Raw genomic sequence first — 57,671 nt, 5'->3', positions numbered from 1 at the left:
TGTGGGATGCTTTATTTGAGTACTGTCGAAGATCTGGCGACTTAGAGTGTTATATCGGGGAGGAGGATTTTTTCTTGTCACATGATAAGAATGAAATGGATAAAGTTCTCTTAAGTGAGACATCAGTAATTTCTTATTTGGTGCATGACTTCAGATTCACGAGGAATTATGTTCTTATTTCTTTGTCTAAGCGTTGGGCTGTCCGTCTAGACCAAGACGTAATTTATTTCTTGTTTCGTGTCGAAGATAAAGACTACATATTTAAGTTATTTGGTGGGTTTGATAACGTAGAGAACATGATGTTGAATGAGTTTGATGGAGTAAAAGGGAGAGCTGGCGCCGTAGAAAAGTATGTCTCGGCGCTATTAAAAAATATTTGAATCATTCGGTTCGTACATGTTTCCAAAATTTTGTTGTCTCCCAGAGGGGGCATAACTCCTCAATTGAGTAAAACCACCAGCAGACCAGGCAGTGTATTATTGTTTGCTGGTGCAATGTAAAATAGCAAGGCTGGCAGCTGTGTGCAGCGCCAGCATTTTCTGGCACTGCTATTGCCAATGACAGTGGGTTTGGTATCAATAAGCTCAGCTTAGTTGCAGCTGAGTTAAGGCAAAATGTAGGTATGGCAGAGCATGGGTTAATGGTCATAACTTACTACCCGGACCACTGTCCAGCGCTCATCCTGTTTTTTCCAGATATGTAAAAACTTAAAAACGTTACAGTCTGGCTCCTCATTTTCGGTATGGCAAAAGCGGTGTTGGCCGGTTTGAATAGCGCCAAAATCTTTAATCGGGTACACCTCAGTTCTCTCTGGTAGCAACGTACGGGTTAGGTCACCAGCATTGGCGAACAGCTGGTTTAAGTTGGCGATAGTTTGCTGGTAGTCGGCCAAACCGCCGGTATCATGGTAGAACTCAACATCGGTATCCAGCAACCGCTTAGTGGTTTCAATATCGCGCTGATTGAACGCATCAAATAATTGTTTATCCAACTGCAGAATTTCATCGTGCAGAGAGGTGTCTTCGTTAGCAAATAGTGGCAACGAGCTCAACAGCCCGGCGCACAGTGTTAGTACAATAGTTAATTTTGACATCAGCTCGCTCCAATTGCGTGTTCCAGAGGAGTGTTGCACAGGAATGCGTATTGGGCAGGACAAAAATGTAACAAAACTTTAGCAGGTTTAGCAGGTTTCGGTGGTAACTGCTATCAACGGTTGCTGGGCCTGTTTACTCTGGCTGCGTTTGGCCTAACTCATAGTAATCATAAATCAGTTGCCAGGCATGCTCCGGGGTGTCGGCAAACTGAATAAGCTCTAAGTCCTGTGGGCTGATTAAGCCCTCTTCTGCCAGCATGTCGAAGTTTATTAGCCTTTGCCAGAACGCTTTGTCGTACAAAATAACCGGCACCCGTTCGGCTTTTTTAGTTTGAATCAGGGTTAAGGTTTCAAACAACTCATCAAGGGTGCCAAAGCCACCGGGGAAGGCAACTAACGCCCTGGCACGTTGCAGAAAGTGCATTTTACGAATGGCAAAATAGTGAAACTGAAAGCAGAAATGCGGGGTAATGTACGGGTTGGGGTTCTGCTCTTTGGGCAGCACAATATTTAAGCCGATACTTTCACCACCGGCGGCCATCGCGCCGCGGTTGGCGGCTTCCATTACCCCGGGGCCGCCGCCGCTGATAATCATTAAGGCACTGTCCTGATGTTTATTGCTATGCTCGGTCACCAGCTGTGAAAAGTGTTGTGAAGCCAGATAATAGTCACTGTTTTTCTGGTTGCGTTTTGCCAGTTTAACGGCCTGTTGTAACGTTTTGTCCTCTGGCTGCTTAGCCAGCCTCTGTTCGGCCAACTGCAGGTTTTTATCCGCCTGCTCAGGTGACAGAAAACGGGCGCTGCCAAAAACTACTATGGTGGCTTCGACGCCGTGCTGCTCCAGTACCAGTTGCGGTTTCAGGTACTCCAGCTGCAACCTGACATGGCGCAAATCATCCTGCATTAAAAAATCGTTGTCGGCAAAGGCCAGCTTGTAGGACTCGTGGTCCTGCAATTTGGCAATCGCGGCTTGTGATTCTTCAGCTGAGGTGAAATGGCGTTTATATAGCTTATGCGCGTCTGACATAACAGCTCCTGCACAGTGGTGTTTATTACAAACTAACAATATGTTTGATATAGACTAATCTTTTAGCAGTCAGGATGCGATATAAACTTAATTCGCTAATCACAGGGACAACACTATGTCTGTAGCCAATTTAACCTTTTTAGGTGCTGCCGGTCAGGTTACCGGATCTTGCTATCTTATCGAGCATAATAAGCAGCAAATTCTGCTCGATTGCGGCATGACGCAGGGGGCGGATCAGGTACGGGAGTGGCATAAGTTCCGCTTTGCCTTTAAACCGAAAGACATTGATCTGGTTATTCTCTCCCATGCGCATATTGATCACAGTGGTTTACTGCCGCTGCTGGTTGCACGCGGCTTTAAAGGCAAAATTATCTGCACTCCCGGTACTGCTGAAATCTTACCGGTATTGCTGAAAGACTCCGTTGGCTTGTACCTGAAAGATTTAGAGTGGCAAAACAAAAAAGCGGCTCGCGGCGGCAAAAAACAGCAAGATCCGGTAATGACGATAGCTGATGCCGAGCGGGTTAGTGAGTTGGTGCAGCCACTGGCTTATCGCAAAAGGTTAGTGGCGATGCCGGGGCTGGAGCTGGAATTTGCCGATGCCGGGCATATTCTGGGGTCGGCTATTGTCCAGTTATGGCTTAAAGGTAATCAGGCGATGCGTAAACTGGTGTTCTCGGGCGACTTGGGTAACCCGGCCACTGTACTGATGCATGATCCTACCGAAATTGGCCAGGCCGATATTGTATTGCTGGAAAGTACCTATGGTAACCGCAACCACCAGAGTCTGGATAATACCGTGGAGGAGTTTGCCAGTGCGCTGGAACAGGCCTACAACGATGGCGGCAACGTTTTTATTCCGGCCTTTGCGCTTGGGCGCTCGCAGGAAGTGCTGTATTACCTGGCTTTACTGCATCATCAGGGCCGGTTAAAGCAGCAGGCAATTTTTCTGGATAGCCCGATGGCAATCAGCATTACCAACATTTACAACGATTTTTTGCATGCGCTTGATCAGGCTGACTTAGACAAAATTGGTGCCGGCCGCAGTTTGCAACAACTGTTGCCGATGCTGAAGCTGACCCCGAAAGTCGAAGATTCAATGGCGATAAACCGGGTAAGCCATGGTGCCATTATTATCGCCGGCAGTGGTATGTGTAACGGTGGCCGGATAGTGCATCACTTTAAACATAACCTGTGGAAAAATACCAATCATCTTATATTTGTTGGCTTTCAGGCTCGTGGCACCCTGGGCCGGCGGCTGGTTGACGGTGAAAAACGGGTTAAGATGTTTGGTCAGGATATTGTGGTTAAAGCCAGGGTGCACACCATTGGTGGTTTTTCCGCGCATGCCGGCCAGAGTGAACTGTTAGCCTGGGCGAAAGCAATTGGTGGTCAGCCGCAGTTTTATCTGGTGCATGGTGAGCCTGAAGCTCAGCTGGTATTGCAGCAGGAATTAGAAGCCCTGGGAATTAACGCATTGATCCCGGCTAAAGGTGACAGTATTAAGTTGTAACCAGATAGTATTGGGCATTGGCAAATGGCTGTCAGCGGTTACAATGCTGCTAACACTTAAATTAAGGACAGCCATGAAACGAGTAACTTTTACTGCTTTGCTGCTTAGCTTTGGGCTAAATGCTGCGCCGGCAGATCTGCAACAACAAATATCAGACCTGTGGCAGCAACAGGATTTTGCAGCTGCCAAAGTGCTACTGGCTGATAAAGTAAACCGAAAAACCAAAGATGCCTGGTTGCTGGCAGCGCTGGGTCGCAGCGAACTTGAGCTGGGGCAGGCAGATGCCGCAGAAGAGCTGCTGGCCAGAGCAATACACATTGAAGCCGATAACGCCCGTTATCAGTTCTGGTTTGGCAGAGCAAGTTGCGATAGTGCTCAGCAAGCCAGTATGTTCAGTGCGCTGGGTTATGCCAAGCGCTGTCGCAAAGCCTTTGAGCAGGCAGTGTCGCTGGCTCCTGCAGATACCGGTTACCTGAAAGCATTAGGAAAATACTATGCCCAGGCCCCTGGCATTGCCGGTGGTGATAAAGAGCAGGCACTGGCTATCGCTGCCAGGCTGGAACAGCAAGACCCGTTACAGGGCCAGCTATTAACGCTGGAAATATTATTCAGTGCCGAAGATACTACAGCGGCAGAGCAATTCATTGACAGCAGTGAACTGTTGCAACGCCGGCCTGAGCCCTATTTTATTCGCGGTATTCAGCTGGCACAAAATCGTGATTATGCCGCAGCAATCGCGGAATTTCTTAAAGCCAGTAAGCAGGAGGTTGCCGATGATGAGGGCAAACGTAACCGCTTACTGGCATTGTATCAGCTGGGCCGGGCCAGTGTGCTGGGAAAAACAGAACCACAGCAAGGTATAGATGCTCTTAACGAGTTTCTGGCAGACGGCAGCATGACTGACTTTAACGAATGGGCACAGCTGCGGTTAAGTCAGCTTTATCTGGCGCAAGAGCAGCGGTCACAAGCTGAAGCAATTTTAAAGCCGCTGCTGGCGACTACCCAGGATGATAAGCTGAAGTCTGAGATTAAAAAAATCCTTTGAAATTATCATTCCCGGCAACGGGGCCAGGCTGATGGAGTAAAGCAAAATGGTGGCAAAGCTTGGTGGTATTCATCATGTGGCAATAATTTGCAGCGATTATTCACGCAGTAAAGCTTTTTACAATAAGTTGCTGGGAATGGAGATAGTTGCTGAAAACTACCGGCCGGAGCGGCAGTCGTGGAAACTGGATTTACAACTGGCCGATGGCAGCAAAGTGGAACTATTCAGTTTCCCCAACCCACCGGCTCGGCCCAGCCAGCCGGAAGCACAGGGGTTACGTCATCTGGCATTCAGGGTGACAAATCTCGCTGATTACGTGGCGTATTTAACGGCAAACGGGGTTAGCGTCGAACCGGTCCGGGTTGATGAATATACCGGTAAATCTTTCACTTTTTTTCAGGACCCGGATGGTTTGCCGCTGGAGCTGTATCAGCAATAGCACAGGAGGTTATATGGCATTACAACTTATTCCACTTATTAAAGTACTGGGGCCTTATCTGACAACAATTGCCACGACGGCTATCCCCGCTTTTACTGCTAAACCTGCTGAGACAAAAACCGACCCGGTACAGGCGCAGCAAATCAGTGAACTGCAGCAGGCAGTAACCAAAAATGCCCAGTCTTTGCATACTCTGGCAGAGCAGCTGCAAAAAGTCATAGCGCTGGCTGAGCAGGCGTCCAAAGAGGCCGAGCGTCAGATCACTACTTATAAGTTGTTAGTTATCGGTAGTACCGTTGTATCTGTTGCCGCCATTGCGCTGGCGGCCTTCAGCCTGGTTAACTGAAAGCAGTAACAGCTAGCTGGCGCTGACCTGGGTCGGCTCAATATCTTCACTGGGGTAGCAGCCTAATACCTTGACGAACTTGGTGATGTTATTCAGCTCCTCCAGTGCGCGAGTCATGGCGTAGTCAGCCAGGTTGGCAAATACATCCACGTAGAACATTTCTTCCCATGGGTTGCCCGGAATGGGTCGTGATTCCAGCTTGGCCATGCTGATGCCGTGTTGTTTTAATACCAGCAGTGCTTCTACCAGCGCGCCTGGTTGCTGGCCGGTATACATAATAAAGGTGGTTTTGGCTGGTATCGATTTGGCCACGGCAACGGGTTTGCGTGCTACCACGATAAAACGGCTGACATTGTCTTTCTGATTGGCTAAATCACGGGCCAGCACTTCCAGGCCGTATAACTGGCCACCTTCTTCACCGCCGATGGCAATCACCGTCGGATCCTGCAGCTGTTTAACTTTAGCAAAGGCGGCAGATGAGCTGTCGCAATAATCGATTTTGACATTGGTCAGCCCCAGCAGAAATTGGCTGCACTGCGCTATTACCTGCGGGTGAGCGCAGACCTGGCGTATTTTGCTAAGCTCAGCGCCGCTTATGCCCAGCAGGCAATGGGCAATAGGATGGGTTAGTTCGCCAACAATAGATAAGCGGGTATGCTGAAGTAAATCAAACACTTCGTTAATTGAACCTGACGAGGTATTTTCAATCGGTAGCAGTGCATAATCGGCATGGCCGGTTTCTACCGCCTGGACAATCTCGTTAAAACTGTCGCAGCCAAGTTCAATAATCCGCTCAGCCCGGCGGGTGAAATACTTCTGGGTCGCCCAGTAGCTGTACGAGCCCTGACCACCAAGAAAGGCGACCCGCACACTGGGGCCGTTTTCGCCGTTTAATTGTCCCTGTACCTTAGCCTGTTGCTGCAGCACCGAATCTTCAATAATGACATGGTAAATCCGGGTTACGTACTGGGCATCTATGCCGAGGGCCTTGCCCTGAGCGATGAGTGATACCAGCAGTTCCTGTTCCCGCTTTTGATCACGGATCGGTTTATTCTGGCTTAACTTGGCTGCTGCCACGGCCAGTGCCAGTTCACGGCGTTTCGCCAGCAATTGCAGCAATTGCTGATCGGTACTACTGATTGCCTGGCGAATATCGTCAAGTTCCATGATGTTTCCTTTTATCGGGCTGCTGTCAGCAAAGTAATCACTGGGTAAAAGTCTCAGGCAAAAAAAAAACCTCCCTGCGGGGGGAGGTTTCTTGCCAATTGTGCACGCACGGCCAGTTACCTCCCCTATGGGGGGGTAAAGCTAAAAAAACCGAGCGCGCAATTTAATCTTTTCATAGTCAGCACCATAATCCGTCTGGATGGCCAAAGTCAAGCAGCAGGTACCAACCTTAACTGATATTTTTTCGGACCAGGTAAAAAGGGTAGCGCCACCTCATTTAACCAGTACTGGTGATCAGCCCGGTAAAATGGCGACAGCGGGTGGCCGGACTGACCGGCCGGGATGGTCAGAATACCGTCCTGCTCCTGGCCCGGGGCAACCACCATTCGTTGCGACTGACCAAAAGAAGGCAGTTGCACCCGTGGCATATGGCGATCGCCGGCAAACTCAGAAGCCGGCATATTTAACCAATCACCCATCACCGGAATTGCACTACTTAGCGGGTGGCGGATTTTCGCCTGATTTTGTTTACCCCAGCGGCTGTCATGCAAGCTACCATGCTGCTGCTCCAGTTGCTGTTTACTGCTAAGCACCGCCTGTAACAATAGCTGTGACCAGTCAGTGTAACCTGAGGGCAGGGTATCTGGCCGGCGCGCCTGCAACATGGCCCACGCCGGCGTTTCCAGGGAGTATTTTAAGTAAGCGCTGCGGCTACCATGCTGTTCAAGCAGTGCCGACAGTGGCGCAAACATAAGCTCAATTGTCTGCTGCCGGAATTGCTGCACCAGGGTATAGCCAATATCATCACTTTGGGCATAACGGCCACTTTGATTTAGCAACATACGATAGTCAGTCAGCTGGTGTTTGGCGGTCACTTCAGGTGTCAGAATTTCAAGTAACAGTTGCTGCCAGCGCTGTAAAAACAGAGCCCGGTTATCGAGCTGAATTTGATGCAGCGCCTGCTCATCCAACTGGCCCTGACTTAACAGGCTGTCACGGATTTGCTGGCCGCGGGCGCCTAAATCGTAGCCGCCATTGCCCAGTAACCGGTAGGCGTCGCCTCCAACACTGCGGGCATTGGCTGTCCAGAGCACGCCCGAGGGAGGATTATAAATTTGCGGATACTGTTCAGCGCTCAGGTTAGCTGACCAGAAATTAACGCCATCACTCCAGTCCTGGGCGGTATCCCAGTCTGTTAACTGTCGTCCGGGTAGGGGACCCAGCGGCGTCCAGCCGATATTACCTTCTTTGTCGGCCACTAACAGATTCTGGGTCGGAATGCCGGTTATCGCACCAAGTGCCAGTGCCTGTTCGGTATTTTGCCGGGTTTCCAGTTTAAGCAAATTAAAGTTTACCGCGTTAGGGTCATAGGCAACCCAGCGCAGGGCAAAGGTGTGCTCACCGTAATTTATAAAGGGCCCCCAGCGGGTTTCCTGCAACTGCAGCGAGTAATCGGCTGCATCTTTAACTTTTATCGTTTCATAATATTGCCGGACAGGCTGCCAGCCCTCTGCAGTTAAATAGCTTTTACCATCTTCAGATAACTGCAGTTTAATTAAATCGTGCCAGTCTGCAGTACTGTTGGTAAAGCCCCAGGCAATATGGCCATTACTTCCCACTACAATAGCCGGCGCACCGGCCAGGCTCAGGCCCGTTACTTGTTGCCAGTCGTTGCCATCGCGCCAGTTCAGCTGCACTTTATACCAGGTTCCGGGTGCTCTGATCGTCAAATGCATATCGTTAGCCACTATGGCACTGCCATGGCTGGTCAGCCGACCCATTACTGCCATATTATTGCTACCCAAATCTGCACTGTCTTTTGGTGTGCAATCCATGCATGGGCTGGCGGCGCGCAATATTTGCGGATAAGGGCCGTCGGGCATGCTTACCGGTGCAACTTCTGTAAGATCAATAGCAGCCTGCCAGTCGCTGCTGTGTTGTTGTAAAAACTGAAACCAGTCGCCGGGTACCGACTCTTGCAATACGGTCATGGCATATTCATCCCGGCCCAGCTTGCCCTGCAATTCCAGATACATATTATAAATCACCAGCACAGAGTCGGTTTCCTGCCATAAAGCCGGTGCTGCTCCAAGCAAAGTATATTCAAAAGGGGCTGCCGTCAGCGAGGCCAGGCCATCATTAACCCCCCGGCTGTAAGCACTGAGCAGCTGCAAGTCGGTGGCAGTAAATTGTAACAGCGTCTCTGCTGCCCGTTCAGTAAAGCGATGACGGCGCCGTTCAATGTCGGTGGCAAGGGCTCGTTCGCCAAACAGTTCAGCCAGGGTACCGGCTGCGCTTCTCCTGGCCAGATCCATCTGAAAAAACCGCTCCTGAGCATGCGCAAACCCCATGCCATAAGCGGCATCATTGCGATCTGCGGCGGTGATACTCAGGTAACCCCTTACATCACGGTCAAGATTAACCGGGTTTGCCACCGCAGCCGGGTATTCGCCCTGATATTGCGGCAGACTGAGGCGCAGCCAAACATAGCCGGCCGCTACTACCCCAACCATTACCACCACGGTTATCAGCAGCAGCCATTTAATTCCCTTCATCAACTTGATCCGTTATCATAAAATCGAAAAGTCAGCATAGCAGGAGCAATCCAATTGGCGCAAAAAATAAAAGTGTGGGATGGCGCAGTGCGGTTTTTCCATTGGGCGATGGTACTGCTGGTGGCCGGATTGTGGTATAGCGGCAGTGAAGGCTATATCGCCATCCATCAGTTGCTGGCCTATAGTCTGGCATCGTTATTGCTGGCACGACTAGCCTGGGGGATCTGGGGTAGTCAAAGTGCCAGATTCAGCCAGTTTGCAGCCTCACCTAAAGCAGCAATAGGGTATTTGCGCAATACCACTCCGGTGGCAGGCCATAATCCTGCCTCTTCATATATGATATTTACTTTGCTGGCTTTGCTGATACTGCAGGTAGTCAGTGGCCTTGCCACTTTTGACAACAGCTATATGAATGACGGGCCACTGGTCGCTCTCCTGCCGGCCAGCTGGGTTGATCTGGCATCTGCTATTCATCAATTTAATATCGACATAATTCTGATCCTGATTACGGTGCATATTGCCTTTGCGCTGTGGCATAGCTGGCGGCATGATAATGTTATTAAAACCATGATTACCGGCACAACGGAGCTTGAGGGAGCCATGCAGCCAACATTGCGAGGTAGCTGGCGTTTTTTTGTGATGTTGGCGGTATTGTTGCTGTTAATGTATTACTGGCAGGGGCGGGCATTACTGGCGCTACTGTAACTGCAGCGCCCTGGGATCGATACTGTTGCCGCTGTTACTCTTTATAATTGTCGTGGCAGGCTTTACAGTTACGGGCAAAATTGCCAAATGCCTGGCGCAGCTCAGTGCGATCGCCGGTCTGCGCGGCCAGTTGCAAGGCGCTGGCATCGGCAGCCAGTTTTTCACCCCGCTCAAGAAAATCGCCCAGATTTTTCCAGATATCCGCTTTGGCGTCACCGCCACCCAGTTCTGTGCCGGCAATCTGAAAGGCCTCCCATGGCAAAGTAGTGACCAGTACTAATGCATCCGCCCGTTTCTGTACCCGCGCGGCATCAAAAGCCACTTCACCTTTAATCATTTCATTAATGTCACCCATATTGTGCCGGATAAGCTGGAAAGCCGCCTGGCGATACTTAACGGCATCAGCAGCATCGGTGAAGGCAGTTGCCGCCATTAATGGTGTCGAAATAACAAGGGTGGCAAGGCCGGCAAACAGGGCTTTTTTCATTTGTTCATTCTCTTTTGTTGGTTTTGCATGCAATAATGATAAGGTAATTACAATAGCACTCGGCTAGTGTATGTTGTACCAGACTGAATTTACTATAACAATAGCAAGGTCGCTTCATTGAAGGATGTAAACACTAAACCAACAGGGATGAATTCACTGGGGCTTAAGTTCTCAGTTGTTGTGTTTATTGCCATTACAGTGGCAGGCTTGGTGTTTGCTTATGCAGTACTATGGTTGCAGGAGCAGGCACTTTCTGAACAACAACTGGCTGCTGTGCAGCGAACAGCCAAGAATTATGCCCGGCAGCTGGATACCAATCTGGATGACAAAGAAAAAGCGGCTATTTTAGCCAGTCAGGTAATCAGCCGCTATTTAGCTGAACAAACCCGGGCCGGTACTAATATTCCGCGACCGGGCCCTGATAACAGGGTTCGCCAACAAGACAGCTTCTCTGCTGCAGTAATACCCTCAGCCAACCTTAAAGCCAATACCTCTGCTCTTTTCAGCCACAGTCAGCTGTTGTGGCAGCAATTATCGCCGTTAATGCTGCAGGAGTTTTACGCTTTCTATTTTGTCAGTGAGCAGCAGTTTTTCCGGGTTGCCCCGGCTGATTTATTACAACAGTTAAAGCCAGAGCATGATTTAACAACGGACTTGTATTATCGGGAAGCAACGCCACAGAACAATCCGGCTAAGTTGCCCCGTTGGACCCCGGCATATTATCACCCGATCTGGCAGGAATGGGTTGTCAGTATTGTAGTACCGGTTTATATCAAAGAGCGGTTTGTCGGCGTCAGTGTGGCTGATCTGGAGTTAACAGAAGTAACCCGTAACAGCAGTAACATCGGCTACTGGAGTCGCCATACTCAGACATTACTTTTTGACGCTTCAGGCCAGGCTATATCACCCACTATCATAAATAACAGCAGCCCAGTTGCCGCCAATACCCTTTATCCCGGGGTCGCTGTGGCAGAGCCTGCGCTGAGAGCCCATATTGCGCATATATTGCAGCCAACCCCGAATGGGGTATCACCAGACAATAACTACTTATTTGCAGCTGCGCCGCTGAAACATCTGAACTGGTATGCGGCGGTTTATCTGGACAAAGCCGAAGTGATGGCGGCACTAAATCAGTTCCGCGGCCGGCTGGTTATCATATTTATTGTTGTAGCAATCGTTTTGGCAGCACTGCTGCATCTGATCAGCTATCAGTTTGTGCTGAAACGATTAAACCGGTTAGCGGGCGCGGTGGTTAAACTGAGCCGTGGCGATATTCAACAAATCAGTTTAGACAACAAAAAAGATGAAATTGGCCAGTTAAACCGGGCTTTTACCGGTATGTCTGCGGAAATTTCACAATTGGTCACCGGGTTAAACGCCCGCATCGCAGAAAAAGAGCAAGCAGAGCGTGCGGCCCGCAAGTTAAGTAAAGCGGTGTCATTTTCCAGCTCAGGTATTTTGCTGACCGATCCGCATCTGAATATCGAATACCTCAACCCCTTTCTGACAGACTTACTGGGCTGTGAAGAGCGCAGTGTCGTCAATCAGCCACTGAATATGTTGCTGGCAGATGAAATGGCGCAGCTAAGTATTGAAATTACCGAGACATTGCATGAGCGGCAGCACTGGCGCGGTGATATTTTATTGCAGCATCAGAAATTGCCGGCGCGGCAATTCTGGGTCTCGCTGGCAATTGCCCCTATCCGGGATGATATTGGTAACTTACTGAATTATGTCTGTGCGATGCAGGATATTTCGTTTATCAAACAAAGCCAGAAGCAAATGGAACATCTGGCGTATTACGATATTTTAACCGGTCTGGCTAATCGCAGTTATTTCCGGGACCAGCTGCGTAAGGCCATTGCTATGGCGCATCGTGGCTACTATAACTTTGCGTTACTGTATTTTGATCTGGATGAATTTAAACGGATAAATGACACTCTTGGCCATGATGCCGGTGATGAGCTGTTAAAAGAAGTTGCCAGACGGCTGACCTCACGCTTGCGGGAGGAAGATACCATAGCGCGCTTAGGGGGCGATGAATTTGCGGTTATTTTAAGTGGTATAAAAGACCGTCATCAGGCCTCCACTATTGCTGCCAACTTACAGCAGGCATTTCACGAACCGGTTAAGTTAGGCCATCATGACGTGGCAATCAGTGCCAGTATTGGTATTACTGTGGCACCTGAAGACGCCTCGGAAGAAGAGCTGCTGCTCAAGCATGCTGATCTGGCGATGTATGAAGCCAAAGCACGCGGTAAAAATACGTTCCACTTTTTCAGTCAGGATTTAAATGATGCCGCCAACGAACGGCTGCAAATTGAAAATCAGTTGCGCGAAGCCATTCGTGAAAACCAGTTTTTATTGTATTTCCAACCTAAGATGGATATTCGTACCGAAGTAATAACCGGTTACGAAACCCTGATCCGCTGGCTACGGCCTGATAATACCCTGGTGCCACCCGTTAAATTTATTCCGGTAGCCGAAAGCACCGGCCTGATTGTGCAGATTGGCGAGTGGATAATCTGGGAAGCTTGCCGTTTTCTGGCCCGCCAGCAGAGTCGGGGCTACGACGTGACCTTGTCTATCAATTTATCAGTCCGCCAGTTTAACGATCAGGACCTGCCGTTAATTGTTGAACGGATTTTAAAGCGGACCGGGGTAAAACCGCGGGCTGTGATCTTTGAAATAACCGAAAGTATGCTGATGGGCGACACCGATGCGGCTATTAACCAGTTAAATCAGTTAAAGCGTCTCGGCGTGTCTTTATCTATTGACGACTTTGGTACAGGCTATTCATCGCTGAGCTATCTGAAACGTTTTCCGGTTGATGAACTGAAAATAGACCGTTCTTTTGTTAAAGATATTCCGCAGGATCGCAACGACATGAATATTGTCGCGGCTATTATCGCCATGGCTCAGAAGATGAATCTGCGCGTGGTGGCAGAAGGGGTGGAAACCGCTCAACAGGTGGAGTTTCTGCGAACCAATGGTTGCTTTGAAGTACAGGGCTATTTTTACAGCATGCCATTAGCAGAGCAGGAACTCAGTCAGCTCAATTACACAATTAACAGCTAAATTATAATAACTCAGGAAACATTTATGACACCAGCTCGCCTGTCCATGTTCAGCATGGCTCTGCTTGGTGCTTTTTGCACAGGTAGTATTGCCGACCAGACATCACCGCAACTTGGGATCCGGGATAAAACACCGAATCTGCTTGCGCTGATTAACGCCACTGTGGTTACCGAACCGGGTAAATCCCTGCCATCAGCCATGGTATTGATCCGCGATGGAAAAATAGAATCTGTCAGCAGTAACATTAAGGTACCTGCCGGCTACCAGAGCGTTGATTTAACCGGTTACCATTTGTACCCGGGTTTTATCGACCCTTATACCCAGTATGGTGTCCCAGACGCAGGTAAGGCTGAAGGGTTCAGTTTTGGTGGTAAACCGGTTTATGAAAATGAACGGGTAGGTGGTAATGCCGCTAATGCAGCGATTCATGCTGAGCAGCGCTGGGCAGACCAGTTTAAGCCCGATGCCAAAGCCGCAGATGAGTTACTGAAACAGGGATTTACTGTGGTTCAGGCGGCACGTCATGACGGTATCTTCCGTGGTACTGGTTTTGTCGCATCACTGGCTCAGGGCCTGCCAAACGATCTGATCCTAAAAGCGGACAGCCAGCAGTTTATGTCATTCAGTAAAGGCAGCTCCAAACAAAGCTACCCTTCTTCACTGATGGGCAGTATTGCCCTTATTCGTCAGACCTTTGCCGATGCCAACTGGTATCAGGCAGCACAAAGCAAAGAGGATTTTCGGTTTGTCAGCGGCGCTGTTGAGTACAATGCCGCACTGGCTAATGTGGCGAATGCGCCAAAACGGGGCGTGTTATTTGAAACCAGTGATGAACGGGCCTTATTACGGGCAGATAAATTACTGGCCGAATTTAATATCAGTAATGCGGCTATTTTAGGTTCCGGCCATGAATATAACCGGCTGACTGAAGTAAAAGCCAGTGGCCGTACCCTGGTGTTACCACTGACGTTCCCGGCCGCACCTGAAGTCACCTTGCCGGATCAGCAGCTGGACGTTAGCCTGGCAGATTTACGCCATTGGGAACGGGCTGCCGCTAATCCGGCGGTGCTGGCAGAGGCCGGGGTACGTTTTGCCCTGACCAGCCATGGCCTGAAGAAAAAAGAAGATTTTCTGCCTAATCTGCGCAGTGCGGTTAAACAGGGGCTGAGCCAGCAACAGGCATTGGCGGCCTTAACCACAGTGCCAGCCAGTATGTTAGGTCTGGAGCAACAACTGGGCAAAATTGCCAGTGGCTATCAGGCCGATATCGTGGTCAGCCGTGGCGATTTATTTGCTGACGGAGAAATTGTTGCAACCTGGCTGCGTGGCCAACTGCGGGAGTTTACGCCACTTGATGCCCCACAGTTTGCCGGCACTTATCAGTTGAATATTGCAGACAACAGTTTTGATTTAACGTTAAGCGGTCATGCCCCGAAATTAAAAGGCGAGCTGAAACTTGCTGACCAGAAAGTGGAGTTAAAACATTTGCTGGTACAGGGCCAGAACCTGCAATTCAGCGCACCACTGCAAAAGCTGACCGGTGCCACAGAGGTCGCCCAGTTCAGCGGCGTACTGCAAGGTGCGACGTTAGAAGGTCGCTGGCAGCAAGCTGACGGCAGTCAGCTGACAGTCAATGCCGCACGAACGGATTCGCCAGCAGCTGAGCCCGAAAAAGCGAAGACGCCAGCACCGATGGTGTCACAGCTTACCTATCCGAACCGGGCATTTGGCCGGACTATTTTACCCAAGCAGCAAAACCTGCATATTAAAAATGCCACTTTGTGGACCGCAACGGAGCAAGGTGTGCTGCAGAACGCCGATATTATTGTCCGAGAAGGCAAAATCAGCCGGATTGGCCAGCAGTTATCGACGCCGCGCGGTTATACCGTTATTGATGGCAAAGATATGCACGTTACGCCGGGCATTATTGATGAGCACTCGCATATTGCCACTGAGCAGGGTGTCAATGAAGGCAGCCATGCCAACACCGCTGAAGTGCATATCGGTGATGTGGTTAACCCGGATGATATTAATATCTATCGCGGTCTGGCCGGTGGTGTAACGACGGTGCAATTGCTGCACGGCAGTGCTAACCCGATTGGCGGCCGGGCACAGATCATCAGCCTGCGCTGGGGTGAGTCGGCTGAAGGCATGAAATTTGCCGGTGCGCCTGGCAGCATTAAGTTTGCGCTGGGTGAAAACGTCAAGCAATCAAACTGGGGCAGCGAGTTTACCAGCCGCTATCCGCAAACGCGGATTGGGGTGGATACCTTTGTCCGCGATAATTTCCAGGCTGCAAAAGAGTATCAGGCAAAGTGGCAGGCATACAATAAACTGTCTAAACGCCAGCAAAGCAAAGTGCAGGCGCCGCGGCGTGACTACCAGTTAGATACTCTGGTCGAAATTATCGAAGGTAAGCGGCACATTCACACCCACTCTTATGTCGCTTCTGAGATTTTAATGCTGATTGAAGTGGCAGAAGAAATGGGTTTTAACATTCAAACCTTTACCCATATTCTGGAAGGATACAAAGTAGCCACTGAAATGAAGAAGCACGGCGCCAGCGTCTCAACCTTTGCCGATTGGTGGGGCTTTAAAATGGAAGTAAACGACGCGATACCAACCAATACCTGTCTGATGCACGAGCAGGGATTGCTGGTCAGCGTTAACTCTGACGATCCGGGTTTGCTGCGCCGGTTAAATCAGGAAGCGGCTAAATCACCGATGTATTGTGGTATGGACGAGCATGAAGCGCTGAAAATGGTCACGATTAACCCGGCCAGACAGCTGAAAATTGATAACAAAGTAGGCTCGCTGGCCGAAGGCAAGCAAGCTGATCTGGTACTTTGGGATGGCCATCCGTTGTCGGTATATGCTCAGGTACAGCAAACCTGGATTGCCGGCGCCCGGTATTTTGATCGCAGCGAAGATATCAGCATGCGTGCGGCCCAGGATACTGAAAAGCAGCAGCTTATCCAGAAAGTGCTGACGGCAGGCGATTCAGCCCGCAATGGCGTGGAGAATGGTTATAAGCAGGACGATCCTATCTGGCACTGTGAAGACAATGCCGACTGGTTGCAACTGCGCTTTGGCGGGCAATCGGATCATACCGGCCATGCTCATACTCAGAACCATCAGTATCTGCAGCACTAGGGAGTAGCATAAGCGATGAAAACATTAAGCAAAATAGTGATGCTGGCAACGGTACTGACCTCAGCACTGCTCACAACAACAGTAGCTGCAGTAAACCCGGTACCGGCAGGCAAACAGCAACAACCGCTGTTGCTGCAAAATGCCATGGTGCATAGCGTAAGTGCCGCGCCAGCAAAGCAGGATGTGTTGCTGGTCGATGGCAAAATCGCAGCGATGGGTGCCAATTTGGCGGTACCCGCTGGTGCCAGGCAGCTGGATTTAACCGGCAAACATCTTTATCCGGGGTTAATTGCGCTGATTAATCAGCTCGGATTGATTGAAGTTGAAGCGGTGCGGGCGACCCGGGACGATCGCGAAACCAGCTCGACTAATCCGGATTTACAGGTACAGGTGGCTTATAATGCTGACTCTGTTGTGATCCCGACCATTCGCAGCAATGGTTTCAGCCACAGCCTGATTTATCCTGATGGCGCCATGTTAACCGGCCGCTCAGCATTAATGCAGCTGGATGCCTGGAACTGGCAGGATGCCACAGTGCAGGCCAATGTCGGCTTACACGTTAACTGGCCGCGGATGAGTGTACAAAATGGCTGGTGGGTACGCGACAGTGCTGAAAAGCAGCGGGAAAACCAGCAAAAGCAATTGGCCGAGCTGCAGCAATATTTTGAACAGGCACACGCCTATTATCTGGCCGAACAAGCAGGCTTAAACAGCGGCAAGGATTCCCGCTGGCATGCGATGCTGACGTTTTTTGCCGGTGAACTGCCATTATTTGTCCATGCCGACGACCCGCGGCAAATTCGGCAGGCAATGCTGCTGGCAGATAAGTATCAGGTGCGGCTGGTGATTGTCGGTGGCCGGGACAGCTGGCGGTTGGCTGACGAGCTTGCCAAAGCAAAAGTAGATGTGATTTATACCGCGCCTTATGGCCTGCCAACCCGTGGCGATGAAGCCTATGACCAGGCCTTTTCGGTGCCTGGCCTGCTGCGACAGGCAGGGGTGCGGATAGCGCTGTCACTAGATGGTTTCTGGGATACCCGTAATCTGGTATTTGCCGCCGGTCACGTTACCCGTTATGGCTTAAGTAGCGAAGATGCGTTACGGGCGCTGACTCTGGATGCGGCAGCCATTGCTGGCGTATCAGATCGACTTGGCAGTATTGAAGTGGGTAAAAGCGCCAGCCTGGTGGTGTCTGATGGTGATATTTTTGATTATCGCGGCCATAAAATTGAACATTTATGGATTGATGGTCGTGAAGTTGATTTAACTAACCACCATAAACAACTGCATGAACGGTTTAAGCAGCGTTATAACAACGCTGAATAAATACGCATAGGTAATATATTTAGGAAGTAAAAAAGTACTTGTTAGTGTTGCAACTGTACTTGAAGGTGAGAACAGGTTTGCTCTAAGCCGACCGTTGAAGCCCCGGACGGGCGGAAACGAGCCCCCAGGGATGGGTTTACGGCGTGTCGGCGTGGGCAAACCTGTTTGAGCCTGCTTCCTAACCTCAGTAGTACTTTTATTTGTGGAGAATCCATGTTTTATAAATTAACCTGCGGCGCGTTGTCAGCGCTGCTGCTGAGCGGCTGCACTATTGGCAATCAGCCTGCGCCGCAACAAAGTGCCCGCCCGGCAGCGATTGAAGCACATCTGCAATTTCTGGCCAGTGATGCACTGGAAGGACGTGATACCGGTAGTCGTGGCCATCAGATTGCGGCGAATTATATTGCCAGCCAGTTTCAGGCCATTGGTTTAGCACCGGCAGGCGACAATAACAGCTATTTTCAGCAGGTGCCGCTGCGCTCGGCCCGGGTAGCGCAGGAGAGCGTTAAACTGAGTTTTCGCCGCGGCGAAAAAGAGTGGCAGCTGAGCTATCCGCAGCAGTTTTTCAGTGGTGCTTCGGTCAACCAGACCGAGGTTGCCGTTACCGCGCCGCTGGTATTTGTTGGTTATGGTCTGGTGTCAGAAGAGTTTGGTCTGAATGATTATGCCGGGCTGGATGTGAATGGCAAAATTGTGGTGCAACTGGCAGGTTTACCAGCCTCACTGCCAAGTGAAGAGCGGGCTTACCTGGGTAGTATAAAAGGCAAGCTGGCTGCAGAGCGCGGCGCCATCGGTGTTATTACCATTCATACCCCACAGCAGGAGAAAACCCGGCCCTATGCCAATAGTCTGCTGTATTTAAATACACCCCGTCTGGCCTGGCTGAATGCTGCCGGCGAACCGGGTGCGGGCGACAGTAAGTTGCAGGCAGCGGCGTATCTGCATCCTGAGGCTGCGGTCAGTTTATTTGCGCAGGAGCAACAAAGCCTGGCCGATATTTTCGCCATGCTCGAGGCTGATCAGCACCCAGCTGGTTTTGCCTTAGCCAGCGAAGCCATTTTGAGTGCCAGTAGCAGTCATCAGCAGATCAGCAGCCCGAATGTTATTGCCATGCTTGAGGGCAGCGATCCGATCCTTCGGGATGAGTATGTGGTGATCACCGCTCACTCCGACCATATCGGCTTTAGTAATGACTTACGCTCGGATGACAAAATAAATAACGGGGCGATGGACAACGCCGCCGGGATGGCCATTTTACTGGAAACGGCGCGGATGTTCAGTGAGCTGTCAGTAAAACCGAAGCGCTCTGTGTTATTTGTGGTGGTGACCGCAGAGGAAAAAGGCCTGTTAGGCGCGGATTATTTTGCCACTAACCCGACCCGGCCAGTAGCAAGCCTGGTCGCTAATGTTAATCTGGATATGCCGGTGCTATTGTATCCGTTTGCCGATTTAATCGCCTTTGGCGCTAATCATTCCACGCTCGGCGAAGTTGTTGCTGCAGCTGCCGCAAAGGAAGGCATCGCATTAAGTGAAGATCCTATGCCGGAGCAGGCGATTTTTACCCGCTCAGATCATTTTACCCTGGTAAAACAAGGGGTGCCGGCGGTGTTTTTAATGACCGGTTTTACCTCAAAAGATCCGAAGCAGGATGGCGCGAAAATCTGGGGTAGCTTTTTTGCTAAGCATTACCACAAACCTTCCGATGACATTGCCAGCTTAACCCGCGAGTATGGTCCCATCCGGTATGATGCCGGAGCCGTATTTGCTGATATTAACTTTAATATCGCGCTGGATATCGCCAATAACGGCCAGCGGCCGCTATGGAAAGCTGACAGCTTTTTTAATAAGGTGTTTGGAAAAGACTATAACCGTGAATAAAGAATGCAGCACCCAGCCGGCTGGCTGGGTGCTGGAGGTTTATTGCTCCAGTAATTTATAGAGCAGTGCCTTTACCAGTTCAGGTTCAAATGGTTTATCGCACATTGCGTTAACGCCAGACTGAGCAATGTTGCTTAGGTGAGTATCGTTAGCTTCGCTGGTTACCATTAATACCGGAATATGCGACTGCTGGCTGTTTTCCCGGATATACTGGGTCAGCTCGCGGCCATTAACCTCCGGCATATTGTAGTCAGTAACCACCAGATCGAACATTTGCTGTTTTAATATGCCGATGGCTTCGCGGCCATCTTCTGCTTCGGTCAGGTGTTGAATACCCAGGTTGCTCAGCACCCGTTTTATATGATTACGAGCCAGTCTGCTGTCATCCACCACTAATACCCGGATGTCGTGCACATCGAATAATGACAGTTCAAGCTCGCTTGGGCTTAATAAATCAATAGCCGCATTTAATGCTTTACCTAAATGCGCTGTAGTGAAAGGTTTGGGCAGAATAGCCACCACACCGGATTGTTTAAATTCTTCTAAGGTTGCTTTGCGGGTTTCACTGGATACCAGCATAAACGGAATTTCTGCCAGCTTAGGGTGTTGTTTAATCTTCTGGAGCAAATCCAGCGCAGTGCCATCGGCAAAATGCAGGGCACAGGCGATTAAGTCGGGCTGGTGTTCATTCAGTTGCAAAAATGCCGCACTGACCGAGTTTGCTTCGCTGATGTGCTGAACCTGCTCCTGTTTCAGATGATGACTGATAATTTTGCGCTGAGTATCTGACGGCTCGACCAGTAAGATATGCAGATCGGCGGGGGATAATTGTTGCATAGTAATTCCTGTAGCTGATGCTGGCTTATATACAGCCTGGTTTAACCGCCGGCCCATTTCACATTAAAACCAAGCTGGTTTAAATGTTGCTCAATGAGTTGCCGTTTATCGGCCTGAATTTCAATAATACCGTCTTTAACCGCACCCCCGCAGGCACATTTTTTCTTTAACGCGCTGCAGATATCGGTAAGTTCAGCAGCGGGCCTGGCAATGCCGCTGATAGTCAGCACTGTTTTACCGCCGCGGCCTTTTTTTTCCCGTCGCAGGCGGATTGCGCCATCAGGATAAGCGGTACCACCAGGCTCAGCCGTCTTAGGTGGCGTTACAGTGCCACTTGCTGTGCTGTACACCAGTGCAGCGTCAGCATTATGCTGGGTATCGGCAACTGTAGAGCCATTATCCGGCTTATTGTCGCCCCGACCTAGCTGTTGCTGCCAGTCGGCGAGGGAGATTTTTTGTGCCATAACTTTTGCCGTTACGAAAAAGAGTAAGCTAATAGTGGCGTCAGCTTACCGAGCCAACGCGATGCCAGCAAGTTTTTCTCTGGCTGGCTTGGCTTTTTAAGTTCTTCTGCTAAAATAGCCCGTCTTTTGGAAATCTGGATGGCTATAGCCCGGTGAAGTATGCAGGCATTTGAATATTTACGACGTAGTGGTTTGCTGGATGAATATGGTGATATCAGCGCAGAAGTTGAGCGTGCCCGCCAGGCTTTAACGCAGTACCTGCAGACGGCCACAAGCGAAGTGCGCTGGCAGTTTCAGGTACCTGAGCTTGGTGAGGGCGGCGCTTGCAGTTTATTTGGTCAGCTGGCCGCTGAGCCGTATTCATTGCTTCCGATTTTAGGTGGTGCAACCCCTGAGAATCAACTTGCACTGACTAAATTAGCTGCAGTGGCCGGTTACTACCAGCAGCATAGTGCTCAGGATTGGTTTGGTATTTATCAGGCCCGTCAGAATACTGCTGCTGAGCCGGTACTGGTAAAACTGGCCTATTACGGGGCGCCATCGCGGGCCGAGTTTCCACTTACCAGCGAATTTGCCCAAATCAGTAATAACAGTACCGTTGGTTTGTCGGGCCGGGCCCGGGTGATCAATAGTGTGCCGGCCTACTTAGCAGCAGGTGGTGAATATTATACCTGCGATCCGAAAGTTCAGGCTGAAGCCTGTTTGCCTCTGTTTGACCAATCAGGCAAAATAGCGGGTATTGTCGATGCCGAACATTTTCAGCAAGCTATATTTACTCCTGCTGCCATGGCATTACTGGTAGCGGTGTGCTTGGTAGTGCCGGACTATTTGCCCTAGCAAGTTACCCTAGCCAGTAAGCAAGCTGCTTACTTTTATTGAACATTTTAACCAGGTAGAGCCTTATGTTTTCTCAGTTACAAACGGTTGCCACTGATCCTATTCTGGGCCTGATGGCCGAGTATAAAGCAGATCCTAACCCTAACAAGGTTGATTTAGGGGTGGGGGTGTATAAAGACGAACAAGGCCATACTGCGGTACTTAAATGTGTCAAACAAGCAGAAGCGCTGCGCTTAAAGCTGGAAGACAGCAAAACCTATATTGGTATGGCTGGCGATCTGACGTTTAACAGCCATATTGAAAAGCTGGCTTTTGGTCCGGCACATCAGGTATTACTGGCCAACCGGGTAACGACTGCTCATACCCCTGGTGGCACCGGCGCGCTAAGAGTTGCGGCTGAGTTTATTAAACGGGCGAACCCTGATGCAACTATCTGGGTAACCACGCCTACCTGGGCAAACCATATTTCGTTGTTTCAGGCGGCCGGATTAAAGGTGAAAGAGTACGCCTATTACGACTACGACACTAAAGGCTTGCAGAGCGAGCAGATGTTTGCCGATTTAAATAACGTTGCCGCTGGTGATGTGGTGCTGGTCCATGCCTGCTGTCATAACCCCAGTGGCATGGATTTAAACTTTGAGCAGTGGCAGCGTTTTACCGCTATTGCTAAAGAGCGTGGTTTTACCCCGCTGGTTGATATGGCGTACCAGGGCTTTGGTGCCGGGCTGGATGAGGATGCTGCAGGCTTACGCTATCTGGCGGATAATGTGCCTGAGTTGCTGCTATGTAGTTCTTGCTCGAAAAACTTTGGTTTATATCGCGAGCGGATTGGTGCAGTCAGTATTGTCGCTGAGAACAGCAAAGTGGCTGAGATTGCCCGGGTGAACCTGTTAAGTGTGGTGCGCAGTATATACTCAATGCCACCGGCACACGGCGCAATTATTGTCAGCCATATTCTGGATAGCAAAGAGCTGACCGCCTTGTGGCATCAGGAGCTGGCAGACATGCGCAACCGGATTAACGATTACCGGCAGCTGATTATTGATAAACTGGCGGCAGAAGGGGTGACAGACGATTTCAGCTTTATCAGCCGTCAGCATGGCATGTTTAGTTTTCTGGGGATCAGCAAAGCGCAAATTGAGCGCCTGAAAGCAGAATTCAGTATTTATATGGTCGGCTCAAGCCGGATCAGTATTTCTGGTTTAAACCACAGCAATATTGATTATTTCGCTAAATCGGTAGCGACGGTTTTAAAAAACTAAATCAGCGTCTGCTATCACAAAATCCAGCTAAAACCGCAACCCCTGACAGGGTTGCGGTTTTTTTATTTTAGTTTTTCTATTTTAATAACCGGTTAAACAGCTGGCGGAACTTCGCCATTTTTGGGGCAATAATAAACTGACAGTAACCCTGCTGTGGATTCTGCAGAAAATAGCCCTGATGATAGTCTTCAGCCGGATAAAAAGTGGTGGCCGGACTTATTTCAGTCACAATGGGCTGATCAAATAATTGCTGTTCAGTCAGCTCTTTAACCACATCTTTAGCGGTTTCTGCCTGCTCTGCACTATGATAAAAAATGGCAGACCGATACTGGGTACCAATGTCGTTGCCCTGACGATTTAGCTGGGTGGGATCGTGCAACGCAAAAAATATCTGCGATAACTGCTTAAAGCTAATCTGCTCTGGATCAAAGGTTACCTGTACTACTTCTGCATGGCCGGTAGTGCCAGTGCAAATACTGCGATAATCCGGATTGGTGGTATGGCCGCCCATATAGCCGCTGACTGCCTGCTCCACTCCTTTAAGCTGATTCAGCGCTGACTCCAGACACCAGAAACATCCTGCGCCAAACGTGGCAATTTCATTGCTCATGATTACTCCGCTTAATTTGATTGCAAATTCGATAGCAAACTTGCTGGCCGCTAAACAGATCGGGACCTTATAGCATAACGTAGTAAAGGTCATCGTGGTTTGCTAATCAAGGAAGCTTTTATGACAGTGGCAGTAATTGGCGCCGGCATGGCAGGTGCTGCTGCAGCCAGAACCCTGCAGATGGCCGGCTTACAGGTAGAGGTATTTGATAAAGGCCGGGCGGTGGGGGGCAGGATGAGCTCTAAACGCAATGGCGAGGGTTATCTGGATTTAGGTGCCCAGTATTTTACCGCCCGTGCTGCGCCTTTTAAGCAACAGGTGGAGCAATGGCTGGCAGAGGGTATTGTCAGTAGCTGGCAGGCAGACTGCTACAAGTTTGAGCTCGGTCAGTTAACCGGCTCTGATGATCAGACATCGCGCTTTATTGGCATACCGTCAATGCACTCGCCGGTAAAAGCGCTGCTGGCCGACATCACGATTTATCCCGATTGCCGGATCAGCCGGCTGCGTTATCTGCAAAACAGCACAGCAACTGACACCAGCGGCTGGTATCTGTTTGACCAGCATAATAACAAATTCGGACCTTACCAGGCCCTGATCCTAACGTTGCCGCCGGTGCAGTTACAAACCCTGCTGGCAACGGCTTTTCAGCCTGCTGAAGACGGCTATGACGATGTCCATCAGTTGATCTCACAAATACAGCCCCAGGTGTTATTGCCATGCTGGGCGGTAAATCTGCAATTAGCTGAACCGTTACAAACGCGCGCGGATGCGGTGTTTGTTAAAGAAGGCAATCTTAGCTGGCTGGCCCGGCAAAACAGTAAACCCGGCCGGGCAAGCAATGCAGATAACTGGCTGCTGCACTTTAGCCCCCAGTGCTCTGCATTGTATTTGCGGACAGAACCTGCACAGCTGATAGCGCTCGCCAAAGCCGAGCTGGAGCTGATTTTTCAACAAGCCCTTTCGATTGGCAATGCCCTGACTCACCGCTGGTTGTATGCCCAGATTAACCCGGCGGTTAACCAGGTTAAGCCTGATTATCATCCCGGCTTAAAACTGGCACTTGCTGGTGACTGGTTAATGGGGGGCAGAGTCGAGAATGCATATTTAAGCGGTGTTACTGCTGCCAGGGAGGTTTTAGCTGATGTCTGAAAATATTCTTATTATTGGTGCCGGCAGTGGCATCGGCCGGGGGTTGGCGCGCCATTACTTAGACCAGGGGCATCAGGTGCAGGCTATCAGCCGTAGTCGTTGTCCATCAGCGTTAGCACAGCCCGCTATGAACTGGCTCCAGCTTGATACCACTGCCGCAGGCGATGCGGCAGATAGTACTGCTAATAGCGCGGTAGCCGAGGCGGTAACTGCTCAGCCCACAATTATTTTTATTTGTCAGGGCTGGCTGCATGATAATCAGCACGGACCGGAAAAAACGTTGCGCCAGTTAACGGCGGCGCAGATGCAGAAAAGCTTTGCCATTAATGTCTGGCAGCCTGCGTTGTATTTAAAGGCATTGTTTGGTTATCTGAGCAAGCAGCCACAGGTAAAAGTGCTGGTGCTAAGCGCAAAAGTCGGAAGCATCTCAGATAATCAGCTGGGCGGCTGGTATAGTTACCGGGCAAGCAAAGCCGCGGTTAATATGCTGGTAAAAACCAGTAGTATCGAGCTGAGCCGTTACAATAAAACTGCAGTACTGGTCAGTGTCCATCCGGGCACCACTGACACAGCATTGTCTGCACCCTTTCAGGCAAATGTGCCTGCGGGACAGCTGCAATCAGCTGCTGCCACGGCCAGGCGGCTGGCAGCAGTAGCAGAGCAGTTAACGCCCCAGTTAAGCGGTAACCTGCTGAACTGGGACGGGGACGTTCTGCCGTTTTAAGCACTTAAATCTGCCTGGCAAAGGCCAGGCTATTTGGGCACGACTTCATCTGCCGCATGTTCGTCTGGCGCTTGACTCTCCAGCTTGACAAGTTGCTGACTGAGCGCTTTTGGTGAGCCGGTATTGCGGGCAATAGCAATATAGGTCACCGGCACTACATACAGCGTCAGCAAGGTCGCTAACGCTACACCGCAGAAAATTACCATGCCGATTACCATCCGGCTTTCTGAACCCGGGCCGGTAGCAATAATTAACGGTAAGCTGCTCATAATGGTGGTAAAACAGGTCATAGTGATTGGCCGCAGTCGCTGAATCGCAGCCCGGCGGACAGCATCTTCAAACGCCACGCCGGCATCGCGCAGCTGGTTGGCAAATTCGACAATCAAAATGCCGTTTTTCGCCACCAGACCTATCAGCATTACCAGACCAATCTGGCTGTAGATATTCAGTGACATATCGAAAAAATACAAGCCAGACAGGGCGCCAACCAGACCCAGTGGTACAGTGATCATAATTACCAGCGGATGAATAAAGCTTTCAAACTGGGCCGCCAGTACCAGATAGGTAATAATCAGCGCCAGCATAAACACCAGTAAGGTCGACTCACCGCTTTCCTGAAACAGCTGTGACTCGCCTTTATAATCAATTCCCACCGTATCCTGAATTTCAGTCTGGACGACGGTTTCCAGGTATTCTAATGCTTCGCCCAGACTATATCCGGGAGCCAGACTGGCGGAAATGGTAATGGAACGCATCCGGTTGTAACGGTTAAGCGCGGCGGCAGTTGCTTCTTCGCGCAGGGTTACCAGGTTATCCAGCGGAATTAGCTGGCCGGTGCTGTCAGAGCGGATAAACACGTCTTTAATGGTACCCGGTGCCTGGAAATCGTCATCCCAGCCTTCCAGTATGACATCATACTCACGGCCGCGATCTAAGAAGGTCGTTACCCGTCTGCCACCGAGCATGGCTTCCAGCGCCCGGCCAATGGCGCCAACTGAAATGCCCAGATCGCCGGCCCGCTCTGTATTAATTTCAACGAGTATCTGAGGTACTGTCTCTTTGTAATCGTGATCCAGCATTAGCAGGCCAGGGTTTTCACTGGCTTTGTTAATAACGATGTCGCGCCAGCGGGCCAGCTCTTCATAGGTATTGCCCTGCAGCACAAACTGTACCGGCCGGCTGCCACCGCCACCGCCGCCCAGACCGCTGCGCATAAAGGTAAATGCGCGCACATCGGGTAACTCGTTTATTTTAGCGGCAACTTCCGGCATCAGTTCTGCGGTGCGTCTTTGTTCATTATTCCAGTTTTCAGTGCCAACAATAGCAATACCACCGCTACCACCCCAGCCGGGTACCCGGATCAGCAGCCGGTTAAACTCACCTCTCTCGTAATATGGCATCAGAATATCTTCAATTAACCGCATGTTGCGGCTATTGCTCTGATAACTGGCGCCTTCAGCAGGGGTCATTGAAATAAAGAAGGTACCGCGATCTTCGGTAGGCGCCAGCTCTGAGGGCAGCATTTTAACCAGCTGATAGCTGGCAGCAAAACAAAGCACTACCACAACAAGTACCGGCCAGCGGGTTTGGGTAACAACATTCAGCTGCTTGCGATAGCCATTTTCAAGTTTGGCAAAACCGCTATGCAGCGCCTGGCCCAGTTTCGATTCACGTTTACGATGCTGCAACAGCTTACTGCATAACATCGGTGACAGGGTAAGTGCGGTTACACTGGAGAACGCCACTGCTGCGGCAATCGCCAGCGCAAACTCAGTAAACAATTTCCCCAGTTGCCCCTGCATAAATACCAATGGTACAAACACCGATATCAGCACTAATGTGGTGGCAACCACGGCAAAGCCCACTTCCCGGGCACCGCGGTAAGCCGCCAGCAATGGTGCTTCGCCGGTTTCAATTCGCCGGTAGATATTTTCCAGCACCACAATAGAGTCATCAACCACCAGACCAATCGCCAGCACCATTGCCAGCAGAGTAAGCAGGTTGATAGAAAAGTCCAGCGCAAACAACACCGTAACGGCTGCAACCAGCGCCACCGGGACGGTGATGGCGGGGATAAAGGTTGCTCTGATATTGCCAAGAAACAGGAAAATAACCAACACCACCATGCCCATGGCAATACCCAGGGTGTTGTACACTTCTTTTATCGACTCAGAGATAAACAGCGAGGAGTCGTAGCCGGGCTCGATGGTTGTGCCCTGAGGTAACTGTGCTTTTATCCGTTCCATTTCAGCCCGGGCGCTTTTAACCACTTCCAGGGTGTTGGCTTTAGATTGCTTAATAATGCCGATACCTAACAGGTTTTTGCCATCGCCACGAAACTCACTTTCTTCATCTTCAGATGTTAATAGCACATCGGCTATTTCACCGAGCCGCACCAGATAATTATCGGCACCGCGTTTAATCACCAGTCGCCGGAAATCCTGCTCGGTTTTATAAGTACGGATCACCCGTACCGTGAAATCACGATCAATAGATTTAATATTACCTGCCGGTAGCTCAACGTTCTCGTTGCGCAATACAGTCTCAATGTCCTGCACGGTAACACCGCGGGCTGCCATAGCATCGCGATCCAGCCAGACCCGCATCGCATAATCACGGGAGCCACCTAACTGGATCCTGGCCACACCATCTACCACAGAAAAGCGCTCAACGATATAGCGGTTAGCGTAGTCAGTCAGCTCCAGTGTGCTCATGTTTTCACTGTTCAGCACAAACCAGGCAATGGTGTCTTCATCGGCGTTGGCTTTGGAAACTTCAGGCGGGTCAGCCTGATCGGGCAGGTTATTTAAGGCCCGTGAAACGCGGTCTCTAACGTCATTGGCGGCTGAATCGATATCCCGCTCAACATTAAACTCTATGGTAATACTCGAGCGACCATTGCGGCTGTTCGAGTTAATACTTTTAATACCCTCGACGCCGCTGATCCGGTCTTCCAGCAACTGGGTTATCTTTGTTTCAACAATTTCTGCCGATGCGCCGGGGTAATTGGTATTAATGCTGACAATGGGGGAGTCAATGTCAGGAAATTCGCGCAGTGGCAACATGGTAAAACAAACAATACCAAATACCACCAGCAACAAATTAACAACGGTAGCAAATACCGGCCGTTTTACTGATAAATCTGACAACAGCATTATCGTACTCCGACTCGGTTAATCACCAGTCCCGGCCGCAGTTTCTGAATACCTTCGACCACAATTTCCTCGCCTGCTTCCAGCCCCGCGGTCACTTCAACCCAACCCGGAATGCGCTGGCCAACTTCAACTTCGCGCTGGCTTACTGTGTTGTCGCTATTAACGACGAATACAAACTGCTTGTTTTGCTGGGGAATTAACGCCCGTTCTGAAATTTGCAAAGCCGGTACGTTAGCCAGCTCTACTTTTACATTCAGCAACATCCCGGGCCGTAAGCGTAAATCGCTGTTGTCCAGGGTCGCATGCACTCTGATTGAGCGGGTAACCGGATCCAGCCGGGTATCGATGGCACTGACTTCACCTTTAAAATCAACATTGCCGTAGGCGACGTTGCTGACATTGACCGGCATTCCCCGTTTTATTTCAGCCAGATAATGTTCAGCGACGCTAAACTCTACCTTCAGGGTATGTAAATCATCGAGAGTAGTCAGCACAGTACCGGCATTAACGTACGCGCCCTGACTAACCTGGCGCAGGCCGAGGTAGCCATCAAATGGTGCGCGGATGGTTAGCTCATTCAACTGCGCTTTGGCAATATCCAGTTGCGCCAGGGTGGTATTCACCCGGGTTTGTTGCTCATCCAGTAACGACTGCGCCGTTGCCTGAGTGGTGGCCAGATTTTCTAACCTGGCCAGCTGGCGGCGCTGATCTGTCAGCACCGCTGATAATTCAGTGACTCTGGCCAGTTGTTGTACATTATTTAACCTAGCAATAATGTCGCCGGCTTGCACCTGCTTGCCTTCCTGAATATTCAGCTCAATTAAAAAGTCGCTGGCAGGGGCGACAATTTGCACTGAATTATTTGCTATACCTGTGCCCAAAGAGGTAATTTGCCGGATCATCGGTTTAACAGATACTTCTGCGGTACTGACAGCGACAACGCCACCAGCGCCCCTGGCAGATGTCGTGTTCTGCTGTTGCTGCCAGTACAGATAACCCAGAAATAGCGCTAAGGCGATTAAAATGACCCAGATCAGACGAGAATGAGTAGTTGTCACAATGACTCCGTATACCGCATGAAAATACTTTGCGTGTATTGTATGTTTTAAATGGTGAAACAGATGATCTGTTATCGCAATCACGGCGGCGTTGGTCGTATTCCAGCGTATTTTGCGCTGATCCAGTATAACAGCTGCTGCTGTACTGATAGTCTGAACTCAGTAAAAAGCAGCCCGTGTTATTAGAGGGAAAGTTATGGAACCCATTTTAGTCAGTCAGACCAGTCACCAGGGCGGCGCCCGCTTGCTGCTGTCAGGGCTTGGTGCATTTACGGGATTGGTGTTGTTTACTGCGTTATTTGCCGGACAGTTTAATTTGTGGCTGGCGCTTGCCTATATTGCTGCCCTGATGGCGATATTTCTGGGTTTTGCCAAGCTGGCTGAGCCAAGACATTTTCTGCGCTGTGACGAGCAGGGCGTGCATTATTATCACCGTTATGGCAGCTGGTCTTTACCGTGGAGTAGCTTTCTGTATTGTGCCGTGCCCCAGCTGGAGCAGCAGGATTTGTCATTTATCGGTTTTAAAGTGACGGATTATGATGCGGTATTGCAACCGTTAAGGCTGCGACTGGCGGTGCGTTTAATGACGGAGCAACGGCCGTTGTTTATCACTGCTGTCAAGCAGGGCTGTACTGGCGGCCAGTGCGCCAGCGAACTGCTTAGTGAGAAAGACATATTTGCTACAGCAAATCAGCGTTATGACGGAATTAAGGCGGTATTTGCCCAGCGAATGCAGCGCCTCGCGCAGGCCAGTGGTTTTGATTTATTTGTGGCTACGTCGCTTACCGCCGAGCAAACCGCTGCGCTTTGCCAGCAAATTAATAAAGCGCGCTTACAAATAATACAGAATACAGCCACCTAGACACACTGCCGACTGTGTATCATAATAAGCCAAACCTCTTTTCTGGCAGGATGGTGCATGAACAGCTACGATAAAGCATTTCTGGTTAGCGGGCGTAATACCCTGATCCATAAAAATAAAAAACTCGACTTAATTGTAATTAATGATGATAACGATCCGCCTTTGATTATTACCCGGCATGGCGTAAAAATGTTTCAGGAAACAGTGCCGACAAATAAAGTTGAAGCAAAAGAGCGTTACATGGAAATCGTTGATATTTCCAGTACTGAGGTATTCGGTGAAACTAAAACCCTGTTATTTGTCCAGGCGCTGAATAATAAAGAATATAAAGTTGACTATAGCAAGAAAGGTACAGATTTGTTTATTCGGATCCATCAGGACAACTATATCTAGTTTTTTCAGCTTCTAAGGCCCTGAAATGCAGTAAGGGCTTGCCTTTCTGCCTGATATTTGCTTCATTAAGCATAATACTTTTGTCGTAGTCCAGGCAGACAATTTACATGCAATTTTCTGAGCACAATAATACAATAAAAATAACGGTGCCCGTCTCGTTAGCTGCTATCAGTGCGGCCGAAATTCAGCAGCATATTAATAATAATGGTTATGAACGTTGTCTGGTGCTGCAGGATCAACTCACCAACCTGTTAGTTGAATATCAGCAAATCCAGCAAAAAATCAAAGAAAATCTACTGACGGAAAACAGCAAGGAGTTAAGTTACCGCATCGCTGAAAAGCGTGATGCTGAACTTACCTTTGATATCAGTGAAGACAAAATGATGGCAACGGCCATCATTACCGCAGCCTGGGGTGGGGCCCCTGTTTCAGCCAACGATCTGGTTAAAAGTGCCCAGGCCAACGGTATTGCTTTCGGTTTCAGTAAAGAGCAGATCATTAAACTGGTTTCTTATGCCGCTAAAGCGGAACCCGGCAGCAAAGTAAAGCTGTTGATTGCCCGGGGCAGGGCCATGGTACCTGGCGTAAATTCACGCTTTGAACCGTTGCTGGCGGAAATGGAAAGCCGCAGAAACCGGCCTGTAGTAAAAACGGATGAAAAAGCCGACCTGCGTGATTTTGGGGTTATTCCGGCGATCAGAACCGGTGAAGCCATAATGCGTCGTCATCCACCAACGGCAGGCGTCGCTGGCATGCTGGTTACCGGTGAAATGATTCCGGCCACGCCCGGCCTGCATCTGGAGTGGCAGCTGGGTGAAGGCGTTGAACTGGCGCCGGCTGATGGTGATTTGCTACTGGCTGCCCGTGATGGCTTACCGCGGGTAATTGAAGCAGGTGCTACAGTGGACGAAGTGTTCACTGTTAAAAACGTCGATTTGGCAACGGGTCATATTGTGTTCCGTGGTTCGGTGGTGGTGAATGGCAACGTGACCGAGGGCATGAAAGTGGTCGCCGGCGGCAATGTCTTTGTGAAAGGCATGGTGGAAGGCACGTTAATTGAGGCGGGTGGTGATATCACCATCAATGGCTCGGTTATTGGCCATCAACTGGCGCAGGCCGAACAACAAAGTGAATACAGCACTGAGCTCAAAGCCACTGGCGATATTCAGTGTAACCTGGCGCAGTATAGCCGGATAAGCTGCGGCGGTAACCTTTATGTCAGTAAGCAGCTTATGCATTGTGCTGTAGAGGCTGCCATTGTGTATGCCGGTCCGGAGGATAACCCTAATGGTAAGTTAGTGGGCGGCTACTTTTATCTGGACCAGGGGCTGTTCTGTGGCAATCTGGGCGCCCCGTCGAGCAGTGCCGTATTGGTCAAATTAAATCGGCAGCTCGATCCTATTGTTGAAAAGCAAGACGTCCTGCGGGCCAGCGTAGCGGCAGAACGCACTGAAATGGAAGATATACGCCAGCAGCTGGAAAAACTGAAAAAAATAGAAGGTAATGCTCAGATAGAAATGCGCCGTCTGGAACTGATAGCAAATTTTGACGAGCATAAAGAGCTGGCGGTATCGTTAATTAATGATATTAAAATTCTTGAAGCGCAACGCCAGGAAAAACTGGCAGAGTTGCTGATAGTGGTGCGCCAGCAACTATTTTCGGCTGTAGAAATTCATTTTGGTAAAGAGCAGGTTAAAAGCCGGCGTGAATATGGCCCTTCTAAAGTGGTGTTAGTTGATGGTCATCCGTCTATCGAGCCACTATAAATAAGCCACTGCAGCAAGCCGCTGTAAATAAGCCATGTTAAAAACTGATTCGCGACAGGCTGTATTGGCTGTGCGGCATAAAGCAGTGTCATTTCAGCAGGTATCAATTAGGCTGTATAAGTGTGTTTAAAGAGATTGCTGTTGTGAAAGTTATATTGCTTGCTTTGTTACTGTGCTTGTCATCGACGGCTGTTGCGGATTGCAATATGGCGTTTCGCTATGGCTTATTGATTGCGCCTGACCATATCCGTTTTATGCAAAATACCCGCACCTATGTCCAGATTAACAATGATCGGCAGCTATTTGTGGCAGGTGAATGGGTACACTTAACAGCGCAAGATACAGAACTGCTTGAGCAATACAGCCAGGGATTACGTAAATTTGTGCCGGAAATCGTTACTCTGGCAGTAGATGGCGTGGAAGTGGGCCTGTCGAGTATCGAGTCGATGCTGTCAGGGCTGGGCAGTCAGTCACAGCAGGCAGAGTGGCAGGCATTAATCCGGGAAACCACCTTTCAGTTTCTGTCACGCTTTGTTCGCACCGGCGAATATTTTTATCTGGCGCCGCAAAGTTTAAACGAGCTGGATCATTTCTTAAACCGGGAATTAAAGCCGCAACTAAGTAATCTGGCCCGCCATACAGTAGGGGCTGTGTGGGGAGCCTTACGCGATGCTTTGCGTCAGTCTGACAGTAACTTTGAGCGTACCGACAGTCAGGGCCTGGAATCAGTGGAACAACTGGTCGACAACATCAGCTTTGGCCTGGATGAAAAGGTCATTGAGCTGGAAGCTAAATCAGCGCTGTTCTGTCAGCGAATGCGGGAGCTGGATGAAATCGAAACCAGCCTGCAACAGCGGATCCCGTTGCTAAGCCAGTATGATGTAGTCACTGAGAAAAACTAAAGCGTTATCACCGCCAAACCATTCTATACAACACCGTATTCATCCCGCAGGGCTGCAGGCATGGCGTTGTCTACTTCATCGCTTATCGCGTCCAGGGTCTTTTCAGCTTCATCCAGCGAGCTGACTTCTGCCACGTGAAATAGCGCTTCGCCTTCGTTGACCAGCGGCAGGTTATTACGGCCAATCACCACGCCATCAAAAGTTGCAGGAATGGCAATCTCAAAGTCAGAGTAGGGCGAATAAATATGCGCCATAATATCTCCGGTTTTCACCGTTTGCCCCAGCGTCACATAGTAGCGGGCGATACCATCATGTTCTGCCCGCACCCAGCTGCTTTTCTTGGAGAAGACCGAACGGTTTTTCGGCGCCTTGGTTTTGCCGCTGAGCATGCCTAAATCCTGCATAACATTGACAATACCACGCACGCCAATTTTTATTGATTGTTCGTCAAAGCGCAGGGCTTCACCTGCCTCATACAACAGTAAAGGAATACCCAGATTATTGGCAGTGCCGCGCATAGTGCCATCGCGGCTGGCGGCTTTAATAATAACCGGGGCATTAAATACCTCAGCCATCCGCAAGGCGGTTTTATCTTTGGCGCTGGCCCTTACCTGCGGCAAATTGGCCCGGTGAATGGCGCCGGTATGCAAGTCGATGGCATGGGTACAGCATTTAAGGATTTTATCGGTAAACTGATAGGCCATCCGGCTGCCGAGCGATCCTTTTTCGCTGCCGGGGAAGCTGCGGTTTAAGTCACGCCGGTCGGGCAGGTAGCGCGATTGCTGGACAAAACCGTAAGTATTAACAATAGGCACTACAACCAAGGTGCCTTTGATCCGGTTAAGCCTTGGCAGTTTCAGCAAGCGCCGGCAAATTTCCACGCCATTAATTTCATCGCCATGCAAAGCAGCGGTAATTAACAATACCGGCCCGTCCTGGCGGCCGTGAATGACATGAGCCCCGATATTCAGTTCGGTATGGGTATACAGTTTGCCAAACGGAATATCGACCACCGCCCTGCTGCCTGCGGCAATTTTATCGCCACCCAGGGTAAACGCAGCTCTGCTTTGCATCAGCCTGTTCCTTTCGTTTTGGCTTTACGCCGGGATTTGTGGCTGGCGACTTTTTTCTCTAAAAAGCTGACAATCAGTCCGGCGACGTCTTTGCCGGTGGCGCTTTCAATACCTTCAAGCCCAGGCGAGCTGTTTACTTCCATCACTACCGGGCCATGGTTTGAACGCAGTAGATCGACGCCGGCCACATTCAATCCCATAGTTTTGGCCGCGTGCACGGCCGTGCTGCGCTCCTCCGGAGTTAACCGCACCACAGCGGCAGAGCCGCCACGGTGTAAATTTGAGCGAAACTCACCTTCTTTCGCTTGGCGCTTCATCGCCGCCACAATTTTATCGCCAACCACAAAGCAGCGGATATCTGCCCCATTGGCTTCTTTAATATATTCCTGCACCAGAATATTAGCATTCAGACCCATAAAGGCTTCGATAACGCTCTCTGCTGCCGTGCGGGTTTCAGCCAGTACTACCCCTATTCCCTGAGTGCCTTCCAGCAGTTTGATTACCAGTGGTGCACCGCCAACCATCTCAATTAAATCGGGAATATCACCCGGCTTGTCAGCAAAGCCGGTAATCGGTAAACCAATACCCTGACGGGCCAGTAACTGCATAGAACGTAATTTATCGCGGGCCCGGCCGATAGCCACCGACTCATTAAGTGAGTAAACGCCCATCATTTCAAACTGGCGCAGTACTGCAGTACCATAAAAGGTAATAGAGGCGCCAATCCGGGGGATCACAGCATCAAAACCATCCAGCACCTGCCCTTTATAGTGAATCGAGGAATTGGTGCGGTTAATGTTCATATAGCACATTAACGGGTCGATAACCTGAACCTGATGTCCTGCTGCTTCGGCCGCGGCTACCAGCCTTTTGGTCGAATACAGTTCGGCATTTCGCGATAATATCGCAATTTTCATGCACTCTCCGTAAGTAAATTAGTTAGTTAAATAAGGTGATCGTGGCCGGTAAAAGCTAAGCCAGTAAAAGCTATACCAATAAAAGCTATGCTAATAAAAACAAAGACCCCAGGCCCAGGAACGCAAAAAAGCCAATTACGTCAGTCACCGTTGTCAGAATAACCGAGCCGGACAATGCCGGGTCTATATCCAGTTTTTCCAGCCAGATTGGAATAAATACCCCGGAAATAGCCGCCGCTATGATATTAATAACAATAGCCAGGCCAATAACCCCGCCAATAATCCAGTCACCGAACCAGAAATACGTAATAACCGCAATTACCAGTGCCCATAATACGCCGTTGATGGCACCGACTCCCAGCTCTTTGCGAAACAGCATCAGGTAGGTTTGTGGCGTAATTTGCTCCAGTGCCAGGCCGCGGATCATCAGGGTTAACGTCTGGCTGCCAGCGATGCCGCCCATGCTGGCAACAATCGGCATTAACACTGCCAGCGCGACGACTTGTTGCAACGTAGCTTCAAACAGGCCGATAGTCCAGGCCGCCAGAAACGCAGTTAACAGGTTAATGCCCAGCCATAATGCGCGTCGTTTGGCACTGTCAAATACCGGCGCGAACAAATCCTCTTCTTCGTCCAGACCGGCGGTATGCATAAACTGGCTTTCCAGCGCCCGCCGTACGTTCTCCAGTGCTTCACCAATCGACAAGCGGCCAAGCAGTTTATCGTCCGCATCCACTACCGCCAGTGCGGTGTAGCCTGAGCGGGATACGATATCAGAGCCTTGCTCCAGCTCCATTTCACCGGTGACCACCGGCGCATCTTTATCCAGAAAGTTCTCAACCGGCAGGTGGCTTGGTTGGCCCAGCAGGGCAGTAGCATGCACCAGCCCGGCATAACGGCCGGTGCGGTCGATAACAAACAGCGCGTCCTGATATTCTGAGTCATCCGCCAGCTTGCGAAACATCCTGATGCCATCTCGTACCTTGGCATTTTTATTGATGATCAGTAAGTCATGGTCAGCATAGCGGCCACATTGATCATCGCCATAAGTTAATGCGGTTTCCAGCCAACTGCGCTGGCTGGCATCCAGTCGTGAGCAGGCATAGTTATAAATACGCTGCGGTAACTCGTCCAGCAACTCAATTAAATCGTCAACTTCCATGCCCTCTACCAGGGTACGCAGTTGCTGCTCATCAAGTTGTTTAAAAATATTATCCCGGGCATCAACCCGCATGTAGGTCAGGGCAGCGACCTGATCGTCCGGATGTAAACCCAGCCAGGTGCTGACCCGTTGCTCAACCGGCATTGCTTCCAGCACCAGCGCAATTTCTTCCGGTTCCAGTTGGCTGATTTTCTCGATCAGCGAACTGCTGTCCTCATCAATAAAGCTGCCGCGAACAATATCCTCAATATCCAGTAGCGGGTTTTCTGCCATTACAAATCCTTATTACCACCAGTTTTTAAACTTAAACCAGAGCATACCGCCCATTCCCAGCACGGCCATAGCTAATAGCGCATAAAAGTAACCGTGGGGGTTAGCTAACTCCGGTATATTAACAAAGTTCATCCCGTATAAACCGGCAATAAAGGTCAGTGGAATAAATATTGTGCTGACCATGGTCAGCACTTTCATTCTTTCGTTAATCTGGTGCGACGTGGTGGACATATAGCCTTCGACTAAATCACTGAGCTGATCGTAGTACAAATCGGTCATGCTATGCAGCCGTTCAAACTTTTCATAAAAATCACGTACATCCGGCGCGCTGAAGTGGTTTAGCAGCGGGCTTTTTTCTTCATACAAGGCATCGGCAAAAATGTCTTTCTGATAGGCCAGATTGCGGTTTATTTTCCGAAGAACCGAACGGTAGCGCATCATCAGTGCCATTTGCTCGTCATTACCCCGTTGCAGCATATTGTCTTCCAGTTCGCTTAATACGTCTTCAAAAGCGATCAGCTTTTCAAGATAACTGCCCGAGACGGTCAAAATAAACTGTTTGACCCAGTCGGTCAGTTGCAGGCTCTTGTCAGCAGTAATCTTAGGCGTAAGCTGTTCCAGCAGACTGGCGCTGTGACAACGCACCAGACTTATTAAAACTTGCTTGGAGTATAACAAGTTAACCTGGGCACTGCTGTTGAATTCGCTGAAATCCGGGTCGGCGTAGCCACGTAAAATCAGCAGGCTGAAATCAGTCTGGGTTTCCAGCTTAGGCGGATGGCGCTGCCGGCTGAAGTCTTCGGCGAGAGTCGGCATAATGGCAAACCGCTGCAGCACCTGTTGAATTTCCTCGGGGCTGGCGTCGTTCAGGTTAAGCCATACCCGGGCGTCGGCACTTAATTGCTGGGGCAATCTGGCAAAACTGATTGTCTGCCAGCTATTGGTTTCCGGTTCAAAATAATTGAGTAAAATCATATTGCTGCTCCAAGCCGGGCATAATGATTACAGCATACCCAGCTTGGCGCTGTTTGGCGAAAATTTTATGGCCGCCAATGGCATAAAATAATGCAGAGACTGGATGATCGTATTAACTTTTTGTACCAAATTTCTCATGTTCACCAAGATCTGGCTGCTGGCCTTTCATTTTAGCCGTCATGGTTTTAACACTTTTCATCATTTTGCTGCTGTCACTGTCCCAGTGTTCGCCTTTTTGTACCTTAACTTCCAGCATACCGACATTTGGTGAGTCTTTCCCCTCGGGGAACCAGGCGGCCACAAAGGTGTTCCAGTATTTATCAATCAGGGTTTTATCATTAACGGCACGACCGACCCCGGTTAGCGAGACATAGGTCTGATTATCAGGATCAGCAAAGGTGACGCAAACATCGTGGTCTTTCGCTACTTCCATCACTTTTTCTGATTCAAGATCAGTATAAAACCATAAGGTGCCGTCATATGCGTCCTGCACCAGTACCATAGGGCGCGACCGCAGTTCACTGCCATGCAGCGTCGTTAACATCCCGGTTTTGATATTTTTGATAAGATTCCAGATTTTTTGCTTATGCTCGGGGCTCGACATAGGGTCTCCTTTTTATCTGAGATAGCCAGTGCAGGCTTTGAATACTTACCCTAAACCCTAGCACAAAAACGCCGGCTTCGTTTTTTGCGGCTGGCCAGCCCAATAAAAAAGCCGGTCAGGGAACCTGATCGGCTTTTTTTAATGCTTCGTGGGCCAATTATTCGGGTTTAGCCGCCGCGATATATTCGTCGACCAGTTGCTCCAGAATATCCAGTGGCACAGCACCGTTACGTAGTACCACGTCATGGAAATCCCGGATATCAAAGCGTTCGCCCAGCGCAGTTCTGGCTTTTTCCCGCAGTTCCAGCATTTTAATCATGCCGACTTTGTAGGCAGTCGCCTGGCCTGGCATTACGATATAACGCTCGATCGCCTTAGTGGCGTCGGTTACTGAATTTGGCGTGTTTTCAACAAGATAAGCAATAGCCTGTTCGCGCGTCCACTCTTTGGCATGAATGCCGGTATCAACCACTAAGCGACAAGCGCGCCACAGCTCCATCGCCAGCCGGCCAAAGTCGGAGTAGGGGTCCTGGTATAAGCCAATTTCTTTTGGCAGCACTTCACTGTACAGGCCCCAACCTTCAATGTAAGCGGTGTAACCACCAAAGCGGCGGAACTTAGGCATGTCTTCCAGTTCCTGGGCGATAGCAAGCTGCATATGGTGGCCCGGGATACCTTCGTGATACGCCAGTGCTTCTAACTGGTAGGTCGGCATATCCTGCATCTGATACAGGTTGGCATAATAGACACCAGGCCGGCTGCCATCCATTGAGGGCCGCTGATAAAAGGCTTTGCCGGCGCTTTTTTCCCGAAACGGCTCTACTGCTTTGACAATCATATCTGCGCCCGGTTTTACCCGGAACAACTCATCCAGCCGGCTTTTCATATCATTGATAACCCGGGTCGCTTCAGCCAGATAGGCGGAGCGGCCTTCGGCGGTATCAGGGTAGTAAAATTGCGGATCTTCACGCATAAACACGAAGAACTCAGCTAAGCTGCCATCAAAGCCAACCTTTTGCATAATGACGCGCATTTCATCGTGAATGCGGGCGACCTCAGCGAGCCCCAGCTGATGAACTTGCTCTGCCGTTAAATCAGTCGTGGTGATCCGCTTAAGCCGGTGCTGATAAAAATCAGCGCCATCGGCAAAACGCCAGACACCATCATCAGTAGTAGCCTGCTGCTGCAAATCCTGCAGGTAACTAATCAGGCTCTGGTAAGCGGGACCAACACTGGTTAGCAGCGCAACGCTGGCCTCATCCACTAATAATTTTTCTTCAACGTCATCCAGCTCTAACGCCTGAACTTTCTTTTTAAAATCAGCCAGCAGGGTGCTGTCATCACCCGGATTAAATGGTGCGCCGCTAATCACATTCTGGCTGGCACTAATAACGTGAGCAAATACAAATTCAGGGATGATAATATTTTTCTCAGCGCGCGCAGTCAGTTGCTGCTGCAGCTGGTTAAACAGCACAGGAACATTATTTAACCGGCCAATATACGCTTTAGCGTCGCTGACATCTTCAACTTTATGCTGATTAATCAGCAATGACGGCACCAGTGAATGAATGCCATACATCTGATTTACCGGGTAGCTGTACAGGCGCCATTTGCTGTCTGCCAGACTGTTTTGCAAGTCCTGCTGTAGCAACTGATAACTTAGCGCGGTATTCGGGTCCAGCTGCTGTGGGTCGATAGTGGCAAGCAAATCCAGCTGGCTACGGTACATGGCCAGTTCTGCCTGATAGGCTTCATCACTTAAATCCTGCCATTTGTCATAGTCATCTTTAATGCCCAGCCGGGTTTGCAACACCGGATCATGACGAACCTGCTCCATATAAATTTGTTCAAACAGCTGATTGGCCTGCTCATTGACATCAAGCTTGGCGGCTGCAGTTTGTTCAGCGCTCAGGCCTGGCTGGCTGGTTTTCGGACCACAGCCACTCACTAGTGCCAGGCTGACGGCCAGCGGTATTAAAGCCAGGCTGCGAAACATTTTCTTTCTCATGGTAAATCCTGTGTTGTCGTTATTAGCTGCTGCCGCAGGTTACAGAGGTATGCCCCGGAATTTGGAAATAATGCACTGTTAATCAATAAAAAGTGTCAGTAAGTCGTTCAGGTAACGCGCACCTTTATCGGTAATTTGCCAGTGTTGTCCGGTATCCAGCAGCAGTTGCTGTTGCACGGCCTGGTTAATCGCTGGTGCTATCATACTGACAGGTAAGCCGGTATAGGCGGTAAAGTCAGCATGCGGGCAGGGCTCCAGCAGGCGAAACCGGTTCATAAAGAATTCGAACGGCCGATCTTCTGCCGGTACCTGCTCTTTACTGTCCAGATAACCGCGGCCAATGTCCATATAGCCTTTTGGATGCTTAATTTTAACGGTCCGGACTATAGTATTGCGCGTTGGTAAGGTTATCTTGCCATGGGCGCCACAGCCAATGCCCAGATAATCGCCGTAACGCCAATAATTCAGGTTATGCCGGCATTGATGGCCCGGTTTGGCATAAGCGGATATTTCGTACTGCTGATAGCCGTGCTGTTGTAATAACGCCAGGCCCTGCTGCTGAATATCCCATAAGGTATCATCAGCCGGCAGCACCGGTGGGCGAGAGGCAAAGGCGGTATTGGGTTCAATGGTTAACTGGTACCAGGATAAATGCGGTGGCGCCAACGCTATCGCCTGCTGCAAATCGGCCAGGGCGCCGCTGATATCCTGCTGCGGCAAACCATGCATTAAATCGAGATTAAAGCTGCTAAGGGGCAGTGTGCTGGCAAGCTCAGCGGCCCGGATTGCCTCGTCACAATCGTGAATGCGGCCAAGGGCTTTTAACTGAGCGCTCTGAAAGCTCTGTACACCAATTGAAAAACGCGTCACGCCGGCAGCGACATAACCGGCAAAGCGCTCAGCTTCAACGGTGCCCGGGTTGGCTTCCATGGTAACTTCCATATCTGCGGTGCAGTTTAAGCGCTGCCTGACCCCCTGCAGGATTGCACTGATGCCCGTCGCTGAAAACACACTGGGGGTGCCACCGCCGATAAAAATACTGCTGACCGGCCGGTCGGTCACCAACTTCAGATCCTGGTCTAAATCGGCCAGCAAATGAGCAATGTATTCCTGCTCCGGAATGCCCTGCTTAACAGCATGCGAATTGAAATCACAGTAGGGACATTTTTGAATACACCAGGGAATGTGAATATACAGCGAAAGCGGTGGTAACTGCAGGCCCATTTAACCTGCCTGCTGCGTTGTTAATTGTTTTAACAACTGGCGAAGGGCCTGGCCGCGGTGGCTGACAGCGGCCTTTTGTTGTTTACTGAGCTCAGCAGCACTGCAGCTTTGGCCATCAGGAATAAATACCGGGTCGTAACCAAAGCCGCCATCACCGGTAACCTGTTCACTGATCCTGCCCGGCCAGATACCGTGGCAAACAATTGGAGTAGGGTCGCTGGCATGGCGCATAAATACCAGTACACAATGAAACTGGGCTGTACGCTGCTCCTGGGGTACCTGACGCAAGGCGTGCAATAGCTTGCTGATATTTTCGCTGTCGGTTGCGGCTTCACCACTGTAGCGTGCTGAATAAATGCCTGGCTCTCCGCCGAGGGCATCAACCGCCAGGCCGGAATCATCGGCAATGGCCGCCAAGCCCGTTGCCAACGCTGCATGCCGGGCTTTAATAATGGCGTTTTCGATAAATGTCAGGCCGCATTCATCGGCGTCTGACACGCCAAGCTCCTGCTGTGGCACAATTTCAAACTCACAGGGAGACAGCAGGCTGCTAAGCTCCGCTATTTTGCCTTTGTTGGAGCTGGCAAGAACAATTTTTTGCATTTTTTCCAGGCTTTAAATGATAAGTAATATGTTTAATCTACAAAAAACGTATGGCTGAATGTCAGCTGCTGTTGCTGCTCGCCCTGACCAACGTTAATGGTAAAATTATACAGCTGCTCGTTCTGATATGGCACTGTTGCCAGATAATAAACTGCATCGCCTTCTGTTACCTGGTTAAACTCCAGTTGACGCTGGCGGCCAAATAAATCTTTCGCGATACCGCTTATGGCGACCTGTTGCGCTTGCTGGGTTTTGCTGTCCAGTACCGAAATATTAATAACGCCATTAAACTTACTGCGCTGAATGCCATATTCCACTGCAACTTCCGGCGTTAAAAAAGTGGCAGGAAGCGCCATATAATGGACATCCCAGTTGCCTAACTGCTTCATTTGTTCTGCGCTTAGCTGTGCGCTCGCCAGCAAAGTGAACAAACCAAATAGTAGTGCTGAATAACCTGACGTTTTCATATAATCACTCCTGTTGCATGGTTAACTTGCTGACCCGGTCCTAAGCGTAAGCTCTGGAACCATACGCTACGGAATTACAAGCCCCGGAACACATCACTGAGTAACAGATTAATAAACTGAATTGCAATAATCAGTACTAAGACCGACAAATCCAAACCGCCCATAGGCGGGATAATCCGCCGGACCGGCCGCAGCAGCGGCTCTGTCAGCTGATGCATAACCAGTTCTATCGGGTTATTGCCCTGGCTGAACCAGCTTAGCAAGGCCCGGATAATCAGGATCCAGAACAGTAAATTCAGGGTTTCTTTTATCACAACCACCAAACCACTGATAAAGGTTACCGGTATCTGAATACTGCCAACCAGCACCAGTTGCAATACGATAAGTTTAGCTACTGCCACCAGATACGCCAACACCACCGTGGCGGTGTCAAGTTTGCCGATGCTGGGGATCAGCCGGCGTAACGGCAATACCGCCGGATTGGTGGCTTTAACAATAAACTGGCTGAATGGGTTGTAAAAGTCAGCTCTGGCCAGTTGCAGCCATACCCGCAGAATAACGATCATCAGCAGTAAGTTAAAAGCAGTATTAATTAAAAACAGCATCGCCTGCATTATCGGCTCTCCGGCAACTTAGATTTGTTTGGCCATTTCTTCGGCACGTTTGATAGCGGCATACATGGCGTCTTCAACCATCTTTTCCAAGCCCTGCTCAGCAAAAGTGGTTACCGCTTCATGGGTGGTACCGCCTTTTGACGTAACATTGGCCCGCAGCTGGGCAAAGCTTTCTTCACTTTGCAGTGCCATCGTTGCCGCACCCAAAGCAGTTTTAGCAACCATGGCTTTAGCCTGCTCAGGCGCGAAGCCCAGCTTTTCGGCTACCTGCTGCATCGACTGCATAAAAAAGAAAAAATACGCCGGTGAGCTGCCGGTAACGGCAATAATGTGGTTGATTTGCGCTTCGGTTTCCAGCCAGACATTCATGCCGGTGCCGCTGAACATATGATCAACAAAGGCGCGCTCATAGTTCGAGCAACGGCTGGGAAACAAGCCGGTAACGCCCTGGCCAACCAGCGACGGGGTATTAGGCATAGCACGGACTAATCTCACCTGGCCCAGCCACTGCTCATACCGTTTTACTTCAATGCCAGCGGCTATTGTTACAAACAACTTTTCCTGAATTTCCGGGGCTTGTTGCAGTAGTTGTTCACACAAGTCCTGCATCATTTGTGGTTTTACCGCCAGCACAATAATATCCGCTTTGGTTACGGCCTCAATATTGTCCAGCGTGGTGTTGATGCCGTAATCGGCAGCCAGCGCAGTCAGCTTGGGCTGGCTGCGGTTAGCAGCGATAACATTAGCGGGTGGGTAGCCGGCATTTACCATGGCGGCAATTACACAGCGTGCCATATTGCCTGCGCCGATAAAGGCAACGGTATTGTCATTCATTTCTTTCATAAGTCCTTGCGCCAAAAATTGCGGTGCCTAATCGTATCATAGTTGCGCCATATTGCAGAGCCAGCGGCCAGTCGTCAGACATGCCCATTGACAGCTCTGTTGCGCCAGGGTGTTGTTGCTGCAGGTTTTCTGACAGCTTTTGCATCGCCGCAAACGCCCGCTTGCTGTCACCGGGTGCCGGTATTGCCATCAGTCCGCGCAGCGTTAAGCCGGGTAATTCAGCAACGGCTTGCGCTAACTCTGGCAGCATGTCGGCACTGATGCCGGCTTTGCTGTCTTCAGCACTGATATTTATCTGCAGCAATACCTGCAACGGCTGAAGGGAAGCAGGGCGCTGCGCTGCTAACCGCTCAGCTATTTTCAGCCGGTCAACACTGTGCACCCAGCTGGCGTGCTCGGCCACCAGCCGGGTTTTGTTTGACTGCAATGGCCCGATAAAATGCCACTGTATATCTGGTAACGCAGCCAGTTGCTCTGCTTTGGCAACCAGCTCCTGTGGATAATTCTCACCAAACTGGCGCTGCCCGGCCTGATAGGCTGAAGCGACTGCCTCAACCGGCTTGGTTTTGCTTACCGCTATCAATCGCACGCCGGCCGGATCCCGGCTGAGCTTAGCGCAATTTTCTGAAATGTTCTGATAGGCGGCGCTCAGTTGTTCTGCTATGTTATTCATATTTGTTGGCAAGCCGGAGTAGATATTGTCATGGATATTACCGAATTATTAGCCTTTAGTGTTGAGCATAAGGCATCAGATTTACACCTTTCCGCTGGAGTGCCGCCCCTTATCAGGGTTGACGGCGATGTGCGTAAACTGAATATACCGCCTTTAACCCATAAAGAAGTTCATGCGCTGGTATACGAAATTATGACCGACAAACAGCGTAAAGAATACGAAGAAAAGCTTGAATCAGATTTTTCATTCGAAGTTCCTAACCTGGCGCGGTTCCGGGTTAATGCCTTTGTCCAGAACCGCGGTGCTTCGGCGGTATTCCGGACTATCCCGAGCGAAGTCCTTACCTTAGATGATTTGGGCGCGCCGGATATTTTCAAGACCATTTCTGAAAATCCGCGTGGTCTGGTGCTGGTAACAGGACCAACCGGTTCTGGTAAAAGTACCACCCTGGCAGCGATGGTTGATTATATAAACACCATGCGCCACGACCATATTTTAACCATCGAAGATCCGATTGAATTTGTCCATAACAACAAACTTTGCCTGGTAAACCAGCGCGAAGTTCACCGCGATACCCATAGTTTCAGCAATGCATTGCGCTCGGCACTGCGGGAAGATCCGGATGTGATTCTGGTCGGTGAATTACGGGATCTGGAAACCATCCGCCTGGCGATGACCGCGGCTGAGACCGGTCACCTGGTATTTGGCACGCTGCACACCACCTCTGCCCCTAAAACCATTGACCGGATTATCGATGTGTTCCCGGGTGAAGAGAAAGATATGGTGCGCTCGATGTTATCCGAATCGCTGCGGGCGGTTATTTCCCAAACCCTGCTGAAGAAAATTGGCGGTGGCCGGATTGCCGCCCATGAGATTATGGTCGGGGTGCCGGCTATCCGTAATTTAATTCGCGAAGACAAAATTGCCCAGATGTATTCTGTTATTCAGACCGGTGCAGCCCATGGTATGCAAACCATGGATCAGTGCCTGCTGAATCTGGTGAACCGGGGCTTGGTGTCGCAAAAAGATGCGCAAACCAAAGCTCAGGATAAGAACACCTTTGGCGCTATGGGGCGCATTTAAAGCCGTACTTTAGCTGTAGCGGCTTGGCATTGACCGATTGGAATTAACGGAATGGAACTGACAGATTTTTTAACCAAAATGGTAAAAATGGGTGCCTCAGATATGTTTGTTACGGCCGGCATGCCGGTCGCCGCAAAGATAAATGGTGAGATGACCCCGATTGATGATACGCCACTGACCGATGCTGCCTCACTGGAGCTGGTGCTGGATGCGATGAATCAAAAACAGCAGCATGAGTTCAATAGCAGCAAAGAGTGTAACTTTGCTATTGCCAATGATGCCGGCCGGTTCCGGATCTCGGCGTTCTGGCAACGGGATCAGGCCGGGATGGTGGTACGGCGCATTGTTACTACTATCCCCAACGCTGATGAGCTGGGCCTGCCGCCGATTTTAAAAGACATTATTATGTCAAAGCGGGGCCTGGTGTTGTTTGTCGGTGGTACCGGTACTGGTAAATCAACCTCGCTGGCGGCCTTGCTGGGCTATCGCAATAAAAACTCCAAAGGCCATATTCTGACCATTGAGGATCCAATAGAATTTGTTCATGAGCACCAGAAAAGCCTGGTAACCCAGCGCGAAGTTGGTATTGATACCGAATCATTTGAAGCCGCGCTGAAAAGCTCGTTACGCCAGGCGCCGGATGTCATCCTGATTGGTGAGATCCGCAGCCAGGACACCATGGAGTATGCATTGTCGTTCGCTGAAACCGGCCATCTATGTATTGCCACTCTGCACGCCAATAATGCTAACCAGGCGATTGACCGGATAATGCATTTAGTGCCAAAAGAAATGCACGATAAACTGCGTTTTGACTTATCTCTGAATTTACGGGCAATAGTGGCGCAGCAGCTTATCCCAACCGCCGATGGTCAGGGCCGGGTTGCGGCAATAGAGGTACTGTTAAATTCGCCACTGGTGGCCGATTTAATTGCCCGTGGTGAAGTAGGCGAAATTAAAGCGGTAATGAGTAAATCCCGTGAGCTGGGCATGCAAACCTTTGACCAGGCGCTGTACGATATGTATCAGCGCGGCGATATCAGCTACGCCGACGCCATTCACCATGCTGACTCACCAAACGATTTACGTCTGATGATAAAACTGCGTAATAACGAAACCAAAGGTGCCGGCTTTTTATCCGGTGTTACGCTGGAAGGTTTTGAAAATAAAGACGACAAATAAACCCCAACGGCTTTGTATTATTGCCAGCAAACACGCCGCCGTCAGGCGGCTTGTTTATAGCGCTTATGCAGGATTAACACCCGTTTAATATAAGCCTGTGTTTCGGCAAACGGCGGCACACCCTGATGGCGCCTGACATTGCCCGGTCCGGCGTTGTAGGCGGCCAGGCTCAGGCTTAAGTCACCATTATATTGTTTCAGCAAACTGGCCAGGTAGCTACTACCCCCTTGAATATTCTGCTCTGGCGATAATGGATCACTGACGCCCAGCATCGCTGCGGTATCAGGCATTAACTGCATTAAACCAATAGCACCCCGTTTAGATAAGGCAGCAGCCTGAAACGCTGATTCAGCGTGAATGACTGCCCGGATAAGCGCAGGTTCAAGTTGCTGCTCCAGCGCCACTTTGTCAATAATCCGGTTATACTGGCGGACGAACAACGGTGTTTTATGCCAGTTGACAGCCGAATTGGGATCGCAGGCAAAACAATCAAAATGCAGTTGCTGATAAGGCCGGTTCACTGGTCGTCTGTCGGAGAACAGCACGGTGCCATTGGCCTGGCTGGACTTAAATACGGCAATACTTTTGGCAGCAGCGGCTTTAGCGGCTACCGGCTGAGCGCTTTCGGGGCTGAGTTTCAGCTGGCGCTTAGGTTCTTTGGCAACGTCATTATCTGTGCTCTGCTGTGCCGCGCACTGTAAAGGCAGGCACAGCAATAACCAGCACCAGCAGATTTTTGCAGTAAAAGGTCGCAATTGCTTTTATCCATCTGATCTGAGATCGCCAGTAAAGCACTAAGCCAGTCAAATCTCAAGCGGGTCATTCACGGGCTGTTATCGTTTTTCAGCTGTCTGCTCAAAAACCATAACAGCAAGGCTACGGTCAGTAATACCAGTGGCAGGCTGATGCTGCGCCACAGGCTGACATTAAGTGCCGGCAGCCAGAATGCAGCGGTATGCAATGCTTTATCTGCCAACTGTACGCCGTAGTAACTGATGGCAACAAACGACAGACTTTCCACTACTTGTTGCAGTTTCAGCTGTTGCCGGGCCTTTTTATCCATCGAAACCAGCAGTTGCTGGTTTTGCTGCTCGAGTTTTAGGTTTATCCGGGTGCGCAACAGTTCGGTCGAGCGACCAAGCCGCGAACTTAACGCCGTCTGGCGGGCCTGGACTGACTCACTGGTGCGAAATGCCGGGGTCAGCCGGCGTTCGGTAAAATCCTGCAGCGAAATTAAATCGCTGATTGGCGTTTCATCCAGCGCTTTCAGTCTGTCCTGAGTCAGTTGGTAGTAAGCCGCGGTTGCCGCCAGCCGGGAACTGGTTTCGGCAATTAAATGTTCGGTCTGGGCGGCAAGCTGACTGATTTGGTTTAGTAAAGGCTCGTCGTTATCCCGCTCCTGCTCCATGCGCTCGGTCAGCCCGGATAACTGTTGCTCCAGATTATTCAGTTTATGCAGGGCCTGGCGGGCCACCGGCCAGCCCAGCAACGCCAGTTTCCGGTAGTTGCCGAGATCAAATAACTGCTGAGCCAACCTGCCAAGCCGGGCGGGGCTCAGGCCATAGTCAACCAGCAGCAACCGGCCGGCACCCTCGGCATGTTTTTGGAAATCGGTCCAAATCCTGGCTTTTTCGTTGGCCAGCATGCTGCTGATACAGGTTTCATCATTAAAATACCGGCTGATTTCTCCTTTTGCCGGTAGCGCAGCGGCCGGAATAACCGTTAGCTGTACCACCCTGAACACCTGGCCTGGCAGTTCATCAAACCAGTCGCGACTGGGCAGGAAGCTAAGCGGATCATCAAACAGTGCCGGTGCCGTGCCGGGTTGAATAAAGGTATAGCTGGAAAACTCGCCATGGCGCTCCCAGCGCAATGTACCGGCAAACAATGAGATATTCAGATCCTGATCCGTCTGTGTTAAATGCGCGCCTTGCTGCTCTGCCTGCTGCTGCATCAGGTTAAATTCAAGCTGGCGCGACGCATTTGCTACGGTAAAAGTAAAATGACATAAGCGGCACGGCGCACTGAGTGCCGGAAAAGTGCGCTGGCGAAGCTCTTTGTCCAGCACATCACGCATTGGATGATTTCGTAAGGTCAGCTTACTCATTTGTTGTCCTCAATCACAGAAAACCGGAAAGGCAATAAGTCGGTTACCTTAAACTAAGCAGATCCTGTGCCAGTTGGCTGCTGGCCGTATCGCTTACAGCAGTTTGCAGCTAACTCATTACACCTGTTTGAATTATCTGTGACGCTTTAACCGACTTGCTTTTTGCAGGGGGCCTTTTCGCTGAACTAAAACAAGGCAGGCTGCTGCAAGATGGGGCAGTGTCAGGTAATATAATGCTCCCGCTTGATGACCCGATCCGGACTGCTGCTATGGCGCGCACTGTTGATAAAACCTTACTGCTGGCAATTGGCTCTGTGCTGCTGGCCATGATCACCATTCAAAGCGGTGCCTCGCTGGCGAAGCAGCTGTTTCCGTTGATTGGGCCCGACGGCACAACTGCTTTGCGTCTGGGTTTCTCTGCCATAGTGCTGTGGCTGGTGTTCCGGCCCTGGCGGGCGTTACCAAAGGGCCGTGACTGGCAGGCTATTATTGTGTACGGGCTGTGTTTAGGGGGCATGAATATTCTGTTCTATCTGGCGATAGCCCGTATTCCGTTGGGAATAGGGGTGGCACTGGAATTTACCGGGCCACTGGCGGTTGCCTTGCTGGCATCCCGGCGTAAACGGGATTTATTCTGGGTCGGCTGTGCTGTTGCCGGCATCTTACTGTTATTGCCAGACATGCGCGGCGCTGAAGCGTTGGATCCGCTCGGAGTCATGCTGGCGTTAGCTGCCGGTGCCTGCTGGGCAGGCTATATTCTGTTTGGTAAAAAGACCGGTTCGCAAGCTTCAGGCGGCATTACAGTGGCGCTCGGGATGACCGTAGCTGCACTGGTACTGGTGCCGGCAGGGGCAATAACCCAGGGCATGGCACTACTGAGCTGGCAGGTGTTACCCCTTGGTTTGCTGGTGGGTATTTTATCCAGTGCGGTCCCTTATTCGCTCGAGATGGTGGCGCTGCGGCATATGACATCACAGAACTTCAGTGTCTTTATGAGTATGGAGCCGGCTATCGCCGCATTGGCAGGATTGCTGTTTCTGGCGGAGCTACTAACGGTGTGGCAATGGCTGGCGATTTTACTGGTGATTGTGGCATCGCTTGGCAGTTCGTTAACAGCCGGCAGGGCTAAAGCAGCCCCACCGGTGATCACAGAGCACTAATTTCAAAGCGCAAGTTTAAAAGCGTTCCAAAACGCAAGTTACATTTTTGGCATAATGACACTGTCCAGCACATGGATCACACCATTGCTGGCTTTGATATCGGTAGCGATAACTTCCGCGCCATTGACGTAGACTTTGCCCATTTTAACTTCAATAGTCACATCCTGGCCCTGCACCGTAGTGGCAGAGTCCATTTTTACTACATCAGCCGCCATCACTTTACCTGCTACTACATGGTAGGTAAGTACTTTACTTAATGCGGCTTTATCGGCAAGTAATGCATTTAAGTCAGCTGCTGGAATTTTGGCAAATGCAGCATCGTTCGGGGCAAAAACAGTAAACGGGCCTTTACCTTTTAAGGTGTCGACTAAATCAGCGGCTTTAACCGCAGTAACCAGTGTAGAAAAATCGCCTGCAGCAACGGCAGTATCAACAATATCAGCAGATTTTTTGTGATTGTGCGCCTGCACAGTCAGCATAAACGAAGCGAGCAACAGCGAACCGGTAAGTAATTGTGAGACTCTCATAATGTTTCCTTCTGTTACATTGTTCAGGACAAAGTTGTCGGTGCTATTAACGTGACGGCAGCGAAAAACGATCAGTCTGGTCAAAAAAAAGCCTGTCAGCACGCGCTGACAGGCTTTATGAACTGACCTGGATGGCGGTTAGTTGCTACTCACTATGGCTGACTGCTGTTGCAGCGCCGGGCTCTGGCTGTAACTGATAATCTCGCGCCAGCAGCAGGTACATGGCCGGCACCACATACAGGGTAAACAGCGTACCGATGGTCATGCCACTGGCGATAACCAGGCCCATAGCATAGCGGGAGCCGGCACCGGCACCGGTGGCTATCAGCAATGGGATCATGGCCAGCACTGTGGCAGCGGTGGTCATTAAAATTGGCCGCAAGCGGATAGCCGTGGCTTCTTCAATTGCGGCACGCTTGCTGCGCCCGTCAACTTGCAGCTGGTTGGCAAATTCAACAATCAGAATACCGTGCTTGGCAATCAGCCCTACCAGAGTCAGCAACCCGACCTGGGTGTAAATATTAATACTGGTAAAGCCCAGGCTGGTAAAAATAAGTGCCCCGCATACACTCATTGGCACCGTGACCATAATGATGATGGCGTTTTTAAACGATTCAAACTGGGCAGCCAGGATCAGGAAGATAACGATCAGCGCAAAAAAGAAGGTGACAACCAGTTGCTGTCCCTCGGCTTTGAACTGACGTGACTGACCAGCGTAATCAACACTGAACCCCGCGGGCATTACTTCGGCAGCGATCTGGTCCAGTACTGCCAGCGCTTCACCCAGCGGTACTCCCGGACGCGGTACGCCTGATATCTTCACTGCATTCAGCTGCTGGAAACCTTTTAATGCCTGTGGCTGCACAGATTCAGTTAAGCTGACAAGGGCAGACAGAGGAACCAGTTCACCTTCACGGTTACGGGTATAAAAGTCTTTCAGCTGCTGCGGGTTTAACCGCTCGCTGCGCGCTACCTGCGGAATAACCCGGTATGAGCGGTTATCCAGGGCAAAACGACCGGCATCGGCGCCTGACATTAAACTGCCCAGATCGGCAGCGATTTGCTGCATTGACACGCCCATCAGCGCGGCCTTTTCCCGGTCGACCTGCACGGTCTGCCGCGGCCGGTTTATTTTTAAATCACTGTCGACAAAAATAAATCGGCCAGAAGCCATCGCCCGGCCCAGCATTTCCTGTACCACCTCTTGCAGCGCCGCAAAGGGTTGGGTTGAACCAACAATAAATTCGACCGGCGTACCACCACCCGGCGAAGGCAGAGAAGGGGGGATCAGCGCAAAGCTGTTAATGCCCGGCAGGTCAGCCATAAAGGGCTGAATATCCTGCTCCAGTACTGTGGCTGTCGTGCGCTCGCGCTGGTCCCACGGTGCCAGCACAAAACCGGCAATCGCATTGTTGGTACTGCCTGTGCCGTTAATAATGAAGATATTTTTAATTTCCGGGGCGACAGTGCTCAGCTTATTCAGTTCGCTGGTATTTCTTTCCAGATAATCGAGGGTCGCAAAGCTGTCGGCTTCCAGAATAGAGAACACAAAGCCCTGATCTTCTGCTGGTTCCAGTTCTGACGGGCTGGTGACAAATAAAAAGTAACATGACACCAGCACAATGGCACCGAACGTCAGCACCACCGGCAGATAATTAAGAGTGCCATGCAACTGGCGCTGATAGCCGTTTCTCAGCTTGTCAAAGCGTTGGTCCAGCCAGTGTTCCAGCGAATTCTCCGCCTGGTCGCCGCTTTGGTGCCCTTTTAAAATATAGGCACACATCACCGGCGACAGGGTCAGGGCGACTACCCCGGATAAAATCACTGAGGCCGCCAGGGTAAAGGCAAATTCAACAAACAATACCCCGGTTAAGCCACCGACAAAGCCGATAGGTAAAAACACCGCAACCAGGGTAGTAGACATAGTGATAATCGGCCAGGCCAGTTCACGGGCGCCCTGGATAGCAGCTTCTGTTCGTGATTTGCCCTCTTCAATATGGCGGTGAATGTTTTCCAGCATAATGATGGCATCATCGACTACAATACCAATAGCCAGCACCATCGCCAGTAAGGTGAGCAGGTTAATGGTAAAGCCCAGCAGCCACATTAAAAAGAAGGTACCGATGAGCGATACCGGTATCGCCACAGCCGGAATAATGACACTGCGCATTGAGCCTAAAAAGGCATAGATCACCAGAATAACGATGACCAGCGCCAGCACGATTGAAATAACGACTTCGTCAATAGCGTTTTCAATATACTCGGTAGAGTCATAAGGGATGTCGGCATCCAGTCCTTCAGGTAATTGCGGAATAATATCGCGATCCCATACTGTTCTGACTTGCGCTATTACATCCAGCGCATTAGCATCGGGCGATATCTCAATACCCATAAAGGTCGCCGCCAGGCCGTTAAAGCTGACTGAGCTGTCATAGCTTTCAGCACCAAGCTCAACCGTGGCAACGTCTTTTAACCGCACCAGCGTGCTGCTGTCAGCACTTATCACTAAGTCGGCAAATTGTTCTGCACTGCGTAAATCGGTGGCAGCGTTTAAATCCACTGCGACCATCTGGCCTTTGGTGCGGCCAAGTGCTGCCAGCACATTATTCGTGCGCAGAGCGTTACTGATATCTGAGCCGGTAATCCCAAATGCCGCCATTTTTGCAGGGTCGAGCCAAATTCGCATCGCAAAAGTACGGGCACCCAGAATTTCTGCCCGTTGCACGCCCGGAATGGTAGCCAGTTGCGGTTCAATCACCCGCACCAGGTAGTCGGTGATCTGGTTATTACCTAAAACTTCTGAATAAAACGACAGGTACATCGCCGCGGTATCCTGGCCTACCTTAAGAGAAATAACCGGGTCGCGGGCATTTTCAGGCAGCTCTGAGCGAACTTTATTAACCTGAGCGGCTATCTGGGTCAGTGCTTCATTCGGATCGTAATCTAGCCGTAAAAAGGCTTCAATGCTGCTGGAACCGGCTACCGAGGTGGACACCAGATAATCGATACCCTCTGCTGAGGCTATTTCCCGCTCCAGCGGCGTGGTGATAAAACCCTGAATAAGATCGGCATCGGCACCAACATAGACAGTATTGACTGTTACCACCGCATTCTGAATTTCCGGAAACTGCCGGACATTCATGTCCATAATGGCCCGCAGGCCCAGTAAAATAATAAATAAGCTGACAACCGACGCCAGAATAGGCTTATTAATAAATACATCAGTAAAGCGCATTATGATTAATCCTTACTGGTTGGCCGGTTCTGGGGCAGGATCAGCAGTGGGTGTTGCCAGTTCATTGTCGCTGATTTTAACCTGAGCACCGTTACGTAGTTTCAGCAAACCCGAAGTAGCGACCCTGTCGCCAGGTTCAAGACCAGCAGTAATCGCAACCAGGTCGCCGCGGCTCTGACCGGTGCTGACAAAACGCTGATGAGCCGTCAGTTTGCCGTCGGTATCGCGGATTAAAAAAACCGAATTACCGTAAGGATTAAACTGAATCGCCGTTTGTGGTACCAGGGTAACCTGATTACTTTCACCGGTGTCCATTTGTACCCGGGCAAACATGCCGGGCCGAAGTTTATGCTCCGGGTTAGCAAAAGTCGCCTGCACTTCAATACTGCGGCTTGACTGACGCACCGCCGGGGCAATAGCGGTTATTTCGCCGCTGAATTGCTGGCCGGTCCAGGCATCAACGCTGACGGTCAGTTGCTGGCCTTTGTTTATGCTGGCAAGTTGCTGCTCAGGCAAGCTGAAATTAAGATAAATCGGATCAAGCGATTGCAACAACACCACATTGTCACCGGGCGATACCAGCTGGCCCAGGCTGACCTGGCGAATACCGGTAATGCCATCAAAAGGCGCATGGATAGTTTTCTGGGCAATGCGTGCTTGCTGCGACTTAACAGCAGCAAGCGCCTGCGCGGCTTCGCTTTCCCGGCGTCGGACATCCAGCTCTGATACACCTTTGTCCCGTAGCAAGGTTTGTAACCGGTCCAGTTCAAGCTCGGCCAGCTTACTGGCCGCTGTCAGCCGGGTTAAATCTGCCTGATCCACACTGTCGTCCAGGGTCAGCAGCAACTCGCCGCGGCGAACTTCACTGCCATTATCGAATTGAATGCTGGTAATAATGCCGCTGGCTTCAGTGGAAAGTTCAGTACTGTTGACTGCGGCAAAACTGCCCACCGCACTGACAAACGGCTGCCACTGGGCGGTGCTGACGGTTGTTGCGGTAATAGTGGCAACCGGCATTGGCATAGTGTCAAAATACTGGTTCATAAAATAATTACCAACCGCCTTATAACCGAAAATGCCGCCAAAAATCAGGCCAGCAATAATCAGCATCAGAAACATGCGCTTAAACATGGACTCTCCTTATCAAATATCAGGGCTAAGTATAACTGTTATTGCTGTCTGCTTTTGTGAAATTTAGTAACACGTTATTTGAAAATCTTTGCCAGACGCAGTGATGTTACTAGTACTGTTGCTCAGTAGCAGCGGTTTAGTGGTCATTGCCGCTGTACTGACAATATCAATTAAAAACGGTTGGTTGTTGCCATAAAACGTGATCTGGCATCAGGCAATACTCTAAAATATTCGCTATACCTTTAATCAGATAATGATTTTAATCTGACAAGGAGTTATTTTTATGACTATTGCCACCGTTGCCGAATTAATGACTGCTGATCCCCTGTGCGTGCTGCGCAGTGACAGCTTAAAAGATGCCCATGACTTAATGCGCGAGAAGAACGTGCGGCATATTCCGGTAATTGACGCTAATGGTGAATTGGCAGGTATGCTGACCCAGAAAATTATGATTGCCAAAGTCATGGGGCTAATGGCTCAGTATGGCGCTGCAGCGCTGGAACGCAAAGAAAGACAGGTATTGGTAAGTGAGTTAATGGCAACTGATTTCGCCGCCGTAACCGCGGAGCAGCCATTGATTGAAGTTGCTGATTATTTTGTATCCAATCGCCATGGCTGCTTACCGGTGGTTGACGCTGATAATAAAATTAGTGGTATTCTGACATCATCAGACTTTGTCCGGTTGGCCGCGCGCCTGCTGAAAACCAGCGCTCAGGGCTGATACCAGCAACGCTGGTTTTTACCCCGACTTTTCGCCTGGTACATCGCCGCATCAGCCTGACGTAGCAACAGCTCAGCGGCTAACTGCTCGCCACTGAACAGCACCAGGCCAATACTGCTGGTACAGCGGTGGCTTAGCGGGTTTTCTGTGCCGATAAGCAGCGGCTCACTAATCGTGGCCGCTATTTTTATTGCGACCTGCTCGGCGCGCTGTTTGCAAGGGACTTCGCTGCTGGCGACTTCATGGAGCAGCACAATAAACTCATCACCGCCAAAACGGCCTACCGTATCGGCTTCGCGCACAACTTGTCTGATCCGCTCAGCCACCTGAGACAGCACTTGATCACCGGCTTTGTGGCCATATAAATCATTGACGGGTTTGAAATTATCTAAGTCGATAAACATCATCACACAATAGTTATTGCTGCGTTTACTGCTAATAATCGCCTGCTGCAGGCGCTCTTCCAGTAAGCGCCGGTTTGGCAGGCCAGTTAAATCATCGTAAAACGCCAGTCGGCGAATTTTTTCAGCCGATAAGCTGCGATCGATGGCCAGTTCAGCCAGGTTGCTGTATTGGCTTATTTTCTGGCGCTGACTGGCTGTGGGCTGACAGGGTTCACTGTGATAGATACCAAAGGTACCCAGTACTTTTCCGGCGGCATTTTTTATCGGTTGTGACCAGCAGGCGGCCAGATTAGCCGCCTTAGTTAATTCCAGAAAAGGTTGCCAGTATGGATGGCTGTTAATGTCTTCAACAATTACCGGCTCACCGGTAAACGCAGCTGTGCCGCAAGACCCCTGGCCGATACCAATGGCCAGGCCATCAACGGCCTGATTGTAAAAATCAGGCAGTGAGGGCGCGGCGCCATGGCGTAAAACCAAACCATTGTTGTCCAGTAACAACACTGAGCAACGCATTTCGGGATGCAGTAATTCAATTTGTTGTACCATACAGTTTAAGATATCAATCAGGCTGGCACCCTGACTTATTTTGCTTAATATCAGGTTTTGCAGCTCCAGCTCCTGAGTCCGTTCAGCGACTTGCTTGCCAACAGAACTGATGGTCCGAACATATCGCTGATTAGCCATACTCAGCTCAGCAATCTGTTGGGCCAATGACGTTAGCAGGTTCAGCAGTGCCGGCAGTTTTTCTTCGGCCACTATTGGCACTTCTGCTATTGCGCTAAGATATTTTTCGGTATCAAACCCCAGTTCTTTCGCTTGTTGGGTAAAGAATCTGATATCGGGTTCAGCCAGAA

At 50.3% G+C, this 57,671-nt stretch carries 50 protein-coding genes (2 of these 50 cut by a window edge); 22 read left to right on the top strand and 28 right to left on the bottom strand.

Translation table 11 applies throughout. The annotated features are described in order from the left end of the window. Nucleotides 1-380, top strand: the 3' portion of a protein-coding gene (locus R3187_RS02935) for a hypothetical protein (RefSeq protein ID WP_318965201.1). Its footprint begins 133 nt before the window's first position; only the last 380 of its 513 coding nucleotides appear in the window; the start codon falls outside the window, past its left edge; its stop codon occupies nucleotides 378-380. 257 nt (nucleotides 381-637) lie between these two features. Here the strand turns inward: R3187_RS02935 and R3187_RS02930 are convergent, their stop codons facing one another. Together R3187_RS02930 and R3187_RS02925 are read right to left on the bottom strand one after the other, a co-directional pair. Then, the gene (locus tag R3187_RS02930; RefSeq protein WP_318965200.1) at nucleotides 638-1,093 is read right to left on the bottom strand and encodes a nuclear transport factor 2 family protein; all 456 of its coding nucleotides are present in this window, start codon (nucleotides 1,091-1,093) and stop codon (nucleotides 638-640) included. Between the two features lie 133 nt (nucleotides 1,094-1,226). Continuing rightward, the gene (locus R3187_RS02925) at nucleotides 1,227-2,120 is read right to left on the bottom strand and encodes a TIGR00730 family Rossman fold protein (RefSeq protein ID WP_318965199.1); all 894 of its coding nucleotides are present in this window, start codon (nucleotides 2,118-2,120) and stop codon (nucleotides 1,227-1,229) included. 115 nt (nucleotides 2,121-2,235) lie between these two features. Between R3187_RS02925 and R3187_RS02920 the strand changes: the two genes are divergently transcribed. The 4 genes from R3187_RS02920 (at nucleotide 2,236) to R3187_RS02905 (ending at nucleotide 5,463) form a co-directional block, all read left to right on the top strand. Then, on the top strand, nucleotides 2,236-3,633 hold the full coding sequence (locus tag R3187_RS02920; RefSeq protein WP_318965198.1) for an MBL fold metallo-hydrolase: 1,398 nt from the start codon (nucleotides 2,236-2,238) through the stop codon (nucleotides 3,631-3,633). A 73-nt stretch (nucleotides 3,634-3,706) separates the two neighbouring features. Further along, nucleotides 3,707-4,678 carry a tetratricopeptide repeat protein gene (locus tag R3187_RS02915; RefSeq protein ID WP_318965197.1) on the top strand — a complete coding sequence of 324 codons (972 nt, stop codon included), beginning with the start codon at nucleotides 3,707-3,709 and terminating at the stop codon, nucleotides 4,676-4,678. Between the two features lie 46 nt (nucleotides 4,679-4,724). Further along, nucleotides 4,725-5,117: a VOC family protein gene (locus R3187_RS02910; protein WP_318965196.1), complete on the top strand. Its 393-nt coding sequence runs from the start codon at nucleotides 4,725-4,727 to the stop codon at nucleotides 5,115-5,117. Between the two features lie 13 nt (nucleotides 5,118-5,130). Then, entirely contained in the window at nucleotides 5,131-5,463 is a 333-nt protein-coding gene (locus R3187_RS02905; RefSeq protein WP_318965195.1) for a hypothetical protein, read from the top strand. A 12-nt stretch (nucleotides 5,464-5,475) separates the two neighbouring features. On the opposite strand, the gene R3187_RS02900 is transcribed toward R3187_RS02905, so the two are convergent. Together R3187_RS02900 and R3187_RS02895 are read right to left on the bottom strand one after the other, a co-directional pair. Continuing rightward, nucleotides 5,476-6,630 (bottom strand): chorismate mutase, encoded by a 1,155-nt coding sequence (locus R3187_RS02900; protein WP_318965194.1) that lies wholly within the window; start codon nucleotides 6,628-6,630, stop codon nucleotides 5,476-5,478. A gap of 209 nt (nucleotides 6,631-6,839) precedes the next feature. Next, a complete protein-coding gene (locus tag R3187_RS02895; RefSeq protein ID WP_318965193.1) occupies nucleotides 6,840-9,185 on the bottom strand; it encodes a penicillin acylase family protein in 2,346 nt (781 codons plus the stop codon). Between the two features lie 54 nt (nucleotides 9,186-9,239). Between R3187_RS02895 and R3187_RS02890 the strand changes: the two genes are divergently transcribed. Beyond that, nucleotides 9,240-9,890, top strand: coding sequence for a cytochrome b/b6 domain-containing protein (locus R3187_RS02890; RefSeq protein WP_318965192.1), 651 nt, complete (start codon nucleotides 9,240-9,242; stop codon nucleotides 9,888-9,890). Between the two features lie 34 nt (nucleotides 9,891-9,924). On the opposite strand, the gene R3187_RS02885 is transcribed toward R3187_RS02890, so the two are convergent. After that, on the bottom strand, nucleotides 9,925-10,377 hold the full coding sequence (locus R3187_RS02885; protein ID WP_318965191.1) for a cytochrome c: 453 nt from the start codon (nucleotides 10,375-10,377) through the stop codon (nucleotides 9,925-9,927). A gap of 117 nt (nucleotides 10,378-10,494) precedes the next feature. Here R3187_RS02885 and R3187_RS02880 point away from each other — a divergent pair, with 117 nt between their 5' ends. From R3187_RS02880 to R3187_RS02865, 4 genes are all read left to right on the top strand, one after another. Beyond that, nucleotides 10,495-13,455: an EAL domain-containing protein gene (locus R3187_RS02880; RefSeq protein ID WP_318965190.1), complete on the top strand. Its 2,961-nt coding sequence runs from the start codon at nucleotides 10,495-10,497 to the stop codon at nucleotides 13,453-13,455. A gap of 24 nt (nucleotides 13,456-13,479) precedes the next feature. Continuing rightward, nucleotides 13,480-16,608: an amidohydrolase family protein gene (locus R3187_RS02875; RefSeq protein WP_318965189.1), complete on the top strand. Its 3,129-nt coding sequence runs from the start codon at nucleotides 13,480-13,482 to the stop codon at nucleotides 16,606-16,608. A 15-nt stretch (nucleotides 16,609-16,623) separates the two neighbouring features. Continuing rightward, nucleotides 16,624-17,934 carry an amidohydrolase family protein gene (locus R3187_RS02870; protein WP_318965188.1) on the top strand — a complete coding sequence of 437 codons (1,311 nt, stop codon included), beginning with the start codon at nucleotides 16,624-16,626 and terminating at the stop codon, nucleotides 17,932-17,934. Nucleotides 17,935-18,147: 213 nt separating this feature from the next. Beyond that, nucleotides 18,148-19,812 carry a M28 family metallopeptidase gene (locus tag R3187_RS02865; protein ID WP_318965187.1) on the top strand — a complete coding sequence of 555 codons (1,665 nt, stop codon included), beginning with the start codon at nucleotides 18,148-18,150 and terminating at the stop codon, nucleotides 19,810-19,812. Between the two features lie 39 nt (nucleotides 19,813-19,851). On the opposite strand, the gene R3187_RS02860 is transcribed toward R3187_RS02865, so the two are convergent. Further along, nucleotides 19,852-20,649 carry a response regulator gene (locus R3187_RS02860; RefSeq protein ID WP_318965186.1) on the bottom strand — a complete coding sequence of 266 codons (798 nt, stop codon included), beginning with the start codon at nucleotides 20,647-20,649 and terminating at the stop codon, nucleotides 19,852-19,854. 41 nt (nucleotides 20,650-20,690) lie between these two features. After that, the gene (locus tag R3187_RS02855; RefSeq protein ID WP_318965185.1) at nucleotides 20,691-21,113 is read right to left on the bottom strand and encodes a translation initiation factor; all 423 of its coding nucleotides are present in this window, start codon (nucleotides 21,111-21,113) and stop codon (nucleotides 20,691-20,693) included. A 159-nt stretch (nucleotides 21,114-21,272) separates the two neighbouring features. Between R3187_RS02855 and R3187_RS02850 the strand changes: the two genes are divergently transcribed. Beyond that, on the top strand, nucleotides 21,273-21,950 hold the full coding sequence (locus R3187_RS02850; RefSeq protein ID WP_318965184.1) for a histidine kinase: 678 nt from the start codon (nucleotides 21,273-21,275) through the stop codon (nucleotides 21,948-21,950). Nucleotides 21,951-22,015: 65 nt separating this feature from the next. Continuing rightward, a complete protein-coding gene (locus R3187_RS02845) occupies nucleotides 22,016-23,212 on the top strand; it encodes an amino acid aminotransferase (RefSeq protein WP_318965183.1) in 1,197 nt (398 codons plus the stop codon). 76 nt (nucleotides 23,213-23,288) lie between these two features. On the opposite strand, the gene msrA is transcribed toward R3187_RS02845, so the two are convergent. Continuing rightward, nucleotides 23,289-23,822, bottom strand: a complete 534-nt coding sequence (gene msrA / locus R3187_RS02840) for a peptide-methionine (S)-S-oxide reductase MsrA (protein WP_318965182.1) — start codon at nucleotides 23,820-23,822, stop codon at nucleotides 23,289-23,291. Between the two features lie 120 nt (nucleotides 23,823-23,942). Between msrA and R3187_RS02835 the strand changes: the two genes are divergently transcribed. Both R3187_RS02835 and R3187_RS02830 read left to right on the top strand, forming a co-directional pair. Then, the gene (locus R3187_RS02835; RefSeq protein WP_318965181.1) at nucleotides 23,943-24,974 is read left to right on the top strand and encodes an NAD(P)/FAD-dependent oxidoreductase; all 1,032 of its coding nucleotides are present in this window, start codon (nucleotides 23,943-23,945) and stop codon (nucleotides 24,972-24,974) included. Then, complete coding sequence (locus tag R3187_RS02830; RefSeq protein ID WP_318965180.1) at nucleotides 24,967-25,698, top strand: SDR family NAD(P)-dependent oxidoreductase; 732 nt, start codon at nucleotides 24,967-24,969, stop codon at nucleotides 25,696-25,698. Before R3187_RS02835 ends, R3187_RS02830 begins: the two co-directional genes overlap by 8 nt. A gap of 29 nt (nucleotides 25,699-25,727) precedes the next feature. On the opposite strand, the gene R3187_RS02825 is transcribed toward R3187_RS02830, so the two are convergent. Next, nucleotides 25,728-28,853, bottom strand: a complete 3,126-nt coding sequence (locus R3187_RS02825) for an efflux RND transporter permease subunit (RefSeq protein WP_318965179.1) — start codon at nucleotides 28,851-28,853, stop codon at nucleotides 25,728-25,730. Next, entirely contained in the window at nucleotides 28,853-29,911 is a 1,059-nt protein-coding gene (locus R3187_RS02820; protein ID WP_318965178.1) for an efflux RND transporter periplasmic adaptor subunit, read from the bottom strand. The genes R3187_RS02825 and R3187_RS02820 overlap by 1 nt, the downstream gene beginning before the upstream one ends. Nucleotides 29,912-30,107: 196 nt before the next feature. On the opposite strand from R3187_RS02820, the gene R3187_RS02815 reads away from it, so the two are divergent. The 4 genes from R3187_RS02815 (at nucleotide 30,108) to R3187_RS02800 (ending at nucleotide 33,834) form a co-directional block, all read left to right on the top strand. After that, entirely contained in the window at nucleotides 30,108-30,773 is a 666-nt protein-coding gene (locus R3187_RS02815; protein WP_318965177.1) for a DUF2982 domain-containing protein, read from the top strand. Between the two features lie 57 nt (nucleotides 30,774-30,830). Then, nucleotides 30,831-31,166 carry a hypothetical protein gene (locus tag R3187_RS02810; protein WP_318965176.1) on the top strand — a complete coding sequence of 112 codons (336 nt, stop codon included), beginning with the start codon at nucleotides 30,831-30,833 and terminating at the stop codon, nucleotides 31,164-31,166. A 107-nt stretch (nucleotides 31,167-31,273) separates the two neighbouring features. Further along, on the top strand, nucleotides 31,274-32,932 hold the full coding sequence (locus tag R3187_RS02805; RefSeq protein WP_318965175.1) for a FapA family protein: 1,659 nt from the start codon (nucleotides 31,274-31,276) through the stop codon (nucleotides 32,930-32,932). Between the two features lie 206 nt (nucleotides 32,933-33,138). Next, nucleotides 33,139-33,834 carry a DUF2884 family protein gene (locus R3187_RS02800; protein WP_318965174.1) on the top strand — a complete coding sequence of 232 codons (696 nt, stop codon included), beginning with the start codon at nucleotides 33,139-33,141 and terminating at the stop codon, nucleotides 33,832-33,834. A gap of 23 nt (nucleotides 33,835-33,857) precedes the next feature. Here the strand turns inward: R3187_RS02800 and R3187_RS02795 are convergent, their stop codons facing one another. From R3187_RS02795 to R3187_RS02740, 12 genes are all read right to left on the bottom strand, one after another. Next, entirely contained in the window at nucleotides 33,858-34,907 is a 1,050-nt protein-coding gene (locus R3187_RS02795; protein ID WP_318965173.1) for a succinylglutamate desuccinylase/aspartoacylase family protein, read from the bottom strand. Next, the gene (rimK, locus tag R3187_RS02790) at nucleotides 34,907-35,824 is read right to left on the bottom strand and encodes a 30S ribosomal protein S6--L-glutamate ligase (RefSeq protein WP_318965172.1); all 918 of its coding nucleotides are present in this window, start codon (nucleotides 35,822-35,824) and stop codon (nucleotides 34,907-34,909) included. The genes R3187_RS02795 and rimK overlap by 1 nt, the downstream gene beginning before the upstream one ends. Nucleotides 35,825-35,909: 85 nt before the next feature. Next, nucleotides 35,910-37,259 (bottom strand): magnesium transporter, encoded by a 1,350-nt coding sequence (locus R3187_RS02785; RefSeq protein WP_318965171.1) that lies wholly within the window; start codon nucleotides 37,257-37,259, stop codon nucleotides 35,910-35,912. Between the two features lie 12 nt (nucleotides 37,260-37,271). Next, the gene (locus R3187_RS02780) at nucleotides 37,272-38,234 is read right to left on the bottom strand and encodes a magnesium transporter CorA family protein (RefSeq protein ID WP_318965170.1); all 963 of its coding nucleotides are present in this window, start codon (nucleotides 38,232-38,234) and stop codon (nucleotides 37,272-37,274) included. 112 nt (nucleotides 38,235-38,346) lie between these two features. Continuing rightward, on the bottom strand, nucleotides 38,347-38,838 hold the full coding sequence (locus tag R3187_RS02775; protein ID WP_318965169.1) for a pyridoxamine 5'-phosphate oxidase family protein: 492 nt from the start codon (nucleotides 38,836-38,838) through the stop codon (nucleotides 38,347-38,349). Between the two features lie 157 nt (nucleotides 38,839-38,995). Beyond that, nucleotides 38,996-40,846, bottom strand: a complete 1,851-nt coding sequence (locus R3187_RS02770; RefSeq protein WP_318965168.1) for a DUF885 domain-containing protein — start codon at nucleotides 40,844-40,846, stop codon at nucleotides 38,996-38,998. Between the two features lie 78 nt (nucleotides 40,847-40,924). Continuing rightward, nucleotides 40,925-42,070, bottom strand: coding sequence for a radical SAM family heme chaperone HemW (gene hemW / locus R3187_RS02765; RefSeq protein ID WP_318965167.1), 1,146 nt, complete (start codon nucleotides 42,068-42,070; stop codon nucleotides 40,925-40,927). After that, a complete protein-coding gene (gene rdgB / locus R3187_RS02760) occupies nucleotides 42,071-42,682 on the bottom strand; it encodes an RdgB/HAM1 family non-canonical purine NTP pyrophosphatase (protein WP_318965245.1) in 612 nt (203 codons plus the stop codon). It abuts the gene before it with no gap. A gap of 23 nt (nucleotides 42,683-42,705) precedes the next feature. Further along, complete coding sequence (locus R3187_RS02755; protein WP_318965166.1) at nucleotides 42,706-43,140, bottom strand: DUF4426 domain-containing protein; 435 nt, start codon at nucleotides 43,138-43,140, stop codon at nucleotides 42,706-42,708. 74 nt (nucleotides 43,141-43,214) lie between these two features. After that, on the bottom strand, nucleotides 43,215-43,754 hold the full coding sequence (locus R3187_RS02750) for a YggT family protein (RefSeq protein WP_318965165.1): 540 nt from the start codon (nucleotides 43,752-43,754) through the stop codon (nucleotides 43,215-43,217). An 18-nt stretch (nucleotides 43,755-43,772) separates the two neighbouring features. Further along, a complete protein-coding gene (gene proC, locus R3187_RS02745) occupies nucleotides 43,773-44,597 on the bottom strand; it encodes a pyrroline-5-carboxylate reductase (protein ID WP_318965164.1) in 825 nt (274 codons plus the stop codon). Next, nucleotides 44,581-45,270: a YggS family pyridoxal phosphate-dependent enzyme gene (locus tag R3187_RS02740; protein ID WP_318965163.1), complete on the bottom strand. Its 690-nt coding sequence runs from the start codon at nucleotides 45,268-45,270 to the stop codon at nucleotides 44,581-44,583. The genes proC and R3187_RS02740 overlap by 17 nt, the downstream gene beginning before the upstream one ends. A gap of 30 nt (nucleotides 45,271-45,300) precedes the next feature. On the opposite strand from R3187_RS02740, the gene R3187_RS02735 reads away from it, so the two are divergent. Next, entirely contained in the window at nucleotides 45,301-46,353 is a 1,053-nt protein-coding gene (locus R3187_RS02735; RefSeq protein ID WP_318965162.1) for a type IV pilus twitching motility protein PilT, read from the top strand. 51 nt (nucleotides 46,354-46,404) lie between these two features. Beyond that, nucleotides 46,405-47,532 carry a PilT/PilU family type 4a pilus ATPase gene (locus R3187_RS02730; protein WP_318965161.1) on the top strand — a complete coding sequence of 376 codons (1,128 nt, stop codon included), beginning with the start codon at nucleotides 46,405-46,407 and terminating at the stop codon, nucleotides 47,530-47,532. A 41-nt stretch (nucleotides 47,533-47,573) separates the two neighbouring features. Here R3187_RS02730 and R3187_RS02725 read toward each other — a convergent pair whose 3' ends face one another. Both R3187_RS02725 and R3187_RS02720 read right to left on the bottom strand, forming a co-directional pair. Further along, entirely contained in the window at nucleotides 47,574-48,287 is a 714-nt protein-coding gene (locus tag R3187_RS02725; protein ID WP_318965160.1) for a lytic transglycosylase domain-containing protein, read from the bottom strand. A 68-nt stretch (nucleotides 48,288-48,355) separates the two neighbouring features. Continuing rightward, nucleotides 48,356-49,639, bottom strand: coding sequence for a DUF3422 domain-containing protein (locus R3187_RS02720; protein WP_318965159.1), 1,284 nt, complete (start codon nucleotides 49,637-49,639; stop codon nucleotides 48,356-48,358). A gap of 233 nt (nucleotides 49,640-49,872) precedes the next feature. On the opposite strand from R3187_RS02720, the gene R3187_RS02715 reads away from it, so the two are divergent. Next, a complete protein-coding gene (locus tag R3187_RS02715; protein ID WP_318965158.1) occupies nucleotides 49,873-50,799 on the top strand; it encodes a DMT family transporter in 927 nt (308 codons plus the stop codon). Between the two features lie 38 nt (nucleotides 50,800-50,837). On the opposite strand, the gene R3187_RS02710 is transcribed toward R3187_RS02715, so the two are convergent. The 3 genes from R3187_RS02710 to R3187_RS02700 all read right to left on the bottom strand — a co-directional run bounded on the left by R3187_RS02710 (nucleotide 50,838) and on the right by R3187_RS02700 (nucleotide 55,692). Continuing rightward, entirely contained in the window at nucleotides 50,838-51,326 is a 489-nt protein-coding gene (locus tag R3187_RS02710) for a fasciclin domain-containing protein (RefSeq protein WP_318965157.1), read from the bottom strand. Nucleotides 51,327-51,471: 145 nt separating this feature from the next. Beyond that, nucleotides 51,472-54,561 (bottom strand): efflux RND transporter permease subunit, encoded by a 3,090-nt coding sequence (locus tag R3187_RS02705; protein WP_318965156.1) that lies wholly within the window; start codon nucleotides 54,559-54,561, stop codon nucleotides 51,472-51,474. Nucleotides 54,562-54,573: 12 nt separating this feature from the next. Next, nucleotides 54,574-55,692: an efflux RND transporter periplasmic adaptor subunit gene (locus R3187_RS02700; protein ID WP_318965155.1), complete on the bottom strand. Its 1,119-nt coding sequence runs from the start codon at nucleotides 55,690-55,692 to the stop codon at nucleotides 54,574-54,576. Between the two features lie 283 nt (nucleotides 55,693-55,975). Here R3187_RS02700 and R3187_RS02695 point away from each other — a divergent pair, with 283 nt between their 5' ends. Further along, a complete protein-coding gene (locus tag R3187_RS02695; protein WP_318965154.1) occupies nucleotides 55,976-56,413 on the top strand; it encodes an HPP family protein in 438 nt (145 codons plus the stop codon). On the opposite strand, the gene R3187_RS02690 is transcribed toward R3187_RS02695, so the two are convergent. Further along, nucleotides 56,404-57,671 carry the 3' portion of a PocR ligand-binding domain-containing protein gene (locus R3187_RS02690; RefSeq protein WP_318965153.1) on the bottom strand. 388 nt of this gene lie beyond the right edge of the window, so the window shows 1,268 of its 1,656 coding nt (coding positions 389-1,656); its start codon lies beyond the right edge, outside the window — the gene reads right to left on this strand; its stop codon occupies nucleotides 56,404-56,406. The two genes, R3187_RS02695 and R3187_RS02690, sit on opposite strands and share 10 nt — an antisense overlap.

The sequence above is a fragment of the Arsukibacterium sp. genome, assembly GCF_033721375.1.
In the GTDB taxonomy this organism is placed as follows: Bacteria; Pseudomonadota; Gammaproteobacteria; order Enterobacterales; family Alteromonadaceae; genus Alishewanella.
This window is presented reverse-complemented; position numbering and strand designations above follow the sequence as displayed.

Coding starts and splice junctions, on each gene's coding strand:
- R3187_RS02930 (WP_318965200.1), bottom strand. CDS start 1,093: ATGTCAAAATTAACTATTGTACTAACACTGTGCGCCGGGCTGTTGAGC.
- R3187_RS02925 (WP_318965199.1), bottom strand. CDS start 2,120: ATGTCAGACGCGCATAAGCTATATAAACGCCATTTCACCTCAGCTGAA.
- R3187_RS02920 (WP_318965198.1), top strand. CDS start 2,236: ATGTCTGTAGCCAATTTAACCTTTTTAGGTGCTGCCGGTCAGGTTACC.
- R3187_RS02915 (WP_318965197.1), top strand. CDS start 3,707: ATGAAACGAGTAACTTTTACTGCTTTGCTGCTTAGCTTTGGGCTAAAT.
- R3187_RS02910 (WP_318965196.1), top strand. CDS start 4,725: ATGGTGGCAAAGCTTGGTGGTATTCATCATGTGGCAATAATTTGCAGC.
- R3187_RS02905 (WP_318965195.1), top strand. CDS start 5,131: ATGGCATTACAACTTATTCCACTTATTAAAGTACTGGGGCCTTATCTG.
- R3187_RS02900 (WP_318965194.1), bottom strand. CDS start 6,630: ATGGAACTTGACGATATTCGCCAGGCAATCAGTAGTACCGATCAGCAA.
- R3187_RS02895 (WP_318965193.1), bottom strand. CDS start 9,185: ATGAAGGGAATTAAATGGCTGCTGCTGATAACCGTGGTGGTAATGGTT.
- R3187_RS02885 (WP_318965191.1), bottom strand. CDS start 10,377: ATGAAAAAAGCCCTGTTTGCCGGCCTTGCCACCCTTGTTATTTCGACA.
- R3187_RS02875 (WP_318965189.1), top strand. CDS start 13,480: ATGACACCAGCTCGCCTGTCCATGTTCAGCATGGCTCTGCTTGGTGCT.
- R3187_RS02870 (WP_318965188.1), top strand. CDS start 16,624: ATGAAAACATTAAGCAAAATAGTGATGCTGGCAACGGTACTGACCTCA.
- R3187_RS02865 (WP_318965187.1), top strand. CDS start 18,148: ATGTTTTATAAATTAACCTGCGGCGCGTTGTCAGCGCTGCTGCTGAGC.
- R3187_RS02860 (WP_318965186.1), bottom strand. CDS start 20,649: ATGCAACAATTATCCCCCGCCGATCTGCATATCTTACTGGTCGAGCCG.
- R3187_RS02855 (WP_318965185.1), bottom strand. CDS start 21,113: ATGGCACAAAAAATCTCCCTCGCCGACTGGCAGCAACAGCTAGGTCGG.
- R3187_RS02850 (WP_318965184.1), top strand. CDS start 21,273: ATGCAGGCATTTGAATATTTACGACGTAGTGGTTTGCTGGATGAATAT.
- R3187_RS02845 (WP_318965183.1), top strand. CDS start 22,016: ATGTTTTCTCAGTTACAAACGGTTGCCACTGATCCTATTCTGGGCCTG.
- msrA (WP_318965182.1), bottom strand. CDS start 23,822: ATGAGCAATGAAATTGCCACGTTTGGCGCAGGATGTTTCTGGTGTCTG.
- R3187_RS02835 (WP_318965181.1), top strand. CDS start 23,943: ATGACAGTGGCAGTAATTGGCGCCGGCATGGCAGGTGCTGCTGCAGCC.
- R3187_RS02830 (WP_318965180.1), top strand. CDS start 24,967: ATGTCTGAAAATATTCTTATTATTGGTGCCGGCAGTGGCATCGGCCGG.
- R3187_RS02825 (WP_318965179.1), bottom strand. CDS start 28,853: ATGCTGTTGTCAGATTTATCAGTAAAACGGCCGGTATTTGCTACCGTT.
- R3187_RS02815 (WP_318965177.1), top strand. CDS start 30,108: ATGGAACCCATTTTAGTCAGTCAGACCAGTCACCAGGGCGGCGCCCGC.
- R3187_RS02810 (WP_318965176.1), top strand. CDS start 30,831: ATGAACAGCTACGATAAAGCATTTCTGGTTAGCGGGCGTAATACCCTG.
- R3187_RS02805 (WP_318965175.1), top strand. CDS start 31,274: ATGCAATTTTCTGAGCACAATAATACAATAAAAATAACGGTGCCCGTC.
- R3187_RS02800 (WP_318965174.1), top strand. CDS start 33,139: ATGGCGTTTCGCTATGGCTTATTGATTGCGCCTGACCATATCCGTTTT.
- R3187_RS02795 (WP_318965173.1), bottom strand. CDS start 34,907: ATGCAAAGCAGAGCTGCGTTTACCCTGGGTGGCGATAAAATTGCCGCA.
- rimK (WP_318965172.1), bottom strand. CDS start 35,824: ATGAAAATTGCGATATTATCGCGAAATGCCGAACTGTATTCGACCAAA.
- R3187_RS02785 (WP_318965171.1), bottom strand. CDS start 37,259: ATGGCAGAAAACCCGCTACTGGATATTGAGGATATTGTTCGCGGCAGC.
- R3187_RS02780 (WP_318965170.1), bottom strand. CDS start 38,234: ATGATTTTACTCAATTATTTTGAACCGGAAACCAATAGCTGGCAGACA.
- R3187_RS02775 (WP_318965169.1), bottom strand. CDS start 38,838: ATGTCGAGCCCCGAGCATAAGCAAAAAATCTGGAATCTTATCAAAAAT.
- R3187_RS02770 (WP_318965168.1), bottom strand. CDS start 40,846: ATGAGAAAGAAAATGTTTCGCAGCCTGGCTTTAATACCGCTGGCCGTC.
- hemW (WP_318965167.1), bottom strand. CDS start 42,070: ATGGGCCTGCAGTTACCACCGCTTTCGCTGTATATTCACATTCCCTGG.
- R3187_RS02755 (WP_318965166.1), bottom strand. CDS start 43,140: ATGAAAACGTCAGGTTATTCAGCACTACTATTTGGTTTGTTCACTTTG.
- R3187_RS02750 (WP_318965165.1), bottom strand. CDS start 43,754: ATGCAGGCGATGCTGTTTTTAATTAATACTGCTTTTAACTTACTGCTG.
- proC (WP_318965164.1), bottom strand. CDS start 44,597: ATGAAAGAAATGAATGACAATACCGTTGCCTTTATCGGCGCAGGCAAT.
- R3187_RS02740 (WP_318965163.1), bottom strand. CDS start 45,270: ATGAATAACATAGCAGAACAACTGAGCGCCGCCTATCAGAACATTTCA.
- R3187_RS02735 (WP_318965162.1), top strand. CDS start 45,301: ATGGATATTACCGAATTATTAGCCTTTAGTGTTGAGCATAAGGCATCA.
- R3187_RS02730 (WP_318965161.1), top strand. CDS start 46,405: ATGGAACTGACAGATTTTTTAACCAAAATGGTAAAAATGGGTGCCTCA.
- R3187_RS02720 (WP_318965159.1), bottom strand. CDS start 49,639: ATGAGTAAGCTGACCTTACGAAATCATCCAATGCGTGATGTGCTGGAC.
- R3187_RS02715 (WP_318965158.1), top strand. CDS start 49,873: ATGCTCCCGCTTGATGACCCGATCCGGACTGCTGCTATGGCGCGCACT.
- R3187_RS02710 (WP_318965157.1), bottom strand. CDS start 51,326: ATGAGAGTCTCACAATTACTTACCGGTTCGCTGTTGCTCGCTTCGTTT.
- R3187_RS02705 (WP_318965156.1), bottom strand. CDS start 54,561: ATGCGCTTTACTGATGTATTTATTAATAAGCCTATTCTGGCGTCGGTT.
- R3187_RS02700 (WP_318965155.1), bottom strand. CDS start 55,692: ATGTTTAAGCGCATGTTTCTGATGCTGATTATTGCTGGCCTGATTTTT.
- R3187_RS02695 (WP_318965154.1), top strand. CDS start 55,976: ATGACTATTGCCACCGTTGCCGAATTAATGACTGCTGATCCCCTGTGC.